Annotated in this window: 53 protein-coding genes (2 of these 53 running past the window's edge); 38 read left to right on the plus strand and 15 right to left on the minus strand. The window is 68.0% G+C overall.

What is annotated here, in order from left to right; translation table 11 throughout:
• Positions 1-419 carry the 3' portion of a precorrin-4 C(11)-methyltransferase gene (cobM, locus tag A7G45_RS28735; protein ID WP_260941959.1) on the plus strand. Its footprint begins 337 nt before the window's first position, so the window shows 419 of its 756 coding nt (coding positions 338-756); its start codon lies beyond the left edge, outside the window; the stop codon is at positions 417-419.
• A gap of 26 nt (positions 420-445) precedes the next feature.
• A complete protein-coding gene (locus A7G45_RS28740) occupies positions 446-1,171 on the plus strand; it encodes a cobalt-precorrin-6A reductase (protein ID WP_260941961.1) in 726 nt (241 codons plus the stop codon).
• On the opposite strand, the gene A7G45_RS28745 is transcribed toward A7G45_RS28740, so the two are convergent.
• The 4 genes from A7G45_RS28745 to cobG are packed head-to-tail and all read right to left on the minus strand — an operon-like array spanning position 1,155 to position 6,284.
• Positions 1,155-3,032, minus strand: a complete 1,878-nt coding sequence (locus A7G45_RS28745; RefSeq protein ID WP_260941963.1) for a DUF4139 domain-containing protein — start codon at positions 3,030-3,032, stop codon at positions 1,155-1,157. The genes A7G45_RS28740 and A7G45_RS28745 overlap by 17 nt on opposite strands.
• A gap of 28 nt (positions 3,033-3,060) precedes the next feature.
• Positions 3,061-4,530 carry a precorrin-2 C(20)-methyltransferase gene (locus tag A7G45_RS28750; RefSeq protein WP_260941965.1) on the minus strand — a complete coding sequence of 490 codons (1,470 nt, stop codon included), beginning with the start codon at positions 4,528-4,530 and terminating at the stop codon, positions 3,061-3,063.
• Positions 4,527-5,153: a precorrin-8X methylmutase gene (locus A7G45_RS28755; RefSeq protein WP_043400912.1), complete on the minus strand. Its 627-nt coding sequence runs from the start codon at positions 5,151-5,153 to the stop codon at positions 4,527-4,529. The genes A7G45_RS28750 and A7G45_RS28755 overlap by 4 nt, the downstream gene beginning before the upstream one ends.
• Positions 5,154-5,162: 9 nt before the next feature.
• Entirely contained in the window at positions 5,163-6,284 is a 1,122-nt protein-coding gene (gene cobG, locus A7G45_RS28760) for a precorrin-3B synthase (RefSeq protein ID WP_260941968.1), read from the minus strand.
• Positions 6,285-6,726: 442 nt separating this feature from the next.
• Between cobG and A7G45_RS28765 the strand changes: the two genes are divergently transcribed.
• The 11 genes from A7G45_RS28765 (at position 6,727) to A7G45_RS28815 (ending at position 21,732) form a co-directional block, all read left to right on the plus strand.
• Positions 6,727-9,078, plus strand: a complete 2,352-nt coding sequence (locus tag A7G45_RS28765) for a GGDEF domain-containing protein (protein WP_260941970.1) — start codon at positions 6,727-6,729, stop codon at positions 9,076-9,078.
• A gap of 3 nt (positions 9,079-9,081) precedes the next feature.
• On the plus strand, positions 9,082-12,645 hold the full coding sequence (gene cobN / locus A7G45_RS28770) for a cobaltochelatase subunit CobN (RefSeq protein WP_260941971.1): 3,564 nt from the start codon (positions 9,082-9,084) through the stop codon (positions 12,643-12,645).
• Positions 12,646-12,697: 52 nt separating this feature from the next.
• Positions 12,698-13,615 carry a serine/threonine-protein kinase gene (locus A7G45_RS28775; RefSeq protein WP_260941973.1) on the plus strand — a complete coding sequence of 306 codons (918 nt, stop codon included), beginning with the start codon at positions 12,698-12,700 and terminating at the stop codon, positions 13,613-13,615.
• A gap of 176 nt (positions 13,616-13,791) precedes the next feature.
• Positions 13,792-15,282, plus strand: coding sequence for an amino acid permease (locus A7G45_RS28780; RefSeq protein ID WP_260941975.1), 1,491 nt, complete (start codon positions 13,792-13,794; stop codon positions 15,280-15,282).
• Positions 15,283-15,365: 83 nt separating this feature from the next.
• Positions 15,366-15,746 carry a PPOX class F420-dependent oxidoreductase gene (locus A7G45_RS28785; protein ID WP_260941977.1) on the plus strand — a complete coding sequence of 127 codons (381 nt, stop codon included), beginning with the start codon at positions 15,366-15,368 and terminating at the stop codon, positions 15,744-15,746.
• Positions 15,743-16,636 (plus strand): formyltetrahydrofolate deformylase, encoded by an 894-nt coding sequence (gene purU / locus A7G45_RS28790; protein ID WP_260942230.1) that lies wholly within the window; start codon positions 15,743-15,745, stop codon positions 16,634-16,636. The genes A7G45_RS28785 and purU overlap by 4 nt, the downstream gene beginning before the upstream one ends.
• A gap of 4 nt (positions 16,637-16,640) precedes the next feature.
• On the plus strand, positions 16,641-17,033 hold the full coding sequence (locus A7G45_RS28795) for a PPOX class F420-dependent oxidoreductase (RefSeq protein WP_260941980.1): 393 nt from the start codon (positions 16,641-16,643) through the stop codon (positions 17,031-17,033).
• 34 nt (positions 17,034-17,067) lie between these two features.
• Positions 17,068-17,556 carry an FxsA family protein gene (locus A7G45_RS28800; protein WP_260941982.1) on the plus strand — a complete coding sequence of 163 codons (489 nt, stop codon included), beginning with the start codon at positions 17,068-17,070 and terminating at the stop codon, positions 17,554-17,556.
• 21 nt (positions 17,557-17,577) lie between these two features.
• Complete coding sequence (locus A7G45_RS28805; protein WP_260941983.1) at positions 17,578-19,194, plus strand: amidohydrolase; 1,617 nt, start codon at positions 17,578-17,580, stop codon at positions 19,192-19,194.
• Positions 19,187-20,974, plus strand: a complete 1,788-nt coding sequence (gene lnt / locus A7G45_RS28810; protein WP_260941986.1) for an apolipoprotein N-acyltransferase — start codon at positions 19,187-19,189, stop codon at positions 20,972-20,974. Before A7G45_RS28805 ends, lnt begins: the two co-directional genes overlap by 8 nt.
• A 2-nt stretch (positions 20,975-20,976) precedes the next feature.
• Positions 20,977-21,732, plus strand: a complete 756-nt coding sequence (locus A7G45_RS28815; RefSeq protein WP_043986051.1) for a polyprenol monophosphomannose synthase — start codon at positions 20,977-20,979, stop codon at positions 21,730-21,732.
• A 57-nt stretch (positions 21,733-21,789) separates the two neighbouring features.
• Here the strand turns inward: A7G45_RS28815 and A7G45_RS28820 are convergent, their stop codons facing one another.
• A complete protein-coding gene (locus A7G45_RS28820) occupies positions 21,790-22,125 on the minus strand; it encodes an RNA polymerase-binding protein RbpA (RefSeq protein ID WP_043400890.1) in 336 nt (111 codons plus the stop codon).
• Positions 22,126-22,253: 128 nt separating this feature from the next.
• Between A7G45_RS28820 and A7G45_RS28825 the strand changes: the two genes are divergently transcribed.
• The 3 genes from A7G45_RS28825 to A7G45_RS28835 all read left to right on the plus strand — a co-directional run bounded on the left by A7G45_RS28825 (position 22,254) and on the right by A7G45_RS28835 (position 24,343).
• Positions 22,254-22,580, plus strand: coding sequence for a hypothetical protein (locus tag A7G45_RS28825; RefSeq protein WP_043986050.1), 327 nt, complete (start codon positions 22,254-22,256; stop codon positions 22,578-22,580).
• A 32-nt stretch (positions 22,581-22,612) separates the two neighbouring features.
• Complete coding sequence (locus A7G45_RS28830) at positions 22,613-23,251, plus strand: DNA-directed RNA polymerase subunit beta (RefSeq protein WP_260941991.1); 639 nt, start codon at positions 22,613-22,615, stop codon at positions 23,249-23,251.
• A 240-nt stretch (positions 23,252-23,491) separates the two neighbouring features.
• Positions 23,492-24,343 carry a patatin-like phospholipase family protein gene (locus tag A7G45_RS28835; protein ID WP_260941993.1) on the plus strand — a complete coding sequence of 284 codons (852 nt, stop codon included), beginning with the start codon at positions 23,492-23,494 and terminating at the stop codon, positions 24,341-24,343.
• A 29-nt stretch (positions 24,344-24,372) separates the two neighbouring features.
• Here A7G45_RS28835 and A7G45_RS28840 read toward each other — a convergent pair whose 3' ends face one another.
• A complete protein-coding gene (locus A7G45_RS28840; protein ID WP_260941995.1) occupies positions 24,373-25,116 on the minus strand; it encodes a hypothetical protein in 744 nt (247 codons plus the stop codon).
• Positions 25,117-25,152: 36 nt separating this feature from the next.
• Between A7G45_RS28840 and ilvA the strand changes: the two genes are divergently transcribed.
• The gene (gene ilvA / locus A7G45_RS28845; RefSeq protein ID WP_260941997.1) at positions 25,153-26,436 is read left to right on the plus strand and encodes a threonine ammonia-lyase IlvA; all 1,284 of its coding nucleotides are present in this window, start codon (positions 25,153-25,155) and stop codon (positions 26,434-26,436) included.
• 53 nt (positions 26,437-26,489) lie between these two features.
• On the opposite strand, the gene treZ is transcribed toward ilvA, so the two are convergent.
• The 4 genes from treZ to A7G45_RS28865 are packed head-to-tail and all read right to left on the minus strand — an operon-like array spanning position 26,490 to position 34,772.
• A complete protein-coding gene (treZ, locus tag A7G45_RS28850; RefSeq protein ID WP_260941998.1) occupies positions 26,490-28,208 on the minus strand; it encodes a malto-oligosyltrehalose trehalohydrolase in 1,719 nt (572 codons plus the stop codon).
• Positions 28,201-30,477: a malto-oligosyltrehalose synthase gene (gene treY / locus A7G45_RS28855; RefSeq protein WP_260942232.1), complete on the minus strand. Its 2,277-nt coding sequence runs from the start codon at positions 30,475-30,477 to the stop codon at positions 28,201-28,203. Before treY ends, treZ begins: the two co-directional genes overlap by 8 nt.
• 5 nt (positions 30,478-30,482) lie before the next feature.
• Positions 30,483-32,606, minus strand: coding sequence for a glycogen debranching protein GlgX (gene glgX, locus A7G45_RS28860; protein WP_260941999.1), 2,124 nt, complete (start codon positions 32,604-32,606; stop codon positions 30,483-30,485).
• 9 nt (positions 32,607-32,615) lie between these two features.
• Positions 32,616-34,772, minus strand: a complete 2,157-nt coding sequence (locus A7G45_RS28865; RefSeq protein ID WP_260942001.1) for an acetyltransferase SucT — start codon at positions 34,770-34,772, stop codon at positions 32,616-32,618.
• A 112-nt stretch (positions 34,773-34,884) separates the two neighbouring features.
• On the opposite strand from A7G45_RS28865, the gene A7G45_RS28870 reads away from it, so the two are divergent.
• The 4 genes from A7G45_RS28870 to A7G45_RS28885 are packed head-to-tail and all read left to right on the plus strand — an operon-like array spanning position 34,885 to position 38,553.
• The gene (locus A7G45_RS28870; RefSeq protein ID WP_260942003.1) at positions 34,885-36,177 is read left to right on the plus strand and encodes an adenosylmethionine--8-amino-7-oxononanoate transaminase; all 1,293 of its coding nucleotides are present in this window, start codon (positions 34,885-34,887) and stop codon (positions 36,175-36,177) included.
• 36 nt (positions 36,178-36,213) lie between these two features.
• Positions 36,214-37,356, plus strand: coding sequence for an 8-amino-7-oxononanoate synthase (locus A7G45_RS28875; RefSeq protein WP_260942006.1), 1,143 nt, complete (start codon positions 36,214-36,216; stop codon positions 37,354-37,356).
• On the plus strand, positions 37,353-38,045 hold the full coding sequence (bioD, locus tag A7G45_RS28880; protein ID WP_260942008.1) for a dethiobiotin synthase: 693 nt from the start codon (positions 37,353-37,355) through the stop codon (positions 38,043-38,045). Before A7G45_RS28875 ends, bioD begins: the two co-directional genes overlap by 4 nt.
• Position 38,046: 1 nt before the next feature.
• The gene (locus tag A7G45_RS28885; RefSeq protein ID WP_260942009.1) at positions 38,047-38,553 is read left to right on the plus strand and encodes a 2'-5' RNA ligase family protein; all 507 of its coding nucleotides are present in this window, start codon (positions 38,047-38,049) and stop codon (positions 38,551-38,553) included.
• 51 nt (positions 38,554-38,604) lie between these two features.
• Here A7G45_RS28885 and A7G45_RS28890 read toward each other — a convergent pair whose 3' ends face one another.
• Positions 38,605-39,204, minus strand: coding sequence for a TetR/AcrR family transcriptional regulator C-terminal domain-containing protein (locus tag A7G45_RS28890; RefSeq protein WP_260942011.1), 600 nt, complete (start codon positions 39,202-39,204; stop codon positions 38,605-38,607).
• Positions 39,205-39,265: 61 nt separating this feature from the next.
• Here A7G45_RS28890 and bioB point away from each other — a divergent pair, with 61 nt between their 5' ends.
• Genes bioB through A7G45_RS28905 form a run of 3 tightly spaced genes read left to right on the plus strand, consistent with a single transcriptional unit; the run spans position 39,266 to position 41,222 of the window.
• Positions 39,266-40,273, plus strand: a complete 1,008-nt coding sequence (gene bioB, locus A7G45_RS28895) for a biotin synthase BioB (protein ID WP_043398520.1) — start codon at positions 39,266-39,268, stop codon at positions 40,271-40,273.
• A complete protein-coding gene (bsaP, locus tag A7G45_RS28900) occupies positions 40,273-40,512 on the plus strand; it encodes a biotin synthase auxiliary protein BsaP (protein ID WP_043398517.1) in 240 nt (79 codons plus the stop codon). The genes bioB and bsaP overlap by 1 nt, the downstream gene beginning before the upstream one ends.
• Positions 40,509-41,222, plus strand: coding sequence for a DUF2567 domain-containing protein (locus tag A7G45_RS28905; RefSeq protein WP_260942015.1), 714 nt, complete (start codon positions 40,509-40,511; stop codon positions 41,220-41,222). Before bsaP ends, A7G45_RS28905 begins: the two co-directional genes overlap by 4 nt.
• Here A7G45_RS28905 and A7G45_RS28910 read toward each other — a convergent pair.
• Together A7G45_RS28910 and A7G45_RS28915 are read right to left on the minus strand one after the other, a co-directional pair.
• The gene (locus A7G45_RS28910) at positions 41,179-42,507 is read right to left on the minus strand and encodes a lipase family protein (RefSeq protein ID WP_260942016.1); all 1,329 of its coding nucleotides are present in this window, start codon (positions 42,505-42,507) and stop codon (positions 41,179-41,181) included. The two genes, A7G45_RS28905 and A7G45_RS28910, sit on opposite strands and share 44 nt — an antisense overlap.
• Positions 42,508-42,594: 87 nt before the next feature.
• A complete protein-coding gene (locus A7G45_RS28915) occupies positions 42,595-43,287 on the minus strand; it encodes an NUDIX hydrolase (protein WP_260942017.1) in 693 nt (230 codons plus the stop codon).
• Between the two features lie 161 nt (positions 43,288-43,448).
• On the opposite strand from A7G45_RS28915, the gene A7G45_RS28920 reads away from it, so the two are divergent.
• The 6 genes from A7G45_RS28920 (at position 43,449) to A7G45_RS28945 (ending at position 49,714) form a co-directional block, all read left to right on the plus strand.
• Positions 43,449-44,291, plus strand: coding sequence for a hypothetical protein (locus A7G45_RS28920; RefSeq protein ID WP_260942018.1), 843 nt, complete (start codon positions 43,449-43,451; stop codon positions 44,289-44,291).
• A 207-nt stretch (positions 44,292-44,498) separates the two neighbouring features.
• On the plus strand, positions 44,499-45,473 hold the full coding sequence (locus tag A7G45_RS28925) for an ATP-grasp fold amidoligase family protein (RefSeq protein WP_260942020.1): 975 nt from the start codon (positions 44,499-44,501) through the stop codon (positions 45,471-45,473).
• A 192-nt stretch (positions 45,474-45,665) separates the two neighbouring features.
• On the plus strand, positions 45,666-46,679 hold the full coding sequence (nadA, locus tag A7G45_RS28930; RefSeq protein WP_043398507.1) for a quinolinate synthase NadA: 1,014 nt from the start codon (positions 45,666-45,668) through the stop codon (positions 46,677-46,679).
• A 2-nt stretch (positions 46,680-46,681) separates the two neighbouring features.
• Positions 46,682-48,280 carry an L-aspartate oxidase gene (locus tag A7G45_RS28935; protein WP_260942023.1) on the plus strand — a complete coding sequence of 533 codons (1,599 nt, stop codon included), beginning with the start codon at positions 46,682-46,684 and terminating at the stop codon, positions 48,278-48,280.
• Positions 48,280-49,137, plus strand: a complete 858-nt coding sequence (nadC, locus tag A7G45_RS28940; protein ID WP_133760360.1) for a carboxylating nicotinate-nucleotide diphosphorylase — start codon at positions 48,280-48,282, stop codon at positions 49,135-49,137. The genes A7G45_RS28935 and nadC overlap by 1 nt, the downstream gene beginning before the upstream one ends.
• Before the next feature lie 22 nt (positions 49,138-49,159).
• Positions 49,160-49,714, plus strand: coding sequence for a hypothetical protein (locus tag A7G45_RS28945; RefSeq protein WP_051955002.1), 555 nt, complete (start codon positions 49,160-49,162; stop codon positions 49,712-49,714).
• A 48-nt stretch (positions 49,715-49,762) separates the two neighbouring features.
• Here A7G45_RS28945 and A7G45_RS28950 read toward each other — a convergent pair whose 3' ends face one another.
• Together A7G45_RS28950 and A7G45_RS28955 are read right to left on the minus strand one after the other, a co-directional pair.
• Positions 49,763-50,179 carry a nitroreductase family deazaflavin-dependent oxidoreductase gene (locus A7G45_RS28950; protein WP_043398498.1) on the minus strand — a complete coding sequence of 139 codons (417 nt, stop codon included), beginning with the start codon at positions 50,177-50,179 and terminating at the stop codon, positions 49,763-49,765.
• An 82-nt stretch (positions 50,180-50,261) separates the two neighbouring features.
• A complete protein-coding gene (locus A7G45_RS28955) occupies positions 50,262-51,083 on the minus strand; it encodes a helix-turn-helix domain-containing protein (protein WP_260942028.1) in 822 nt (273 codons plus the stop codon).
• Between the two features lie 99 nt (positions 51,084-51,182).
• On the opposite strand from A7G45_RS28955, the gene A7G45_RS28960 reads away from it, so the two are divergent.
• The 8 genes in view from A7G45_RS28960 to hisF are tightly spaced (at most 56 nt apart) and all read left to right on the plus strand, a layout consistent with a single transcriptional unit that may run on beyond the window.
• The gene (locus A7G45_RS28960; RefSeq protein WP_260942030.1) at positions 51,183-51,593 is read left to right on the plus strand and encodes an SRPBCC family protein; all 411 of its coding nucleotides are present in this window, start codon (positions 51,183-51,185) and stop codon (positions 51,591-51,593) included.
• Positions 51,594-51,649: 56 nt separating this feature from the next.
• Positions 51,650-52,978 (plus strand): histidinol dehydrogenase, encoded by a 1,329-nt coding sequence (gene hisD / locus A7G45_RS28965; protein WP_260942031.1) that lies wholly within the window; start codon positions 51,650-51,652, stop codon positions 52,976-52,978.
• On the plus strand, positions 52,978-54,096 hold the full coding sequence (locus A7G45_RS28970) for a histidinol-phosphate transaminase (protein WP_260942034.1): 1,119 nt from the start codon (positions 52,978-52,980) through the stop codon (positions 54,094-54,096). The genes hisD and A7G45_RS28970 overlap by 1 nt, the downstream gene beginning before the upstream one ends.
• Positions 54,093-54,701, plus strand: coding sequence for an imidazoleglycerol-phosphate dehydratase HisB (gene hisB / locus A7G45_RS28975; protein ID WP_260942036.1), 609 nt, complete (start codon positions 54,093-54,095; stop codon positions 54,699-54,701). Before A7G45_RS28970 ends, hisB begins: the two co-directional genes overlap by 4 nt.
• On the plus strand, positions 54,698-55,315 hold the full coding sequence (gene hisH / locus A7G45_RS28980) for an imidazole glycerol phosphate synthase subunit HisH (RefSeq protein ID WP_260942038.1): 618 nt from the start codon (positions 54,698-54,700) through the stop codon (positions 55,313-55,315). The genes hisB and hisH overlap by 4 nt, the downstream gene beginning before the upstream one ends.
• Complete coding sequence (priA, locus tag A7G45_RS28985; RefSeq protein ID WP_029105632.1) at positions 55,312-56,043, plus strand: bifunctional 1-(5-phosphoribosyl)-5-((5-phosphoribosylamino)methylideneamino)imidazole-4-carboxamide isomerase/phosphoribosylanthranilate isomerase PriA; 732 nt, start codon at positions 55,312-55,314, stop codon at positions 56,041-56,043. Before hisH ends, priA begins: the two co-directional genes overlap by 4 nt.
• Complete coding sequence (locus tag A7G45_RS28990) at positions 56,040-56,855, plus strand: inositol monophosphatase family protein (RefSeq protein ID WP_260942041.1); 816 nt, start codon at positions 56,040-56,042, stop codon at positions 56,853-56,855. Before priA ends, A7G45_RS28990 begins: the two co-directional genes overlap by 4 nt.
• Positions 56,852-57,206, plus strand: partial view of an imidazole glycerol phosphate synthase subunit HisF gene (gene hisF / locus A7G45_RS28995; RefSeq protein WP_043398484.1) — the 5' portion only. 419 nt of this gene lie beyond the right edge of the window; 355 of the gene's 774 nt are visible here — the first part of the coding sequence; the start codon lies at positions 56,852-56,854; its stop codon lies off the right edge, out of view. The genes A7G45_RS28990 and hisF overlap by 4 nt, the downstream gene beginning before the upstream one ends.

Here is a 57,206-nt window from a genome sequence, read left to right on the forward strand (position 1 = left end):
TCGCTGCCGCCGCCGCGGCCCTCGGGCGGGAGTTGACGGTGCCGGGCGTGGCTCAGACCATCACCTTGTCCCGGGTGGCGACGCTGTCGACGGCGATGCCCGACGGCGAGGACCTGGTGACCCTGTCCAAGCCCGGCGCCACCTTGGTGCTGCATCTGGCTGCAGCGCAGATCGACAACATCGTCCCGCAACTGCTCGAGGGCGGATACCGTCCGGAAACCCCGTGTGCGGTGGTGGCTTTCGTCAGCTGGCCGACCGAACAGGTCGTCAGGTGCACACTGGCGGAGCTGGCCGAACGCACGAAGGCGGCCGGCATCACCAAGACCGCGGTCATCTTCGTCGGAGATGTGCTGGGCGCCCAGGGTTTTGCCGACAGCTACCTGTACTCGAGTGACCGCCGCCGCGGGACGCGGCATTGATGGCACGGCCGGGGGATCGGTCGCCGATGAAGCTCCTGTTGCTGGGTGGGACTTCCGAAGCGCGGGCGCTGGCCAAACGACTGCACCCCGACATCGACCTGATCAGCTCCCTGGCCGGCCGCGTCCCCGACCCGGCGCTGCCGGTGGGTCCGGTGCGGATCGGTGGTTTTGGTGGCGTCGACGGCCTGCGAACGTATCTGCAGGACAACGAGATCACCGCGGTCGTCGACGCCACCCACCCGTTCGCCGCCACCATCACCGCCACGGCCGCACAGGTCTGTGCGGGCTTGGGGCTGCCGCACCTGGTCTTGGCCCGGCCGGCGTGGCCGCACGGCGACGCCATCGTCGTCGCCGACGACCGGCAGGCCGCGCAGACCGTCAAAGACCGTGGCTACCAACGGGTCTTCCTCACTACGGGACGGTCCGGCACGACGGCGTTCCGCGAGTCAGACGCCTGGTTCCTGATCCGTGCCGTCACGCCGCCCGACGCCGAGACGCTGCCACCCGATCACGAAATCCTGCTCTCCCGTGGCCCGTACGGCTACGACAACGAGCTGGCCTTGCTGGTTGACCACCGGATCGATGCTCTGGTGACCAAGAACAGCGGCGGTGGCATGACGCGCGCCAAGTTGGATGCTGCTGCGGCGCTGAACATTCCGGTGCTCATGGTGGATCGGCCGGGGCTGCCCGACGGCGTGACGACGGCCGCCACCGTCGACGAGGCCGAAGCCTGGGTCAGGGAGCGCCGATGAGCCGCTGCAGTTCGTCCCACGCCGCCCGCCGTTGTGCCTCCGCATCGTCGCGGAGCTGACGGACCTGTTCGCCGTGCGCGGTGCTGCGGTCCCGCAGGGCCTCCAGGTCGACGATGAGTCGGCGCCGTAGTTCACCTTCGGGTCCGTCGCTGCCGAGTACGTTGAGCTGCTCCGAGATTCGGCTCTGTGCCTCGTAGTCACCCGAGCGCGCCGCCTGGACTTGCTCGGCTTCGGATTCCAGCCACTCGGCAGCCGCCCACCGGTCCAAGACACCGCCGAGCGCAGTGATGGTGGTCGCGTCGAGTGACCGGTCGGCGAGCCACTCTTCGAGTTGACCCGGCGCGAGATGTTCGTAGGCGATCTCGCTGGACAGGGGCCAGCTTTCCAGCACCGTCGCTTCAACCGCCTGGTGGCCCGCCGCGGTGACCGTGATGCGGTGGTTGGTCCCGTCGTCGGCGATCGCGGTGACGTTGTTCCGCGGTTCGACGCTACGACCCTGAACACGGGCGATTTCGAAGATCACCTCGACAGGTTCGGCATGGTTGTTCTCGACCCGCAGGGTGTGCAGCCGCTCGCGGCGCTGCTCGTGCACCAGGGCGGCGCGGGCGAGCCGGACCCGGGCCGTGACGTCGCTGACGGCCGAGGTATGCCGGCAGCGCACCGCAAGGTCTTTCGCGAACGGCAGCCGCACCTTCGCGTCACGGGCGGTGAAGGGCACCATCGCTTCACCGGCATAGGCGTCCTGCTCGTAGATGACGGCGGGACCTTCCTCGAGCACGATGCCCGCGGTATTGGTGAAGGCGAGCACGATCTCGGGGGAGCCGTCGTGGCCGTGCCACACCAACTCGCGCCGGACACCGTCGACGGCCTGTACCGCCAACGGAATCATCGACGCGCCGCCGCGCTTGAGCGACACCGGGGTGCTCAGCCGGTATTCAAAATACTCACCGCGGTCAGCGGTTTCGACATCGTCGACGGCATCGGCATAGGCATATCCCGCTCCGGCGGGCGCCGGCATACCCGCCAGCATCGGCATGGCCTCCGCAGACCGAGTCTTCGCCGCCGCGGGTACAGGCACCGGAGCTGCGCCGCGGCGGCTCTCCTCGACGACCTCCCGATGAACGTGCTTGCCCTGGTACAGGTCGATATCGAAGGAGACCGGTTCGCCGGTGGTCAGGGTCAGCGCGATGTCGGTGAGGTCCTCGTCGACCGGGTTGTGCACGATGCCCATCGCGGTCAGCACCAGACTGTCACCGTCGCGCACCAGCCGGTACGACAGCCGCCACAGCGGAGCCGGCACCACATAGGACACCTGGACGGTCCCGCTGCCTCGAACCTGTACGCCCAGTTGGCAATGCTGGCCCGCGGTCAGCGCACGGGAGCGGTCCAGGAGGTAGTCGAGGTTGTCGCGCGAAGGGTCCTCCGTCAGCGTCACGGCACCGATGTGGGCCAGTTCGATCAGGCTGACCGACCCGGCGTCGGTGCGCAGGACCAGCACCTGCCGGTACTTTGCGGATTCATCGACGCCGATCACCTCGCCCCGGTGCTGGGTGCCGTCGCAGTCGACTTCGACTGTGCGGCCCCGCAGCCCGTCGAACAGTCCGCGTAGCGCGTTGCCGGAGTCGATCAGCATCCCGCGGTCGCCCAGTTGGGTGTGCGGGTCGGTCGGGGTGTCGAACGAGACCGCTCCGACGGCCAGCTCGGTGCCAGTGCCGGTGATCGACAGCGACTTCAGTACGTCCTTCATCTGGGCGTGGCGGAATGTCAGTGCGAAATCACCGTCGACCGGACCGCTGCGTTCGACCAGCGCCATGCCGTGCTTGTACATGACCAGGCGATTGACTCGAGGGCTTTCGCTCATGTACGGAAACCCTAGTGGCCCAATCGAATCAGTGTGGGTAATACCGCGGGGTGAACACCCGGTCGCCGTCGGCGGTGGTGTGCCACACCGTCTGTGACGACCCGATGATCAGCATGCAGCGCATGTCGATCTCGGCCGGGTTGAGTTCGGCCAGGCGCACCACCCGCACGGATTCGTTCGGTCCGGCGACGTCACGGCCGATGACGACGGGGGTGTTGGGGTCGCGGTATTCCAGCAGCAGGTCCTGCATGGCGGCCACCTGCCAGGTGCGGGTCTTCGACGCCGGGTTGTAGATGGCCAGCACCAGATCGGCGCGGGCGGCGGCGGTGAGCCGTTCGGCGATGATGTCCCACGGCTTGAGGCGGTCGGACAGTGAGATCACCGCGTAGTCATGGCCGAGCGGCGCACCGACCCGGCTGGCGACGGCCTGCGCGGCGGTCATCGCCGGGATCACCCGGACCTCGACGCCCGGCCACTGCCGGGCCTCTTCGAGTACCGCGGTCGCCATCGCGAACACCCCGGGGTCGCCGGACGACACCACGGCGACGGTCCGGCCCTGCTGGGCCAGCTTGCACGCCAGCTCGGCGCGCGCACGCTCGTCGGTGTTGTCGCTCGGGTGGCGCTGCTGGCCGGGACGATCCGGCACGCGGTCCAGGTACGGCCCGTAGCCGATCAGATCGGTGGCCGCTGCCAGCTCGCGACGGGTCTGGGCCGTCGTCCACTCCGGGTCGCCCGGCCCCAGACCGACCACCACGACGCTGCCGACCGGGGCTTCGGTACGACGAGAACCCGGCAGGATGGCGATCGAGAAGTACGGCACCGTCGCGGCGTCGACGTCGGCGGCCGGCAGCACCCGCTGTGCTTCGGTGCTCGCACGCTCCACATAGAACGCTTCGTCCAGCCGTCCGGCCGACGAAAGCGCCTGCCGCACAGCTGGATACGACCGGCCCAGCTTCATCACGACGGCGGCGTCGGTGTCGGCCAGCCGGCGCTGCAGCTCGCCCGCAGGCAGGGTGCCGGGCAGGATGGTGAGGACCTGTTCGCCCTGGACCAGCGGCGTCGAGATCGCGGCCGACGCGGCGCTGACGGACGTCACGCCCGGCACGATCACCGCGTGGAACCGTTCGGTCAGCCGGGTGTGCATGTGCATGTAGGAGCTGTAGAACAGCGGATCGCCCTCGGCGAGCAGCGCGACGTTGCGGCCGGCCGCCAGGTGGGTGGCGATGCGTTCGGCGGCCTCGGCGTAGAAGTCTTCGATCGCGCCGTCGTACCCGCCCGGGTGCGACGTGGTCTCGGTCGTCACCGGGTAGACGAGGTGCTCCTCGATCTGGCCGGGACGCAGATACGGTTCGGCGATGCGCCGCGCGATGCTGTGGCCGTGCCGCGCGCTGTGGTACGCGACCACATCGGCCTCGCCGATCAGCCGGGCGGCCTTGACCGTCACCAGTTCCGGGTCGCCTGGGCCGAGGCCGACACCGTAGAGGGTTCCCGTTGTCATTCGGTTTCACTCGCAATCGCGTTCACCGCGGCGGCGGCCATTGCACTACCGCCACGCCGCCCCGTCACCACCAGATAGTCCATGCCGCGCGGCCGCGCGATCAGTTCGTCCTTCGACTGCGCCGAGCCGACGAAGCCCACCGGGCCGCCCAGCACCGCGGCAGGCACGGGCGCGCCCTCGTCCAGCAACTCCAGCAGCCGGAACAGGGCGGTCGGCGCATTGCCGATGGCCAGCACGGCACCGCCGAGTCGGTCGGCCCACAGGTCGACGGCCGCCGCCGAGCGGGTGCTGCCCAGCTTCGCGGCCATGGCGGGCGCGCCTGGATCGGCGACCAGCGACACCACCTCGTTGTCGGCGGGCAGCCGCGAGCGGGTGATGCCCGCCGCCACCATCGACGAGTCACACAGGATCGGGGCGCCGGCCGCCAGGGCCGCATAGGTGCGGGCTACCACGTCGTCGGTGTAGGCGACGTGCTCGGTGACGTCGACCTGGCCGCAGGTGTGGATCAGGCGTACGACGACGCGTGAGACGTCGTCGGGAAATCGCGCCAGATCCGCCTCGGCGCGGATCGTCGCGAACGACTGCCGGTAGATCTCCGCAGCGTCGCGGACGTAGTCGAGCACCCGATAACCCTACGGGTGGCGTGGTTCGTACCCCGAGTTGGTCGCCACCAGCACCTCGCCGATGGTCGGGCTGCCGCACGCGCGCTCGCAGCCGACGAAATGCCGGCGGCCACCGGGCTCGCCCGCTGCCGCGGCCGCTGCGGCGTCACTGCGGACGTCGGCCAGTGACTTGGCGCACCCCGGACTCCCGGTGCAGGCACTGATCGACAGCCAGGCGGAGTGCGCGTCGAAAATCAGACCCATCGGCGCCAGCACCCGCAGGGCAGTGTCGGCGACGCCCTCTTCGAGGTCACAGATGAGTAACGAGCGCCATGGCGTGACCACGATCGGGGCGGTGATGGCTGCCACAAACTCTGCGGTACGGGCCTGCAGCACACCCAGCGGGGCGGCCGCGCCCAACGTGATCCGGCCGTCGTCCTGGGTGATCCAGCCGACCGGCGGCGCGTCGATCGGTGGCCACGTCGCACCTGACGGCTCGGTGGGCCGCAGTCCGGCGCCGGCCAGAAGCTCATCGGCATTGTCCAGTTCGCTTGTCCGCCAGCGGTTCCCGCGAATATTCAGGAACGAGGTGGCCAGGTCCAGCAGGGTGTCTGCGGCCTCTGACGCTGCGATCCGAACCCCGGTGTCACGGCCCGCCACCAGCACGGCGGCGGTGTCGGGGGAAGCCAGATGGGTGCTCACGTCGGGGGCCAGGCCAGAGATGTCGCCGCGGCCGTCGTCGACCCCGAACCAGAACCGGCCAGGCAATTCGGCCAGGTCAGGGCGTTTTTGCAGGCCGGAATCAAGGTCGCGCACGACGTCGCGGATGTCGCCAAGGCCGCCACTGCGGCCCGACAGCGGCGACGCCACGATGTTCCGGACGCGTTCGTGGGTGGCCGAGGGCAGCAGGCCCGCCGAATCGACCGCTGCCGCGAGCCCCGCCTCGTCGTGGATCCCGCGCACCTGGATGTTGCCGCGCGAGGTCAGTTCCATTGCCGGCGAACCGAATTCGGCGGCGGCGTGGGCCAGCGCCTCCAGTTGCGCAGCGGTGATCATGCCGCCGGCCAGGCGGATGCGGGCCAGGCCGCCGTCAGCCGCCTGGTGCACCTGCAGGGCACCCGGGCAGGCGTCGTCGTCACGCGTCCGAATCACCTTGTCTACGTTACGTTGTAACGCAAATTGTGAAATAGGTCACTGCCGTTTCCGGCCTGTTCCGTGGCTTACAAGTCCCTTGTTTTCAGTGCATCCGCCCGTACCGTGGGAGACGAACTTCCGTTTGCTACACCGCATTCGGATGACCTAAGGAGGGACGCAATGTCCGATTTCGCTTTGTACGTTGGTGGCGTCTTCGCTCTGATCGTGGCCGCCGGCCTGCCGTACCAGGGCAAGACCTGGTACTCGCGCTGGAGTGCCAACGAGCGCTGATCCCAGCTGCTTCAAGTAAGTAAGACTGCCAACGGGGCGGGTTGCCGAGCAACCCGCCCCGTTGCGCATTTCGCGCCATGCCGTGACGCATCAACCGGGTCCGTATGCTGCGCATCCCACGTAGGCTGCACCGGGCAAGGTTGGCATCGCGTTGTGGGAGGGGCCTTCCATGTGGTCGACGATGATCAACGGGGTCCGGTTCGGCGAGCCACTCGAGTCCGAATTCCAACTGAGCTTCAGTCAGATCGGCCGTAAGTCCCGCCACGAGATGTGGGCCGTCCTGCTGATCGCGATCACGGCCGCCATCGTTTTTCACCACACCTTGTTGCGAGTGCCGCCGGAAGTCCTGCCGCTGGGCCGCACCCTGCTTGTGGCGGTGGTGCTACCGATGGTGCTGCGCTGGCTCAGCGGCGACCACAGTCCACTCCAGGGCTGGTCGTCGCTCCTCTACATCGCGTCGGTGTACATCGACGTCGCATGTCTGATGCTGCTGCGCGTTGCCTGCATCCGTCATGGTCTCGACGTCGTGCCGCTGGCAATGCCGGTGGCGATCCTGATGAGCCTCATCGTCGTGCAGATCCGCTTTCTGCTCCTGGCGCCGGCGATTCTGGCCGGACTGGTTGGGATCGTCGTCACGGAGCTCACGGCATTCCAAGCCACCAGCAATGCGATGTTCGACGTGGTGGCATTGAGCGCGATGGTCACCGTGGCACTCAGCGCCGCCTACGAACTCGAACGATCGACACGGATCGGGTGGCTGCGTGCGCGCACCCTGGCCCGACTCACCCGCACTGATCCGCTGACCGGCGTGCCGAACCGCCGATACTTCGACGAACAGCTCCGGGAGCTGGCCCGGGTCGCCCAACGGCATCGCCGGAGCTTGGCCGTGATGGTGCTCGACATCGATGACTTCAAGATGTTCAACGACCGCCACGGTCACCCGGCCGGTGACGATTGCCTGCGCCGGGTGGGCTCGTACCTGGTTCAGGTAGCCGGCGATGAGGACGAATTCTGTGCCCGCCTCGGTGGCGAAGAGTTCGTCGTGGTCTGGTGCGCCACCGAGGACGCCGCGATCATCAGCCGCGCCGAGGCCATCCGGTCAGGTATCGCCCAGCTCGCGATAGCCCACGGCGTGGATGGCAGCGTGGTGACCGCGTCCGCCGGCCTGGCCTGCGACCCGATGCCCGACCCGAGCAGCATCACGGCAACAGCGCTGCTGCAACAGGCGGATTCGGCGCTCTACCGGGCCAAACGTGACGGCCGGGATCGACTTGTCGTCGCTGACGCCGAGCTGGCCGTTGTCAGCAGCCGTCGCCGGGCCCCCGGCGACCGTCGGCCGTCGACCCCGGCCGAATCGGTACCGGCAGGCGTGCTGCAACCAGCCCCGCTGACGCACGCTCAAGAGGTCGAGTTCCGGAAGGTGTACGACCGGCAGGGGCGCATTTCGCGGGCGGCCATCATGCTCGGTCTGGATGCGGTCTGCATCGCGATGCTGTCGTCCTACAAGAGCGTGCTGAAGATGCCGCCGGAATCACAGGCCCTCGGTGTGCACACGCTGGTGTACGGCATCATGCCGGTCGCGACACTCGCGGCGCTGACCGCTCTGGTGCCGCGGCTCCATCGGTTCTCGGCGCCCATGTTCGTCGCTGCCGTCGGCGTCATCACCAGCGCGCAGATGTACGAGCGGGTCATCCAGCTACCGCAAGGCTATGACGTCGTTCCCTACCTGATGCCGATCGCGGTGCTGCTGAGTATGTGCGTCGTGAAGATCCGGTTCCGGGTGCTGTGGCCGTCTGTGCTGGTCATCCTGCTGTGGATTTCGGCCCTCGAGCTGTGGGTGTTCCCATGGAACAGCAACCGGCTGTTGACGGTGGCCACGTCGATCTTCATGGTGGCGGTCACCGCCCGGTTCTCGTACTCCTTGGAACGATCGGTGCGGCTGGCCTGGCTGGAAGAACGGCAGCTGGACGAGCTGACCCGGGTCGATCCGCTGACCGGCCTCGCCAACCGGCGTTCTTTCGACGAGGCACTCGAGGACCTCGAGGATTCTCGCGAGATTCGGTATGCGGCGGTGATGATGCTCGACGTCGACGATTTCAAAGGGTTCAACGACCGCTACGGCCATCCGGTCGGCGACGACGCGCTGCGCGCCATCGGCGACTACCTGCGGCGGGCGACCGCCGGTCAGGACGCGGTGGTGGCCCGAGTCGGAGGTGAGGAGTTCGCGGCGTTGTGGCGCGGCCCCGACAGCAGTGACGGCACGGCCAAGCGGCGAGCCGAATCGCTGCGCATCGGTATCGCCGCGCTGGGGCCGATTGCGGGCACGCCGACGACGCTGACCGCGTCGGCCGGGTTCGCCGAAGTGTCGCGATCGGACAGCGCCGCGACCGGGTATGCCAGGGATCTGGTGGAGCGCGCCGACCGGGCCGTCTACACAGCCAAAGCCTGCGGCCGAAACCAGCTGGTCGAGTTCTCGTCAGGCACCGCGGATCAGCCGACATCGGTGGTGCGGTACGAATAGTCAGTGCCGACCGTACTGCTGCTCTCGACGTCCGACACCGATCTGATCACCGCCCGCGCCAGCGGGGGGCAGTACCGATGGGCCAATCCGTCCCGGCTGATCGCCGGGGAACTGCAGGACCTGCTGGCCGGCGCGGACCTGGCGGTCGTTCGGGTACTGGGTGGCTATCGCACCTGGCAGGACGACATCGACGCCGTCGTCGCCAGCGGGGTCCCCACTGTGGTGCTGTCGGGGGAGCAGGCGCCCGACGCCGACCTGATGAGCCACTCGACCGTCCCGGCGGGCGTCGCCCTTCAGGCGCACATCTATCTGGCGCAGGGCGGCACCGAGAATCTGCGCAATCTGCACGCCTTCCTTTCTGACACCGTCCTGATGACCGGCTTCGGTTTCGGTGAGCCCGTATCGGCTCCGAGCTGGGGGCTGCTGCAGCGCTCGTCGGATGCTGAGGGTCCGACGGTCGCGGTGCTCTACTACCGGGCCCAGCAGCTGGCCGGAAACACCGCGTACATCGATGCGCTGTGTGGGGCCATCGAGCAGGCCGGCGGCCGTCCGCTGCCGATCTTCTGTGCCTCGCTGCGTACCGCTGAACCCGAGCTCATTGAGCTGCTGGGGACTGCTGACGCACTGATCACGACGGTGCTGGCGGCCGGCGGCGCGACCCCGGCCACCGCGAGCGCAGGCGGCGATGACGACAACTGGAACGTCGCGCACCTGGCGGCCCTCGACATCCCGATCCTGCAGGGCCTGTGCCTCACCAGCTCGCGCGCGCAATGGGACGAGAACGACGACGGGCTGACGCCGCTGGACGTCGCATCGCAGGTGGCGGTGCCGGAGTTCGACGGCCGCATCATCACCGTCCCGTTCTCGTTCAAGGAGATCGACAGCGAGGGCCTGATCTCGTACGTCGCCGACCCCGAGCGCTGCGAGCGGGTGGCCCGACTCGCCGTCCGGCACGCCCGGCTGAAGTACATCGAGCCGGCCGACAAGCGCGTCGCGCTGGTGTTCTCCGCCTACCCGACCAAGCACGCCCGCATCGGCAACGCCGTCGGCCTCGACACCCCGGCCAGCGCCGTCGCGCTGTTGCGCGCCATGCGAGAGGCCGGCTACCGCATCGGTGACGTCCCTGGCGTCGACGCCGAAGATGGTGACGCCCTCATCCACGCCATGATCGAGCGCGGCGGTCAGGACCCCGACTGGCTCAGCACCGAAGCGCTCGAAGCCAACCCTGTCCGGGTGTCCGCAAAGGACTACCGGGCCTGGTTCGCGACCCTGCCGGCCGAGCTCACCGACGCCGTCACCGAGCACTGGGGCGCGGCGCCGGGCGAGCTGTTCGTCGACCGCAGCAACGACCCGGACGGCGAAATCGTCATTGCCGCAATGGTTTCCGACAACATCGTGCTGATCGTCCAGCCGCCGCGTGGCTTCGGCGAGAACTCCGTCGCGATCTACCACGACCCGGACCTGCCGCCGAGCCACCACTACCTGGCCGCCTACCACTGGATCAACAGGCACTTCGGCGCCGACGTGATGGTCCACCTGGGCAAGCACGGCAACCTGGAATGGCTGCCCGGCAAGACCCTCGGCATGTCCGCGGCGTGCGGCACCGACGCCGCGCTCGGCGACCTGCCGCTGGTGTACCCGTTCCTGGTCAACGATCCCGGTGAGGGCACGCAGGCCAAGCGCCGGGCACACGCGGTGCTGGTCGACCACCTGATCCCGCCGATGGCCCGCGCCGAGACCTACGGCGACATCGCCCGTCTCGAGCAGCTGCTCGACGAGCACTCCAACATCTCGGCGCTGGACCCCGGCAAGCTGCCGGCCATCCGCCAGCAGATCTGGACGCTGATGCGCGCCGCCAAGATGGACCACGACCTGGGGCTGGAGGACCGGCCGGACGAGGACGTGTTCGACGACATGCTGCTGCACGTCGACGGCTGGCTGTGCGAGATCAAGGACGTCCAGATCCGCGATGGCCTGCACATCCTGGGCCAGGCACCGACCGGCGAGGCCGAACTGGACCTCGTGCTCGCCATCCTGCGGGCGCGCCAGCTGTTCGGCGGCGAGCAGTCGGTGCCGGGGCTGCGCGAGGCGCTGGGCCTGGCCGAGGACGGTTCTGCTGCACGCGAAGCCGTCGACACCGCGGAGAGTCAGGCCCGGGAGCTGGTCGCGGCACTGCAGGCGTCCGGCTGGGACGCCGCCGCCGTCGATGGCATCACCGACAACGCTGAAGTCGCCAAGGTGCTGCGGTTCGCCGCCACCGAGGTGGTGCCGCGGCTGCGTGGCACCGACCGCGAGATCGATCAGATCCTGCACGCGCTCGGCGGCGGGTTCATCGAGGCCGGGCCGTCGGGCTCCCCGCTGCGCGGGTTGGTGAACGTGCTGCCCACGGGCCGCAACTTCTACTCCGTCGACCCCAAGGCCGTGCCGTCGAAGCTGGCGTGGGAAACCGGTGTGGCGATGGCGGATTCGCTGCTGGAGCGCTACCGCACCGACTATGGCCGGTGGCCTGAGTCCGTCGGGCTCTCGGTGTGGGGCACGTCGGCCATGCGCACCGCGGGCGACGACATCGCCGAAGTGCTTGCGCTGCTGGGTGTTCGGCCCATCTGGGACGACGCGTCGCGCCGCGTGGTCGGGCTGGAGCCCATCGCGCTGGCCGAACTCGGCCGTCCCCGCATCGACGTCACCGTCCGCATCTCCGGCTTCTTCCGCGATGCCTTCCCGCACGTGGTGACCATGCTCGACGACGCCGTCCAACTTGTCGCGGGCCTGGACGAAGCTGCCGAGGACAACTACGTACGCGCCCACTCGCAGGTCGACGTCGCCGATCACGGCGACCAAAGGCGCGCCACCACAAGGATTTTCGGCTCCAAGCCGGGAACCTACGGCGCCGGGCTGCTGCAGCTCATCGATAGCCGCAACTGGCGCGACGACGCCGACCTGGCCCAGGTGTACACCGCGTGGGGCGGCTTCGCCTACGGCCGCGGCCTCGACGGCGCCCCGGCGACCGACGACATGAACCGGGCCTACCGGCGAATCTCGGTGGCGGCCAAGAACACCGACACCCGCGAGCACGACATCGCCGACTCCGACGACTACTTCCAGTACCACGGCGGCATGGTCGCCACGGTGCGCGCGTTGACCGGCAAGGACCCCGCCGCGTACATCGGCGACAACACCCGGCCCGACGCGGTGCGTACCCGCACGCTGTCGGAGGAGACGACACGCGTGTTCCGCGCCCGGGTCGTCAACCCGCGCTGGATGACCGCCATGCGCCGGCACGGCTACAAGGGCGCCTTCGAGATGGCGGCCACCGTCGACTACCTGTTCGGGTACGACGCCACCGCGGGCGTCATGGCGGACTGGATGTACGAACAGCTGACGCAGAGCTACGTGCTGGACCCGGAGAACCGCAAGTTCATGTCCGAGTCCAACCCATGGGCGCTGCACGGCATGGCCGAGCGCCTGCTGGAGGCGGCGGGCCGCGGCATGTGGGCCGCGCCGGAGTCCGAGACCCTGGACGGACTCAAGCAGGTGCTGCTCGAGACCGAGGGGGAGTTGGAGGGGTAGCTGCAAGCCCCTTGGCCGGGAGAAATCCGGCGCCCGCAGTTATCCTGGCTCGATGTTCGAGATCGGTGCGGTGGTCGCCGGTTACGTCATCGAAAGCCGCCTCGGCAGCGGCAGCAGCGCTGACGTGTATCGGGCTCGCCGACCCGCGGAGTCAGTTCCGGTGGCGCTGAAGATATTTCACAACCAGGATGCCGATGACCGGGTGGCCTGGCGGCTGGAGCGGGAGTTCAGTATCGCCTCCCGCCTGAGGCACCCGCACATTGTGGCGATGTATGAGCATGGAGAGCTGCGGGCCGGCGGCGGTGGGGCAGACGAAGATGGTGCGCAACCCACCAGGCTGTGGCTGTCCATGCAGTACGTCGACGGCCCCGAGTCGACGGTGCTGATACCGGGACCGGACCAGGAGCCTGACGTCGGTGCGATCGTTCGGGTGTCGACGCAGATCGGCTCGGCCCTGGACTATGCGCATCAAATGGACGTGATACATCGGGATGTCAAGCCCGCCAACATCTTACTGAGCTCAGATCGACGGTCGGCGTTCCTGACCGATTTCGGCATCGCGCAGTTGTTGGACGATGCAAAACCGCTGGCCCGCAATGGCCGGGTGCGTGGGTCGATTGCGTACGCAGCTCCGGAACTCCTGACCGCTCAACAGTTGTTGCCGCAAACGGATGTCTATGCGTTGGCCTGCACCATGTTCGAGTGGCTGACCGGCCTGCCGCCGTATCCACGCCCCACCACGTTCGCCATCACGTATGCCCATCTACACGACGAGGTGCCGACGCTCACCTCGCGCCGCGCCTGGTTGCCGACTGCGTTGAATTCGGTATTCGCGAAAGCACTCGCGAAAGATCCGTCCGCGCGCTATGGCTCATGCGCCGAGTTTGTCGCCATCGTCGCGAAGATAATGCGGGATGTCGCGGCGCCGCACCGCCGCCGCCGACGGTGGCCGGCATGGTCGCGTCGCTGAAATTTATGGTTCACGCAGTATTTACCGTCTGAGCCGACGCGTGCGGAGCATCCGACTTAGGGTTTTGGTGGGGCGAAGCGCAGGAGTCTGAGAGCAGTATCGGGCCGACCTCTCGTGCGGACGACATCGATGTGGCCCCATGGCAACTGGGTCCATCCGATGCCGACGGGAACCGAATGACCACTGAATCAACGAGTTACGACAATTCAGCGCTTGCGCACGAAGACGAGGGATATCACAAGGCCCTCAAGCCGCGTCAGATCCAGATGATCGCCATCGGCGGCGCCATCGGCACCGGTTTGTTCATGGGCGCGGGCAGTCGCCTGCACTCGGCCGGCCCGGGCCTGTTCCTGGTGTATGCCTTCTGCGGCGTTTTCGTCTTCTTCATCTTGCGGGCCCTCGGTGAACTCGTGCTACACCGACCCTCCTCTGGCTCATTCGTGTCATACGCGCGCGAATTCTTCGGTGAGAAAACGGCTTTCGTCACCGGTTGGCTCTACTTCTTCAACTGGGCGGCCACCGCGATCGTCGATGTCACGGCTGTTGCGCTGTATGTGCACTACTGGGGCATGTTCAAGGCGATACCGCAATGGTTGATCGCGCTCATCGCGCTGGGGATCGTCGTGACCATGAACATGATCTCGGTGAAGCTCTTCGGTGAGATGGAATTCTGGGCCTCGATCATCAAGGTCGCCGCGCTGGTCACGTTCCTGGTGGTCGGCATCGTGTTCCTCGGCGGACGCTTCGAAATCGAAGGCCAGGCAACCGGATTCGGTGTGCTCGCCGACAACGGCGGACTCTTCCCGGCCGGTCTGTTCTCGCTGGTGATCGTCACCTCCGGCGTCATCTTCGCTTACGCCGCAGTCGAACTCGTCGGCATCGCCGCCGGGGAGACCGCAGAGCCCGCCAAGGTGATGCCGCGGGCGATCAACTCCGTGGTCGCGCGTATCGGAATCTTCTATGTCGGCTCGTTGGTGGTGTTGGCGCTGCTGCTGCCCTACACGGCGTACCACAAGGGCGAAAGTCCTTTCGTGACATTCTTTTCCAAGATCGGCGTTCCCGCGGCCGGTGGCATCATGAACATGGTGGTGCTCACCGCCGCGATGTCCAGCCTCAACGCAGGCTTGTACTCGACCGGCCGCGTGCTGCGCTCGATGGCGATGAATGGCAGCGGCCCTGGGTTCACCGCGAAGATGAACCGCAACGGCGTGCCATTCGGCGGAATCGCGCTGACTGCCGCGCTCACCCTGCTGGGCGTCATCCTCAACCTGTTCGTACCCGAGGATGCCTTCAACATCGCCCTCGACCTGTCGGCGCTGGGCATCATCTTCACCTGGGGCATGATCGTCGCCTGCCAGATTCAGTTGTACCGCTGGGAAGCCAAGGGCATCCTGCAGCGGCCCAGCTTCCGGTTGCCCGGTACGCCGTACACCGGCTATGCGACGCTGGTGTTCCTCGTCGCCGTCACCGCGCTGATGTGCTACGAGAACTACTGGAATCTGATCGCCATCATCTTGCTGGTCCCGTTGCTGACCGGCGGCTGGTATGCGGTGCGGGGCAAGGTCCTGGCGATCGCGGCCACGCGTGTCGGATACACCGGCGACTACCCGGTGATTCCACAGCCACCGATCCCCACGGCGCCGCACCTGCCGCACGAGAAGACGTAGCGCTTCCGAGGGCTGTGCACGCATCTGCTTTGGCGGGCGTACACAGCGCTCACGCTCGTCGCCCAAGCACTAACCTGATGGCCATGGCCCTCACCTTCGCCGACGTCGCCACCGCGAACTACGTCCTGCTGACCACCTTCACCAAGGACGGCCGGCCCAAGCCCACCGCCGTCTGGGCGGTCCCGGACGGTGACCGGCTGCTGGTCATCTCCGAGGCCAAAGCGTGGAAAGTCAAGCGAATCCGGAACACCCCGCGCGTCACTGTCGCCAAGTGCGACATGCGCGGCAACCCCAAGAGCGAGGCCGTCGAGGCCAAGGCGGCGATCCTGGACCAGTCGCAGGTCGGCGCCGTCTACGACGGCATCGGCACGCGCTACGGGTTGATCGGCAAGGCCTTCAACTTCTTCTCCAAGCTGCGCGGCGGTATGGAGAACAACGTCGCGCTGGAGCTGCGGGCCGCATAGTGAGTCAATTCCCTGCCGGCGCGCCAAAGTTGCCGCGCCACAAGGACATCGGCCGGCTGCTGCTGAACTGTCCGGACCGCCGCGGCGTGATCGCCGCGGTGTCGACGTTCCTGACCCGCTCGGGCGCCAACATCATCTCGCTGGACCAGCATTCGACGGCTCCCGAAGACGGTGTCTTCCTGCAACGCACCGTCTTCCACCTGCCCGGGCTCGCTGCCGCCCAACCTGACCTGGAGCGCGAATTCGCCGCGGTGGCAGAAGAATTCGACATGGACTACCGGTTCACCGATGCGTCCAAACCCAAGCGTGTGGCCATCATGGCCTCGACTGCCGACCACTGTCTGCTCGACCTGCTGTGGCGCAACCGCCGCGGCGAACTCGACATGACCGTGGTGATGGTGATCTCCAACCACGCCGACCTGGCCGAGCAGGTCCGGGCGTTCGGGGTGCCGTTCGTGCACATCCCGGCCACTCGGGACATCCGGGAACAGGCCGAACAGCGTCAGCTGGAGCTGCTCAAGGGCAACGTCGATCTGGTGGTGCTGGCCCGGTACATGCAGATCATCACGCCGGGGTTCCTCGACGCCATCGGGTGTCCGCTGATCAACATCCACCATTCGTTCCTGCCGGCGTTCGTCGGTGCCACGCCGTACCGGCGGGCGAAGGAGCGCGGCGTGAAGCTGATCGGCGCCACGGCGCACTATGTCACCGAGGACCTGGACGAAGGCCCGATCATCGAGCAGGACGTGGTGCGGGTCGACCACAACGACAGCGTCGAAGAGCTCGTGCGGCTCGGCGCCGACGTGGAACGAGCCGTGCTGTCCCGGGCGGTGCTGTGGCACTGCCAGGACCGCATCCTGCGACACGATAACGAAACCGTGGTCTTCTAGAGCCATGGCGCCGACGTTCGAAGACGTGTACCGCGAGAAGTACCTGCTGCTGACGACGTTCACCAAGGACGGCCGACCCAAGCCGACTCCGGTCTGGGGTGTGCCGCACGACGGCAAGCTGCTGATCAGCACAGATGATGGCTCGTGGAAGACCAAACGGATCAAGAACACCCCGCGGGTCACCATCCAGAAGTGCGGTGCGCTGGGCAAGGTCAAGGGCGAACCGGTCGAGGCCATCGCGCGCAATCTGCCGAAGTCCGAGACCAAGCGGGTATTCGACATGGTGACCAGGCGCTACTGGTGGCATGCCTGGTGGTGGATCCCGCAGGCCATCATCCGAGGCGGTGTCGACAAGGTGCACGCGGCCATCGAGGTGGAGCCGATCCCCGGCTCCTAGGAACCAATTCCGGCGTTTCGGCGTTGTCCAGTGCATGGCGATGCGACTTTTTCTGGTTTACGCGCTCGTCGAGGTCGCGGTGCTGGCAGTCCTGGCCTCGACCATCGGTGTGGCTTGGACACTACTGGCGCTGTTGGCCACCTTTGCCGCTGGTCTGGCCATCGCAGGCACCCAGATCACCCGGCATTTCAGCAGGTTGTCCGAGGCGCTGAGCGCTCGATCCACCGATCCGACGCTGGCCACGGACAGTGTCTTGGTGGCCCTCGGCACGGTGCTGGTTGTCGTCCCCGGGCTGGCCAGCTCGGTGCTCGGCGCGCTCATGCTGGTGCCGTTCACCCGGCGCGCGGCGCGGCCGGCGGTAACCGCTCTGTTCGGCCGGCGGCTGACCCCGATGGACTTCCCGACGCAGGTGATCTACATCAATCACGATGAGCGCTACCGCGGTCGCGGCGAGTACATCGACGGGGAAGTGATCGACGTCATCGACAGCTCACCGGTCGCTGTGCACCGGCAGGCCGGCTGAACGGACTAACGTCTCACCTTCGTGACGACCTTTGCGACGACGCTGCTGCTCGGCGGTCGTATTCATAGCCCGGCTGCGCCCGACGCCACCGCGATCGCAATCCGCGACGGAGCGGTGGCCTGGCTCGGTTCCGATGACGTCGGGCGGGCGCTGCATCCGGATGCCACCGTCGTCGACCTCGAAGGTGCGTTCGTGGCCCCGGCGTTCGTCGACAGCCACGTGCACCTGACCGCCACCGGACTCACCGTGGCCGGCCTGGACCTGCGCACCGCGACGTCGCTGCCGCATCTGCTTACCCTGCTGGCCGAGCACGCCGCGCAGCAGCCGGACGGCGTCATCTGGGGCCACGGCTGGGACGAATCGGGCTGGCCCGAGCGCGCCATCCCGACCACCGCCGACCTCGACGGAGTGCTCGGCGGGCGTCCCGCGTACCTGGCCCGGGTCGACGTGCACTCGGCCGTCGCGACGACCGGCCTGCGGCAGCTGGTACCCGGGCTCACCGACAGCGCGGGTTTCTCCGAGCAGGGCCCGCTGACCGCGGACGCGCACCACCGCGTGCGGGCCGCGGCCCGCAACCTGCTCAGCGCCACGCAGCGCCGCGGCGCCCAACGCGCCGCGCTCGACCTGGCCGCGCGCAACGGCATCGTCGCGGTGCATGAGTGCGCGGGCCCTGAGATCGGCGGCCTCGACGATTGGGCCGATCTGCGTGCCACCGAACACGGCGTCGACATCGTCGGCTACTGGGGTGAGGCGGTCGACACCGCCGCAGCCGCCCGCGACCTGATGGACCGGACCGGAGCCCACGGCCTGGCCGGCGACCTCTTCATCGACGGCGCGCTCGGCTCACGGACCGCCTGGCTGCAGCAGCCCTACGCCGACGCGCCCGCCTGCTGTGGCAACACCTACCTGGACACCGACGCCGTCGCCGCACACCTGCTGGCCTGCACCGAGGCCGGTATCACCGCCGGCTTCCACGCCATCGGCGACGCCGCGGTCGCTGCCGTCGTGGAAGCCCTGGACCGGACCGTGGCGGCTTTCGGGGCACCCGCGGTGGCGCGCTGCGGGCACCGGCTGGAGCACCTCGAGATGGTGGACGCCGAACAAGCGCGCAGGCTGGGATCGTGGGGCGTGGTCGCCAGCATGCAGCCGAATTTCGACGCGCTGTGGGGCGGCGCCGACGGCATGTACGCCCAACGTCTCGGTGTCGATCGAGCACAGGGTTTGAACCCGTTTGCGCTGTTAGCATCGCAAGGCGTGCCCCTCGCCTTCGGTTCGGACAGTCCCGTCACCAGCATCAATCCGTGGGAATCGGTGCGCGCCGCCATCAGCCACCGGACGTCCGGTAGCGCCATCTCGGCGCGGTCGGCGTTCCTCGCCGCCACCCGCGGCGCCTGGCGGGCCGGCGGTGTCCGTGACGGCATGACCGGGACGCTGGTGCCGGGGGCCGTCGCGTCGTACGCGGTGTGGCAGGTGCCCGGCGGCGCCGACGCCCTGGACGTCACCGCGCCGGCCGACGCTGTGCAGCGCTGGTCCACCGATCCGCGGTCGCGGGTACCCGCGCTACCTCCGCTGGGCCCTGAAGACGATCTGCCGACCTGCTTGCAGACCGTCCACCACGGCGAGCAGATCCATGGCTGAGGGCCAGGAGAGCGTGGAGGAAACCCTGGACGACGACGTCCAGGACGAGGCGGAGTCGCCCACGCCGGAAGAGCCCGAACAGCCGCAGGGTCCCGGCCGGGCCGCGCGGATCGTCGCCGGCGTGCGCCGGTTCTTCGAGCCCCGGTTGATGCGGTTGGCCGTGGCCGTCGTGGCCGGCCTGCTCTTGTGCGCGAGCTTCCCGCCCTTCGATCTCTGGTACCTGTCGTTCCCCGCGCTGGCGCTGCTGGCCTGGGCGCTGGTCGACGAACGCACAACGCCCGCAGGCGGTTTCGGCTACGGCATGCTGGCCGGTCTGGTGTTCTACGTGTTGTTGCTGCCGTGGATCAGCAATTTCGTCGGGCCGATCCCGTGGCTGATGCTCGCCGCTCTGGAGGCGTTCTTCACCGGTGTGTTCGGGCTGACCGCGGTCCTGGTGCGGCGCCTGCCGGGCTGGCCCCTGTGGTTCGCCGCGCTCTGGGTGTCGGCCGAATGGCTCAAGTCGACCGTGCCGTTCGGCGGATTCCCATGGGGCGTCGTGGCCTTCAGCCAGACCGGCAGCCCACTGCTGCCGCTCGCCCAGGTCGGCGGTGCGCCGTTGGTGTCGTTCGCGGTGGCGCTGATCGGTTTCAGCGCGACAGCCATCGTGCTCGAGGCGGTCAGGCACTGGCGGCATGACCACCGCACGGGTGCCGCGGCCCCGCCGGCGGTGTTCATCCCCGGCATCTGCATCGCCGTCGTCCTGCTGCTCACCGTGCTGGCCTGGCCGCACGTCCGCAAGGCCGGAGCTGGTGCGGGCGACGACCCCGCGATCAACGTCGCCGCCATTCAGGGCAACGTGCCGCGCCTCGGCCTGGACTTCAACGCCCAGCGCCGCGCGGTGCTCGACAACCACGTGCACGAGACCAAAGAACTGGCCGAAGACGTCCGTGCCGGCCGCGCACCGCAGCCGACGGTGGTCATCTGGCCGGAGAACTCGTCGGACATCGATCCGCTGGTCAATGCCGACGCCGCGGAACTGATCTCGGCGGCGTCGTCCGCCATCCACGCGCCGATCCTGGTGGGCACCGTGCTGGCGGCGCCGGAATACACGCCGGAGCACCCGGTGACCACCAACTCGGTGATCGTGTGGAACGGGACCGACGGGCCGGGGGAGCGCCACGACAAGGCCATCGTGCAGCCGTTCGGCGAATACCTGCCCTGGCGCAGTTTTTTCCGGCTGCTGTCGCCGTACGCCGATCGGGCCGGCTACTTCGTGCCGGGCAACGGCAGCGGCGTCGTCACCGCCGCCGGGGTGCCGATCGGCGTGACGACGTGCTGGGAGGTCATCTTCGACCGCGCTGCCCGGCAGTCGGTGCTCAACGGCGCGCAGCTGCTGGCGGTCCCTGCCAACAACGCGACGTTCGACGAGCCGATGAGCGTGCAGCAGCTGGCGTTCGCCCGGCTGCGGGCCGTCGAACACGACCGGTACGTGATCGTCGCGGGCACCACGGGGATCAGCGCGGTGGTCGCGCCGAACGGCCAAGTCCTGGAGCGGACGGAGTTCTTCCAGCCCGCCTATCTGGACCGGCAGGTGCGCTTGAAGACCGATCTGACCTTCGCCACGCGGTGGGGACCGGTCATCAACGGTGTGCTTGTGGGGGTCGGCGTTGCGGCTCTTCTGGCGGGCATGCTGCACAATAGGAAGCTCGTCCGCCGCCGCCAGGCGGCGGCGGAACATCAGGCCGGCAAAGACGCCGCGATTGATACCGACACCGACGCCGACAACGAACAGGGGAACTGACCATGGGCGAAGATCGTCCGAGTCAGCGCACGCTGGTCATCATTCCGACCTACAACGAGCGCGAGAATCTGCCCTTGATCGTGGGCCGGGTGCACGCCGCCCGTCCGGACGTCCACGTGCTGGTCGTCGACGACGACAGCCCCGACGGCACCGGCCAGCTGGCCGATGAGCTGGCGCTGGCCGATCCGGACCGCCTGCACGTCATGCACCGGGCCGGCAAGGGTGGTCTGGGTGCCGCGTACCTCGCCGGGTTCGCCTGGGGCCTGGGGCGCGGCTACAGCGTCCTGGTCGAGATGGACGCCGACGGCAGCCATGCGCCCGAGGAGCTGTACCGGCTGCTGGACGCCGTCGACGCCGGTGCCGACCTGTCGATCGGTTCGCGGTACGTGCCCGGCGGTGCCATCCGCAACTGGCCCCGTCGCCGGCTCGTCCTGTCGCGCACGGCGAACACCTATGCCCGCGTACTGCTGGGCGTCAAGATTCACGACATCACCGCCGGCTACCGCGCCTACCGGCACGACGTGCTGGAGAAGATCGGCCTCGACGACGTCGATTCGAAGGGCTACTGCTTCCAGATCGACCTGACCTGGCGTGCCATCAACGCGGGCTTCACCGTCGTCGAGGTGCCCATCACGTTCACCGAGCGCGAGCTGGGTGTGTCGAAGATGAGCGGCTCGAACATCCGCGAGGCCATGTCGCAGGTGGCCAAGTGGGGCATCCGCGGCCGGTTGGACCGGGCCCGCGGCATCGTCCGCTAGTCGCCCACCAAGCACGAAAAAGCCCCGCCGCGAGGCGGGGCTTTTTCGTCTGCGCAGTTAGCCGCGGCGGCGGGTCTTGATGAGCTCCAGCCGCTCCTTGAGCAGCTCTTCGAGCTCCTCGACGGAACGACGCTCGAGCAGCATGTCCCAGTGGGTACGCGGCGGCTTGACCTTCTTGGGCTCGGGCACGTCACCCTCGAGCAGGGTGCCTTCCATGCCGTTCTTGCACGCCCAGGTGCCGGGGATTTCCGCGTCGTCGGCGAACGGAACTTCGAATTCCTCGCCGTTGTCGGTGCGGTAACGGGCCACCTGCCGCGGCGCCAGGTCATGGTTACGGTCGGTCTCGTAGCTCACAGCTCCGAGGCGACTGCCTCTCAGGACACGATCAGCCATCGTCAATCACTCCCTTGGTATAGCGACAGGGAATCAACGCAGGCCAGCGCCGTGAAGTTCCCGACTCAGTTGTCCATGATACCGGGGTTCGGACCGTCTCCCGATACAGTCACGATCGTGAGGCGGACATGAAGCGCTCGAAGGCCCAACCTTGCCGGTGGTGTGGCCGTGAGGTGGCCGACGCGGGCATGGGTCGTCGTCGCCAGTACTGCCGCCAGTCGTGCCGACAGCGTGCCTATGAGCAGCGGGCCATGGTCAAGGGAACTTCGCTGGCCGAGGACTCGGTGGTGCTCAGTGCAGAGGAAGCAGCGGCCCTCTCGGACCGCGTTTATCAGGTACGGTGTGCGGCCGAGGACGTCGCGACGGCTGTTGCCGAAGGCGCCGGCCCCACTGAATTGAAAGAGCTGTGTGAGGTGCTGTTGCAGGCCGCGAAAGACGCCGACGGTTGGCGCTGACGGCGCGCGCAGCGACGGGAAAGAACTGATGCATGACTGACGACCGTCGGCGGATCCACAAGCCGACCAAGTTCCTGGGCCGCGGCTTCGAGGCGTTCCACGACGTCGAGGACCCCGTCCAGGAGAGTCGCATCGCCCATGAGACGGCGGCTGCGCTGCTGGAACGGGTTCGCAGCTACCCCGATCCCGACGTGGTGTCGCGGCTGGTGGCCTACACCGACGAACACGGCATCGAGACCATCGCCGAGTTGTGGGCGGGTGCCGGCGCGCGAAGTCTGCCCGGCGCGTTGTGGCGGGTCTACCTGCTGCGGTTGTCGATCCGCGACGACCCGTACTCGGCCAGCCTGATGTTCGGCCGCGGCACGGAGGTGCTGCACTCGATCGACCCCGTGGTTGCCGGTGCCGAGACACCTGTGGGGCCGACGGAGATCCGGGAGCTCGCCGATCGCATCCTGCGCGGCGTGTTCGAGGGCGACTTCGCCGTCGCGCTGGAACGGGCGGCGGCGTACTGCCGGGTGAGTGCGGCCGGCTGCACGAGCCTGGCCGACGACGCGACGACGACCGCGCCGGAGCGCGCCGCGGAGCTGACCGACCGCGCTGTGACGTTCACGCGCATCGCCAACGAGCTGCATGCCGCAGCCGCGCTGTGGCGCAGCAATTCGCTGGATTGACGCGGTGGCCGACGATGTCGGCGGACCACGTCCGAGAAGTTAAAGCCAGACCGCAGAACGCCTCTCGGCGGTAGGCCGCTCGTGGCGGCGAAATTTGGGGCCCGGGGTTACTGCGGCCTGGCGCTGTTCACTCTAGCGGATGATCGCGTGCGGCGAGCAATTCCCTGATGGCGTCGGGCGCTCATTTCAGGTGTCCGGAATCGTCTCGGCAGAACGCCTCGATGTGCGTACTGTGTCGGCATGACGACGGCGTTCGTGCTGTCCGGCGGCGGCAGCCTGGGGTCCATCCAGGTGGGCATGCTGCTGGGTCTGGCCGAGGCGGGCATCACACCGGATCTGATCGTCGGCACCTCGGTCGGCGCGCTCAACGGCGGGTGGATCGCCGGGCGGTCCGACCACGACGGCGCCCTGGCGCTGGCCGATCTGTGGCGGACCCTCTCGCGCCGCAAAGTGTTCCCGACCAGCCCGAGCATGGGGCTGCTCGGGTTTCTGGGGCGTCGGCCGCACTTGGTATCCGACAGCGGGATCCGCAGTCTGCTGCAGCAGCACCTTCGCTTCCGGCGGCTGCAGGACGCACCGACGCCGCTGCACGTGGTGGCAACCGATGTCCTGTCCGGGCAGGACGTCCTGCTGTCGTCGGGCGACGCCATCGACGCGATCGTGGCCAGCGCCGCCATCCCCGCCGTCCTGCCACCGGTCCGGATCGGCGGACGCGATCTGGTCGACGGCGGCGTGGTGAACAACACACCGCTGTCGTATGCGGTGGAACTCGGCGCGACCGAGGTGTGGGTGCTGCCGACGGGCTACTCGTGCGCCATGCCGCAACCACCGAGGGCCGCCCTGGCCATGGCCATGCACGCCTTCACGCTGGCGATCAATCGGCGGTTGGCCACCGACGTCGAGCGGTTCGAAGGATCGGTCGAGCTGCATGTCGTGCCGCCGCTGTGTCCGGTACGGGTGTCGCCGGTCGACTTCTCCCGCTCGGCGGAGCTCATCGAGCGATCGCTGCAGTCCACGCGGCGCTGGCTGCCGACGACTCGCCCCGAGGTGGGGCAGGCCGAACTGCTGGAACCGCACCGCGATTGCAGCTGAACCCTCCGTGCTCCTCGCGTGCGCGGGGCCTACTTCAGCACGTTGACGGCGCGGGCGATGACGAGTGCCGTCGTCGAGATCGACACCATCGACTGCAGCGTCATCATCATCTTGGCCCACCGGGTGAGCGGCATGGTGTCGGTGGGGGAGAACGCCACGACGTTGGTGTAGCTCACGTACAGGTAGTCGACGAACGTTGGGCGCCAACCGGGTTCGGCGTTCTGCGGATCGCTCATCTGCGGGAACTGGAAGTCCGGGTACGGGTCGTCACCGGCCCGCCGGGCGAACGGCCCACCGCGGTCCAGCTCCCAGAACCAGATGCCGAACACGATGACATTGGTGATGAAGATCGCCGCGCCACTGCCCAACAACAACCCGGCATTGTTCGACACCTGGCCGGACAGGATGTGGATGTCGAGCACGATCGCCGAGGTCGTGTTGTCGGCGGTGATGGCCGCGGTCAGCGCCCGCATCGCCCACTTGCCGACGGTGGTCTCCCGGGACATTCGCAGCGGGTTGATGATCATCAGCACGACCACGAGCAGGAGCTCCAGGCCGATCAGCGGCCACCGGGGCACCACGGTGTACTGCTCGGGGACGGCCCACTGCAGCGCCACCGCACCGAGGACGGCGAAGATCACCGGCAGTCGGTTCTCCGGCGCACCGGGCCGCAGCCACGACGGCACGTGGCTTTCGGCACTGTGCGTCAGGCGGTGGGTGCGCTCGACGAACGTCCTGACCGCCGGCGGCACCGGTTCTGGGGTGGGGTCCATGCGCTCAGTTTCGCACCGAGATGACACCATTAGACGGTGTCTGCCGAGCTGAGCCAGGGAACCCACAGGTCGTCGCCGCTTACCGCGGCTGACATCGATGCGGCTGCCCGGCGAATTTCCTCGGTGGTCACCCGGACCCCGTTGCAATTCAGCGATCGGCTGTCGGCGCTGACCGGCGCCCAGGTCTATCTGAAGCGTGAGGACCTGCAGGCGGTGCGGTCCTACAAGTTGCGCGGCGCCTACAACCTGCTGATGCAGCTCTCTGACGAGGAGAAGGCCGCCGGCGTCGTGTGCTCGTCGGCGGGCAACCACGCCCAGGGTTTCGCGCTGGCCTGCCGTTCGATGGGCGTGCACGGCCGGGTGTACGTCCCGGCCAAGACGCCCAAGCAGAAGCGGGACCGCATCCGTTACCACGGCGGGGACTTCATCGAGCTGATCGTCGGGGGCGCCACCTATGACCTGGCCGCCGCGGCGGCGCTCGAGGACGTCGCACGCACCGGGGCCACTCTGGTCCCGCCGTACGACGACCTGCGCACCATGGCCGGTCAGGGCACCATCGCGGTCGAGATCCTCGACCAGCTGGACGGCGAGCCCGATCTGGTGATCGTGCCGGTCGGCGGCGGCGGCTGCATCAGCGGCATCACCACCTACCTGACCGCCCACACAAAGGCGACCGCCGTGCTCGGGGCCGAGCCTGCGGGAGCGGCCTCGATGATCGCGGCACTGGCCAAGGGCGAGCCGGTGACGCTGGAGCATGTCGACCAGTTCGTCGACGGCGCCGCGGTGGCGCAAGCCGGCGCGCTGACCTATGCGGCGCTGGCCGCCGCCGGGGACATGGTGTCGGTGACGACGGTCGACGAGGGCGCGGTGTGCACCGCGATGCTCGACCTGTACCAGAACGAGGGCATCATCGCCGAGCCCGCGGGCGCGCTGTCGGTGGCGGCGTTGATGGAGAACGGCGTCGAGCCCGGTTCGACGGTCGTGTGCCTGATCTCCGGTGGCAACAACGACGTTTCGCGCTACGGCGAGGTGCTCGAGCGGTCGCTGGTGCACCTGGGTCTCAAGCACTATTTCCTGGTGGATTTCCCGCAGGAGCCCGGCGCCCTGCGGCGGTTCCTCGACGAGGTGCTCGGACCCAACGACGACATCACCCTGTTCGAATACGTCAAGCGCAACAACCGGGAGACCGGCGCGGCGCTGGTCGGCATCGAACTCGGTTCGGCGGCCAACTTCGACGGGCTGCTGGAGCGGATGCACGATTCGGGCATCCACGTCGAGCCGTTGGAGCCGGGGTCTCCGGCGTACCGCTACCTGACCTAGCCACCTCCTCGCCGAGATGACGCTTTATGACGGGATTCGGCGATGTTTCGTCACTAACCGTCATCTCGGCGGAGGATGGCGAACGAATGTCCCTGCAGCAGAGTCGATTCACCGACCTTCGGCTCGGCGGACGACAGCACCAGCTCGCCGGTGACGGGAACTGCGACGGGCTGCTCGCCGAGGTTGCATGCCACGGCGAACGCCCCACGGTGCATGACGATCCAGCGGTCGGTCTCGTCGAACTCGATGCGCAGTTGGTCGAGCCACTGGTTGGCGAAGTCGGGTTCGGTGCGCCGCAACGCGATCAGGTCGCGGTACAGCTGCAGTAGCCGGGCGTGCTCGCCGGTGCCGGCCTCGTCCCAATCGAGTTTGGAGCGCTGGAACGTCGCGGGGTCCTGCGGATCGGGGATGTCATCGGCGGCCCAGCCGTGATCGGCGAACTCGGCCTTGCGTCCCTCGGCCGTCGCGCGGGCCAGTTCGGGTTCGGGATGCGAACTGAAGAACTGGAACGGCGTCGATGCGCCCCACTCTTCACCCATGAAAAGCATTGCCGTATACGGCGATCCGAGGACCAATGCGGCCTTGACCGCGAGTTGCCCGAAATCGAGATTCTGCGAGGGGCGGTCGCCGATCGCCCGGTTGCCCACCTGATCGTGCGTGCACGTGTACGCCAGCAGTCGGGTGGCCGGAATCTGCGCGATGTCCAGCGGGCGGCCATGGCGGCGGTGCCGGAACGACGAGTAGGTGCCGGCATGGAAGAAGCCGTGGGTCAGGGTGGTGGCCAGCGTCTGCACGGACCCGAAATCGGCGTAGTAGCCCTGCCGTTCCCCGGAGACCGCAGTGTGGATGGCGTGGTGGATGTCGTCGTCCCACTGCCCGGCGAGGCCGTACCCGCCGCGGTCCCGCGGAGTGATCAGGCGCGGGTCATTGAGGTCGCTTTCGGCGATCAGTGACAGTGGCCGGCCCAATTCTTGAGCCAGTGCGTCGGTTTCGGTGGCCAGCTCTTCCAGTAGATGCACCGCCGTGGTGTCGACCAGCGCGTGCACCGCGTCCAATCGCAGCCCGTCGATGCCGAAATCGCGCATCCAGCGCAACGCGCAATCGATGATGTAGCGGCGCACCGGGTCGGAGTCGGCACCGGCGATGTTGATCGCCTCGCCCCACGGGGTCCGACCTGCTGTCAGGTACGGCCCGAACTTGGGCAGGTAATTCCCCGACGGGCCAAGGTGATTGAACACCGCGTCGAGCAGCACGCCCAGGCCCCGCCGGTGGCAGGCGTCGACGAAACGCACCAGACCCGAAGGGCCGCCGTAGGATTCGTGCACCGCGTACCACAGCACGCCGTCGTAGCCCCAGCCGTGATTGCCGCCGAACGCGTTGACGGGCATCAGTTCGACGAAGTCGACGCCGAGTGCCACCAGGTGGTCCAGCCGCTCGATGGCGGCGTCGAACGTACCGGCGCCGGTGAACGTGCCGACGTGCAGCTCGTAGATCACTGCGCCGTCGATGGCCCGGCCGGCCCAGGGCGCCGCGGACTCGGCGGGCCACAGCTGTGAAAGTTCGTGCACGCCATCGGGTTGCCGCGGCGAACGAGGGTCGGGTAGTGGTGGGGCGTCATCCAAGACGAAGCCGTATCGCGCGTCGGCGGGTACGTCCACGGTGACGCGCCACCACCCGTCATCGGAGCGGCTCATCGGGTATCTGGCCCCGTCGACCTCGAGCGCGACGATGTCAGGGGTGGGTGCCCACACAGAGAACTCGTGATCAGGCACGGGCCTTCTCCAGGAGCACGCCGGGCAGTTCGGCGAACAGCACGTCAGCGGTCACGGTGCCGGACCAGGTCCGACCGGTCAGGCGGTCGGTCCAGTCGCCGTCGGGCAGCTGGATAGTGGTGTCGGCGCAAGCGGATTCGTCGAGCTTCAGCGTCCACCGGGGTACGACCACCAGCACGTCGGCGCCGCGCCGGAACGCGATGACGTGGTCGGCGGCGGGTCCGTCGGCGACGACGGGCGTGTAGTCGCCCGACAGGTACGTGGCGGGCCGCTCCCGGCGCGACCGCAACGCACCCGCGACGACCCGAATCTTGGGGTGGCTCAAGGAATCGAGCTCGGTTTGGCGGAGCGCGAAATCCACCGGACGCCGATTGTCGGGGTCCACCAAGCTGTCGTCGAACAGCTCGGTGCCCTGGTAGACGTCGGGGACACCTGGCACGGTGAGGGCCAGCAGCTTCTGCGCTACGGCATCGCAACGCGCGGCCTCGTCGAGCTGCCCGACCAACGCCGTCACCTCATTGGCGACCGGCCCGTCGAGCAGCGCGTCGATCCAGTCACGCACGGCCCGTTCGAATTCGCGGTCCGGCTGCTCCCAGTCGGTGTGCAGCTCGGCTTCCCGGACCGCCTTCTCTGTGTAGGCGTGCAGCCGCTCGCGGACGGTGTCGTCGATTTCACCGGATACCGGCCACACGCCGATGATGTTCTGCCACAGGAACAATCCGGTGCCCTCGTCGGGCGGTACGCACACCGTGTTCCAGCGCCGCACGCGCCCTGCCCATAGGTCGGCGCACTGGGACAGCGCCGTGATGCGGGCCCGGACATCCTCGCTGCGCTTGGTGTCGTGTGTGGACAGGGTCACCATGGTGGCGGGCCAGTCCCGTGCACGCGCTGCGGCGCGCTGGTGAAATTCGTCCGTGCTCATGCCGAATCGCTCGGGGGTGCCACCGACCTCATTCAGCGATACCAGGCGAGCGTCGCGGTAGAACAGTGTGTCCTCGACTGCTTTGGCCGTCACCGCGCCGCATAACTGCTGCAACCGGGCAGCGGGTTCGGGCTGGTCGAGTGCTGTGGCAATCAGTTCCACCGCGGATGTCAGTTCCGGTGCCGCGCTGATGGTTTCGCTGATGGCTTCGGCCAGCACCGGGGCCAACACCGGGTAGTCGGTGCGATACCCGCCAACCCGGCTGAGCAGTTGGGCGATGGCTTCCGGCAGGGCGGGGTCATCGGTTTCGGTGGTGCGCATGATCGCGCGGCTCAGCCGGGCAAGCTCGCTGGGCAGGGTCCCACGGGCGGCCTTGGCCTTCAATTCCCGGGTGTCGCACCGGGTCTCGTGCGCCAGCTCCGTCAGCGGCTCGACACCGTCCGGGTCGACGAACAGCCCACCGATTTCGCGTAGCACGTCGTAGCCGGTGGTGCCCGCGATGGGCAGGCTGGGTTCGAGCGGCTCGTCGGCGGCCAGGATCTTCTCGGCGACGATCCAGGCGTCGGGCCCGGTCAGCTTCCGCAGCTGGGCGAGATAGCCTGCGGGATCGGTCAATCCGTCGATGTGATCGACCCGCAAACCGTCCACCAGGCCCTCACGGAACCAGCGCCCGATCTCGGCGTGACTGGCGTCGAACACGTCGGGGTCCTCTTGACGCACCGCCGCCAGCGAGGTGATGGAGAAGAACCGCCGGTACCCGCACGACCCTGAACGCCACCCCACCAATCGGTATGCCTGCCGGGCGTGGACCTCGGCCGCGGTGCCCGCACCGGTCCCTGGCCGGATCGGCCAGACCCGGTCACCCAGACGCAGCACCTCACCGTCGACGGTCAGGGCATCGGCGTCGGCGTCAGAACCCAGTACCGGCAACACGATTCGCCCGTCTGGGTCCAAGTCCCAGTCGATGTCGAAGAAGCGGCTGAACCGCGACTCACGGCCGTGGGTCAGGACGTCCCACCACCACGGATTCTGCTCGGGCCGTTCGACGCCGACGTGGTTCGGCACGATGTCCACGATCAGTCCCATGCCGCGCGCTCGGGCCGCGGCGGACAGCCGGGAGAAGCCCTCGTGCCCACCGAGTTCCGCGGAGATCGCCGTCGGGTCGGTGACGTCGTAGCCGTGCGTGGACCCGGTGACAGCGGTCAACACCGGCGACAGGTAGAGGTGCGAGACGCCGAGATCGTCGAGATAGGGCAGCAGTGCCAGCGCGTCGTCGAAGGTCATTCCGTTGCCGCGCATTTGCAGCCGGTACGTGGAAACAACGGGCAAGACCGGCGCTGCTGCCATCTCGGTCACGCCGTCTTACGCAACACCAGCAGCGAGCGGGCCTGCAGCGAGATCGTCTCACCTGCGCCGGCCACCAGTTCGGTGCGCCCGTGCGGGTCCGCGGTGTCCAGGGCCGCCGCCCATTTCTCGCCGTAGCCCTGGTCGGGAATCACGAAATCCAGACCTTCGTCATGGGCGTTGAAACACAGCAGGAACGAGTCGTCGGTGACCCGTTCACCGCGCGCGTTGGGCTCGGGGATCGCGTCGCCGTTGAGGAACACCGAGATGCTCTTGCCGAAACCGGAATCCCAGTCCTCGAGCGTCATCTCGTCCCCGGCCGGTGTCAGCCAGGCGATGTCGCGAACCTGCCCGCTGCTCCGAACCGGTTGTCCGGCCAGGAACCGGCGGCGCCGGAACACCGGATGTTCCCGGCGCAGCCGCACCACGGTGCGGGTGAATTCCAGGAGCGCCGAATTGGTTTCGCGCATGGTCCAGTCCATCCACGACAGGGTGTTGTCCTGGCAGTAGACGTTGTTGTTGCCCTGCTGGGTGCGGCCGATCTCGTCGCCGTGGCTGATCATCGGGGTGCCCTGCGACAGCATCAGGGTCGCGAAGATGTTGCGGCGCTGCCGCTCCCGCAGCGCGATGATCTCGGGATCGTCGGTCGGGCCTTCGACGCCGCAGTTCCAGGAGCGGTTGTGGCTCTCGCCGTCCCGGTTCTCCTCACCGTTGGCATCGTTGTGCTTCTCGTTGTAGGACACCAGGTCGGTCAACGTGAAGCCGTCGTGGCAGGTGACGAAGTTGATGCTCGCGCTCGGGCGCCGGCCGGTCGCTTCATACAGGTCCGACGAGCCCGTCAGCCGAGAGGCGAACTCGCCCAGGGTCGCGGGCTCACCGCGCCAGTAGTCGCGCACGGTGTCGCGGTACTTCCCGTTCCATTCGGTCCACAAACCCGGGAAGTTGCCGACCTGGTAGCCACCCTCGCCGACGTCCCACGGCTCGGCGATCAGCTTCACCTGGCTGATCACCGGATCCTGTTGCACCAGATCGAAAAACGCCGAGAGCCGGTCCACGTCATAGAACTCGCGCGCCAGGGTCGAGGCGAGGTCGAAGCGGAAGCCGTCGACGTGCATCTCGAGTACCCAGTACCGCAGTGAATCCATGATCAGCTGCAGCGTGTGGGGATGGCGGGCGTTGAGGCTGTTGCCGGTACCGGTGAAATCCTTGTAGAGCGACAGGTCGTCATCATCGAGCCGGTAGTACGCGGCGTTGTCGATGCCGCGGAAGTTCAGCGTCGGGCCGAGGTGATTGCCTTCGGCGGTGTGGTTGTAGACCACGTCGAGGATGACTTCGATACCGGCTTCGTGGAACGCCTTCACCATGGTCTTGAACTCGGCGACCGCGCTGCCGGCGTGCTGGTTCCACGAGTACTGGTAGTGCGGCGCGAAGAAGCCGAACGTGTTGTAGCCCCAGTAGTTTCGCAGGCCCAGGTCCAGTAGCCGGTGGTCGTGCAGGAACTGGTGCACCGGCATGAGCTCGATGGCGGTGACGCCGAGCGACTGCAGATGCTCGATGATCGCCGGATGCGCGAGCCCGGCGTATGTGCCGCGCAGTTCCTCGGGGATCGCCGGGTGGGTCTGGGTCATGCCCTTGACGTGCGCTTCGTAGATCACCGTCTCGTGATAGGGCGTCCGCAGCACGCGGTCGTTGTCCCAGTTGAAGAATGGGTTGATGACCACGCTGGTCATGGTGTGCCCCAACGAATCAATGCCGGGCGGCTCGCCGGTGGCCGACGGTGCCGACATGTCGTAGGAGTACAGCGCCTGCGTGAAGTCGAAGTCGCCGTGGAACGACTTGCCGTAGGGATCGAGCAGCAACTTGCTGGGATCGCAGCGATGTCCGTTGGCTGGATCCCACGGTCCGTACACCCGGAATCCGTACCGCTGCCCGGGCGTGACGGCCGGCAGATAGCAGTGCCACACGTAGCTGTCGACCTCGTCGAGGTTGACGCGTTCCTCGCTGCCGTCCTTGGCGATCAGGCACAGCTCGACGCGCTCGGCGACTTCGGAGAACAGCGAGAAATTGGTGCCGGACCCGTCGTACGTGGCACCGAGGGGATAGGCGCTACCCGGCCAAACGCCGACAACCATGAAGGCAGCTCACCACCAGCCGGTGGCAGCCCCGACCTGGCGGCCGAGTTCGGCGGTCATGGTGCGCATGTAGGTGGCGGACAGGTGATGAGAGTCGTGATACAGCAAGACATTTCCCTCCACAGCGCGGCAGATGTCAGAACGGCACACCGCGTCACTCATGTCGAGCGGCTTCAACAATGGGAACTGCGCGACGAAATCGAGGGTCGGGTTGTGCTCGGACAGTACCTCGGAGCGCGCGATACCGCAGGACGTTGAATTACCGCCGCTGGCAAGGCAGTCGGCCGGGAAGAACGGCTTACCGTCCTTGACCAGCCAAGGGGTGTCGCGCATGGCGAGTATCGGGATGTTCGCATCGGACAGTCGCTGCCAGATGCCGATGTAGGTGCCGGGCATGACGTCGCCGGGCTTGATGTTCCAGGGGCGCGTGGAGGTGGTGAAGACGAAGCTCGGGCGGTCGGTCACCAGCTTCGGCATGACCAGTTCGTTCCACTCGTAGCACTTCGGGTACGGCCGGTTGTCGCCCATCACCAGCGGGTTGGGCTCGGTCGACAGCGGGCAACCCATCTTCAGATAGGTGACGACCTTGAAGTGGTACCGCTTGCCGAGGATGTCGAGCGCGGTGATCCAGTGTTCGGCGTGCGAGCCGCCGGCCAGCGCCACGGTGCGCGCAGCGGCGATGTCGCCGTACGAGCAGTTGCGGATCGACAGGTCGTCGAAGTCGGCGATACAGCTGTCGGCCGTCGTGGCCGGCACATCGTCCTTGGCTTCGAGGACCGTCGGGCGGAACGGCAGTTTCGGCACCTTCGCGTGGTGCAGCAGCGAACGTGCACCCGGGTAGTCGACGGGGGACAGCGTGGCGAGTTCCTTGCCGTTGGCCCGTTCGGTGTTCATGTGCGAGCGCCAGGTGAATGCCGTGGCGGTCAGCGTCACACCCATGAGGGCGACGACCGTCCCCAACAGCGCGGTGGGGCGGCGCAACCGGGTTCCGAGTGGGACGTCAGGCGTACGTGCCGGCCGGCGCAGCGGGTTCTCCACATAGCGGGTGGTGAGCCAGGCCAGCAGCCCGGAGACCAGCAGCACGGCGGCGCCGTCGACGAGATGTGCCCGGCTGTGGCCGCTGTAGGCCAGCCAGAAGATCAGCAGGGGCCAGTGCCACAGATACAGCGAGTACGCCATGGCGCCCAGGGACACGAACGGGGCGGTGGCCAGGAGCCGGTTCGGCACGGGCAGCCGGTCGGTGCGGTTCGCGGCGCTGAGGATGAACAGCATGGTTGCGCCGACCGGCACCAGCGCCCACGGCCCGGGGAATTCCCGCACGCCGTCGATCAGGGCGCCACAAGACAAGATCGCGGCCAGCGCGACCACCGACACCACATTGCGCAGCCACATCGGCCATCGGACGGACGGCACCAGCGCCCCCACGAGGGCGCCCAGCAGCAGTTCCCAGCCGCGGGCGAAGCTGTCGTAGTAGGCGCTGACCTGGTCGGCCTGGTGGGCGACGATCGCGTAGACGAACGACGCGACGGTCAACACGCTGAGTAGCGCGATGAACGCGGGCCGTAGTCGGTCGCCGAGCCGGTGCCGGAACAGATACGCGAAGCCGAAGATCAGGGCCAGGAACGCGACGTAGAACTGGCCCTGCACCGACATCGACCAGAGGTGCTGCAGTGGGCTGACGGATTCGCCGGCCCTCAGGTAGTTCGACGCGGTCTCGGCCAGCTCCCAGTTCTGGTAGTAGCCGAGGCTGGCCAGGCTCTGGTCGGCGTACGTCTCCCAGCGGGTTTCCGGCTGGATCGCGATGGTCAGCACGGCGCCCGCGGCCAGTACGACGATCAAGGCGGGCAGCAGGCGACGGACCAGCCGGCGCAGCTGCGGACCGGGGGACAGTGGCGCGTGCGGTGTCAGCGCGATCCGTAGGAGTTTGCCGCCGAAGAAGAAGCCCGACAGGGCCAGGAAGACGTCGACGCCGCCGGAAACCCGGCCGAACCAGACGTGAAAGGCCGCGACCATGGCGATGGCGATGCCGCGCAGGCCGTCCAGGTCGTGGCGGTAGAACCCGCTCGGCGCGTTGCCCGCAGCGGAGTCCGCACCGCTGTCGGTGACGTGCACGGCGTTGCCCGACCCGGGCTGCGACGCCGGCCGCGGTGCTGCAAGAGTCGTCATGGTCGGCTGTCAATCTACCCAAGATCCAAGCCGCGTTCATGTAGCGGCGAGTCGCCCGCTCGCTGAGTAGGCCGGTTCCGACGTGCTGGGCGGGCGATTAGGCTCGGTCATCGTGCCAGCGCTGAACCCTGCCGAAATCTCGGCGATCGACACCGCCCACATCTGGCACCCGTACAGCACCATCGGCGCCGAGGCGTTGCCCGCGGTGGTTGCTACCGAGGCGCACGGCATCATGCTGACCCTCATCCATGAGGGCGAACCGGTCCAGGTCATCGACGCGATGAGCTCGTGGTGGACGGCGGTGCACGGGCACGGGCATCCGGTGCTCGATGCCGCGATCACCCGGCAGCTGAGCACGATGAACCACGTCATGTTCGGCGGGCTGACGCACGAGCCCGCGGCGCGGCTGGCGCAGCTGCTCGTGGAGATCACCCCGACCGGTTTGGACACGGTGTTCTTCTCGGATTCGGGTTCGGTCTCCGTCGAGGTCGCCGCGAAGATGGCCCTGCAGTACCAGCGCAGCCTCGGCCGTCCCGGCCGGCACAAGCTGATGACCTGGCGCGGCGGCTACCACGGCGACACCTTCACCCCGATGAGCGTCTGCGACCCCGACGGCGGCATGCATTCGATCTGGACCGATGTCCTGATGCCCCAGATCTTCGCGCCGCGGGTTCCGTCGAACTACGACCCCGAATACGTGGCTGCGTTCGAGGCCCAGCTGGCCGCACACGTCGACGAGCTGGCGGCCGTCATCGTCGAGCCGGTGGTCCAGGGCGCGGGCGGCATGCGGTTCCACGACCCGCGCTACCTGACGGCGCTGCGGGACATCTGCACCCGGCACGACGTGCTGCTGATCTTCGACGAGATCGCAACCGGCTTCGGGCGGACGGGTGAGCTGTTCGCCGCGGATCACGCCGGCGTCAGCCCCGACATCATGTGCGTCGGCAAGGCGCTGACCGGTGGTTACGTGACGCTGGCGGCGACGCTGTGCACCGCTGAGATCGCACGGGTGATCAGCTCCGGCGAACCGGGCGCCCTCATGCACGGGCCGACGTTCATGGCGAACGCGCTGGCGTGCGCGGTGTCGGTGGCGGCTGTCGAGCTGCTGCTGGGTCAGGACTGGCGGTCCCGGGTCGCCGAGATCTCGGAGGGGCTGCGGCGCGGGCTGGCGCCGGCCGCGGAGCTGCCCTCGGTCGCCGACGTGCGGGTGCTGGGCGCCATCGGCGTCGTCGAGATGCGCGAACCCGTGAACATGGCGCTGGCCACGGTCACCGCGATCGAACACGGCGTGTGGCTGCGGCCCTTCGGCAAGCTGCTGTACGTGATGCCGCCCTTCATCTGCACGCCCGACGAGATCGACCAGGTCACCTCTGCTGTGGTCGCCGTTGCCCGTGCGTTAACCTGAACACCGTTCAATGGCACTGGAGTCAGGAGCGCGCCGATGACCGATCACTCGCCGCTGGCCTGGCTCGCCGATGTCGAACGCCAGCGCCGCGCCGCGGGCCTGCGCCGGTCGCTGCGGGTCCGGCCCGCGGTGGCCACCGAACTGGACCTGGCATCCAACGACTATCTGGGCCTGACGCAGCATCCGGACGTCATCGAGGGCGGCGTCACGGCGCTGCACACCTGGGGCGCGGGTTCCGGTGGATCGCGCCTGGTGACCGGCAACACCGAACTGCACGAGGACTTCGAGGCCGACCTGGCCGACTTCATGGGCGCCGAGTCGGCGCTGGTGTTCTCGTCGGGCTACACCGCCAACATCGGTGCGGTTGCAGCCCTGTCGGGGCCGGGTTCACTGGTCGTGTCGGACGCCTACAGCCATGCCTCGCTGGTGGACGCCTGTCGGCTGTCGCGGGCGCGGGTGGTGGTGTCCCCGCACAACGACGTCGGCGCCGTGGAGACCGCGCTGGTCAGCCGGTCCGAGGAGCGGGCCGTCGTGATCACGGACTCGGTGTTCTCCACCGACGGCGCCTTGGCCCCGCTGCGCGCCCTGCACGAGGTCTGTCGCCGGCACGGCGCGTTGCTGATCGTCGACGAGGCCCACGGACTCGGCGTGCGCGGCACCGGCGGCCGCGGCCTGGTGCACGAGGTCGGATTGGCCGGCGAGCCCGACATCGTGGTGACGACGACGCTGTCCAAGTCGCTCGGCAGCCAGGGTGGGGCGGTGCTCGGCCCCGCCGCGGTGCGGGCCCACCTCATCGACGCCGCACGAACCTTCATCTTCGACACCGGCCTGGCCCCGGCCGCCGTCGGCGCGGCCCGCGCGGCACTTCAGGTCCTGATCGCCGAGCCGTGGCGGGCACAGGCCGTGCTGACCCACGCCGCGACGCTGGCCCGGTTCGGCGGCGCCGTCGGCACCCCGGATTCCGCCGTCGTCTCGGTGATCCTCGGTGACCCCGAGGTCGCGCTGGCCGCGGCCTCGGCGTGCCTGGACCGTGGTGTCCGGGTCGGCTGCTTCCGGCCCCCGACCGTGCCGGCCGGCACCTCCCGGCTCCGGCTGACCGCGCGTGCGTCACTCGACGACGCCGAGCTGGACTTGGCGGGCCGGGTGCTCGGCGAGGTGCTCGCCCTGGTGCAGTCGTGACCGTGCTGCTCGTCGCCGGTACCGACACCGGCGTCGGAAAGACCATCGCGACCGCGGCGCTGGCCTGCGCCGCTCGACAGGCCGGTCTGGACGTCGCCGTGTGCAAGGCGGTGCAGACGGGAATCTCGCCGGCCACCGGTCACGGTGACGACGATCTGGCCGAAGTGGGACGCCTGGCCGGGGTCACCTCGCTGGTGCCGGGCTGGCGCTATCCCGAACCGTTGGCGCCCGTCGCCGCCGCCGAACTGGCCGGCATGACGTTGCCCTCACGCGACGAGCTGATCGCGCTCATCAAGAACGTGGACCGGCCCCGCCAGCTGACCCTCGTCGAGGGTGCCGGGGGACTGCTCGTCCAACTCGGCGCCGACGGCACCACCTTGCGCGACCTGGCCGTCGAACTCGGGGCCGCGGTCCTGGTCGTCGTCGCGCCGGGCCTGGGCACCCTCAACCACACCGGCCTGACGGTCGAGTCACTGGCCGCGCACGGCATTGCGTGCGCCGGATTGGTGATCGGCAGCTGGCCCCAGGAGCCCGGGCTGGCGGAAGCGTCTAACCGGGGTGCGCTCGACGAGATTGCCTCGGTTCGCGCCGTGCTGCCCGACGGCGCGGGCCGGTTGTCGCCTGAGGTCTTCGCCGCCGTCAGCGCGGAAGCCTTTGATCCGCAATGGGTTTCGAGCCTGGTCGGCTGACGTGGTGCACTCGGTCGAGCTGCTGTTCGACCTCGACACCGAGGCCGTGATCCGGCGCGCCTGGGACGACCTGCGGGCCGCGGGGATCGCGGCTCAGCCGCCCGCCGCTCGTCCACACGCCACCTTGTGCGTCGCGCAACAGATCGATGAAGCGGTGCTACCGGCGCTCGCCGGTCTTGCCGAGAGGTTCCCTTTTCCTGCGCGCCTTGGCACAACGTTGGTGTTCGGCCGCAATGCCGGAATCGTGGCACGACTCGTGGTGCCCAGCGGTGACCTACTCGACCTGCACGCCGAGGTCTGCCGGCTCAGCGCACCGCATCTGCGGCCGGGGCCCATGCCGCACACCCGTCCAGGGGATTGGACCCCGCACGTCACCCTGGCGCGTCGGGTCCCGCCGGACCTGCTTGCCAAGGCACTCGGTATCGGCGGCGCGCCGGCGGAGATCAATGCTGCTGCCAGTGGGCTTCGGCTCTGGAATGGCAACGAGCGCACAGAGATTCAGATCTAGTGCCCAGCGTGAACTAGATGGTGAAGATCCTCGGATTTTTCACCATCGTGTTCACGTTCGACGGCTGATGGCGTGCGCCGCGAGCCCGTCGACCAGCAGGTCCAGGCCGAAAGTGAAACGGCCACCGGCGTTTTCGGACCACACCGAGTCGCTGTCGGCCACGGTCGCGCCAGCCGCGTCCCACTGCAGGCGGGACTGCTCGTCGGCGGTGAAGCCCAGCACGTAGTAGATGATGGTGCGGGCCGCGAGGTTGGCGTCGTCGGCGGTGAGGCCCGACTCGCGGCACGCGTCGGCCAACGCCTCCACGATGCGGCTGAGCTCGGCCGATCGCCCGGCCGAGAAGCTGGCCGAAACCAGCTCGGCGCCGTCGGTGGCGGACAGCAGCGCGTCACGCAACGCCGAGCACAACGCCACGACGCGGTCCGGCCACGGTCCGCCGGCCGGTCCGCTGATCGAGCGGGGAGCCGCGGTGGCCAGCAGGCGGTCGGCGACCGCGCCCAGTAGCTCCTGTTTATCGGAGAAATGCCAGTACAGAGCGCCCGGGCTGACGCTCAATTCACGCGCCAGCCTGCGCATGGTCAGGTCGGCTATCCCGTAGTTGTCCAGGATCTCGGCGGCCTTGGCCACCACGTCGCTTCGGTGCAGTTGCACATCTGTATCCTAAACACCGTTCAAGTTGTAGGCCGCAGTCGGCCTGGAGTAAGGAGTGCCGATGACTCAGGCCACGACCGATGTTTTGGGTGTAGCCCGCGAGCAGGTGCTCGAGCGTGGCGAAGGCCTGAGCCAAGAGCAGGTGCTCGAGGTTCTGCAGCTGCCCGACGACCGACTTGAGGACCTGCTGGCCCTGGCGCACGACGTGCGCATGAAGTGGTGCGGTCCCGAGGTCGAGGTCGAGGGCATCATCAGCCTCAAGACCGGCGGCTGCCCTGAGGACTGCCACTTCTGTTCGCAGTCGGGCCTGTTCGCCTCCCCGGTGCGTAGCGCCTGGCTGGACGTCCCGAGCCTGGTCGAGGCCGCGAAGCAGACCGCCAAGACCGGTGCCACCGAGTTCTGCATCGTCGCCGCGGTGCGCGGGCCCGACGAGCGCCTGCTGGCCCAGGTCGCCGCCGGTATCGAGGCCATCCGCAATGAGGTCGACATCCAGATCGCGTGCTCGCTCGGCATGCTCGATCAGGAGCAGGTCGACCGGCTCAAGGCCATGGGTGTGCACCGCTACAACCACAACCTGGAGACGTCGAAGTCGTACTTCCCGAATGTCGTCACCACCCACACCTGGGAAGAGCGCTGGAAGACCCTCGAGATGGTTCGCGAGGCCGGCATGGAGGTCTGCTGCGGCGGCATCCTCGGCATGGGCGAGACGCTGGAGCAGCGTGCCGAGTTCGCCGCGAACCTGGCCGAGCTGAACCCGCACGAGGTGCCGCTGAACTTCCTGAACCCGCGTCCGGGTACCCCGTTCGGTGACCTCGAGGTGCTGCCGGCCGCCGACGCGCTGCGCGCTGTCGCCGCGTTCCGTCTGGCCATGCCGCGCACCATGCTGCGCTTCGCCGGTGGTCGCGAGATCACCCTCGGTGATCTGGGCGCCAAGCAGGGCATCCTGGGCGGCATCAACGCCGTCATCGTCGGCAACTACCTGACCACGCTGGGTCGCCCGGCCGAGTCCGATCTGGAACTGCTGGACGATCTGCAGATGCCGATCAAGGCCCTCAACGCCACGCTGTGATGACTCGCGAATTGCCCGCACCGGTCAGTGCCGGCAAGTTCAACGTCTACACCGGTGTCGCGGCGGATGCCGTCGACGGCGCCGTCATGCCGACCACGGCCCAGCTCGGCCTGGAGGCACCCCGGTTCTGTGCCGAATGCGGCCGCCGCATGGTGGTGCAGGTGCGTCCCGACGGTTGGTGGGCCAAGTGCTCGCGGCACGGGGTGGTGGACTCGAAGGACCTGGAGACCCAGCGATGACCGACGGCGGCGACGAGCGCCCGCGCGAAGAGCAGAATTTCGCGCAGGGCGCCGAAACCCTTGAGCCGCCCAAGCTTTCGCATCGCGCGGCAGCGCTGCGGGTCGTCGTCGGCCTGACGTTGGCCGGCGCGCTCGGCGGCCTGCTGTGGGCGTTTCTGGCGCCGCCGGTGGACGCCGTCGTCGCGTTGACCAAGAAGGGTCAGCGCATCCACGGGTACTTCGGCGACGAGTCGGACCGGGTGTTCATGGGTGGTGCGCTGGCCGTCGGTCTGCTGACGGTGATCGCCGTGGTGGCGGCGACGCTGGTGTGGCAGTGGCGCGCGCATCGTGGGCCGGTCCTGGCCGGTGCGCTGGCGCTCGGCAATGTGGCTGCCGCAGGGGCGCTCGCGGGTGTCGGCGCGGCCGTCGCTCACTGGCGGTACGGGACTCCGGACCTTGCGGGTGCTCCGCTGTCTCCCGAGCATCGGGTGGGCTACCTGGTCGAGGCGCCGCCGGTGTTCTTCGGGCACTCGCCGTGGGTCATCGCGACGACGCTGTTCTTCCCGGCCGGCATCGCCGCGCTGGTCTATCTGTTCTGCACGCTGGCGACCAAGCGCGACGATCTGGGCGCCTGGCCGCCGGTGGAGTGGGCGCCCGTCCGGCTACCGGTTGCCGCGGCTCCTGCCGCTACCGACGCCCAACCGGAAGTCCCAGCAGAACCTTCGTGCTGACGACGCCCAGCTTGATCAGGCCGAGGTAGGTCGCCGGGTTCAGCAGGGCCGGCCACGAGGTACGCACGGTGGGGCCCAGCGGTTTGCCGTCGAACCGGTCGGCGAGCCAGCTCAGCGTCATCGGCGCAGCCAGCGGGTGCAGGACGATGTGCTCGCTGAGGATGTCTCGGTGGTAGGTCACGTGCGAGCCACCCATGACGTAGGTGTCGGTCAGCTCGTCGATGTTCCCGACGTTGATGATCTGGTCGTGCACGGCCTGCATCACCAGGAGCGGCGGCGTCGGCGCGGTCTTGCCGAGCTTGATGGCCTCGAAGACGTGCTGCACCTCAGGCGTGTCGAGCACTTCCTGCAGCGGCGACTTCAGCAGGCTGTCCATGTCGAGGCCGGCATGCCGGAAGACCGCCTCGGCGGTGGTCATGTCCTCGATGTTGCGCAGCATGGCCTTACCGGCCTCGGTGGCGTGCTCGTTGATGACACGGTTCAGGCCGGGGTAGACGTGCATGAGCGCCGCGATGACGGTGGCCGGCAGGCCGGCCTTGGAGGTGCCGTTCAGCTGGCGGAAGACGTTGCCCAGGTTGGCAACCGGCGAGCCGAGGGCCGCGCCGACGACGTTGAGCTCGGGTGCGTAGTTGGCGTATTCCTCTGCGGCCCAGGCGCTCGCGAGGCCGCCGCCCGAGTAGCCCCACAAGCCGATCGGCGCGTCGGCGTACAAGCCGAGTGATTCGGTGTTGATGGCGGCGCGCAGGCCGTCGAGGATGTGGTACCCGGGTTCGTGCGGGGCGCCCCAGATGCCGTCGGTGCCTTCGTGGTCGGGGACGGACACCGCCCAGCCCTGCGCGAGGACCGCGGCCACGAGCACGTATTCGAGCTGTGCCACGGAGCCGAGGGCCCGGGCGCGGCGGCGCAGCGCGTACGACGGGAAGCAGGCGTCGGAGACGGCGTCGATGGCGCACTGGTAGGAGACGATCGGGCAGCGGGTGTTCGGGTTGTGCCCGACGGGCAGCAGGACGGTGGTGACCGCGGCCTGCGGGGTGCCATTGAGGTCGGTGCTGCGGTACAGCAGCTGCGTGGCGGTGACGCCCTGGGGGATCACGCCCATGAAGCCGAGCTCGACGTCGCGCGAGCGCAGGACGGTGCCGGGTGCGGTGTGCTCGAAGCCGACGGGCGCGACGTAGAACGCGTCGTCGCTGGGGCGCAGTGGGCGGGTGCCGGATTGGAGTTCCTCGTGGTACGGCTGGCCGATCCACTCGGCGTCGAACGCCCTGGCTGCATTGCCCATGGTCATCGGGAAATCATGTCTTAAGGAACCCTTAAAAACCAATTCTGGCTCGCGAAATGTGGCCAGAAAGTGACCTACGTCACGACCCGTAGGTTAACTAGGTGGGCGTAAGGCGGCGAACTCGTCCGTAACGCGATATGTCGAGTCGGTGAACCGGTACAGCGCGGCTGGGCGGCCGCCGCTGCGTCCGGAGCGGGCCGTGGTGCCGGTCGGGGTGATGACGCCGCGCCGGCCCAGTACCCGTTGCAGATTGGTCGGGTCCACCGGGTGGCCCAGCGTGGCGGCGTAGATGTCCCGCAGCGTGGTCAGGGTGAATTCCTTTGGCGCCAAGGCGAATCCGATGTTGGTATAGGACATCTTGGCCACCAGCCGGGTGTGCGCGTGCGTGATCATCGGGCGGTGGTCGAAGGCCATGGGAGGCAGTGCCGACACGGGGTGCCAGCGCGTGTCGCTCGGGAGTTCGGGTGTTGCGGGGGAGGGCACCAGGCCCAGGAAGGTCGAGGCGATGGTGCGTGGGCCGGGTACGCGTTTGGGCTCGGAGAAGACCGCGAGCTGTTCGAGATGGGTCAGCTGACGCAGATCGACCTTCTCGGCGAGTTGGCGCCGGACCGAACTGATCATGTCTTCGTCGTGCCGCAGCTGGCCGCCAGGGAGGGACCATGCGCCACGCTGCGGCTCCATGGCGCGCTCCCATAACAGCACACTGAGCTGCGGTTTCTTTCCGTCGAGGAGGCGCACCTGAAACACGACGGCGAGCACTTCATGCGCAGTACCCACATCCGTCACGTTTTCGATTTTAAGTCGAAAACATCGGAGTGCAAAAGCGCCGCCGGGGCGGTGGGTGGCCATAGCTGTGACCGGCGCAGGCGCCGCCCAGTAGTTAGACTGACCACGCGCGATTCCAGCAAACTTCATGGTCGTTGCGTGGGGGAAAGGGCCAAGGGGCCATGCGCAATATTGGTGTTGATCCAACAGATCCGCTCGGGTGGGTGTTGACCTTCGCGGAGTTCGGCACACTGCGTTCGCGACTGAGCGTGAGAAACCACAGGTCCCTTGAGCTGGTCGTCGGCACCGGTGCCGCCAACGTGTCGTTGACGAGTTATGGCAAGCGGATTTCCACGGTGTGGCAAACGATTGAGACCATCGGTGCCGGTGCTGTGAAGCCTCGCCGTCTGATCCTCTGGCTGGATGACCGCGATGCGTATCTCGATCCGCCGGCAACATTGAAACGCTTGCAGGCACGCGGGTTGGAAATTCGTCACTGCCGCGACTACGGACCACACAAGAAGTACTTTCCGTATGTCAACGAGATACTGCCGGACGAACCCGACGCCACTCTTGTCACAGCGGATGACGACGTCTACTACCCGCCCACCTGGCTCGCGGAGCTGCTCGCGGCGCATCGGCCCGGCGAGGTCACCGCTTTTCGTGCGCGCATCAGGAGCGATGGCCCGTATGGCACCTGGCCGATGTGCACCACGACCGAAGCGTCGGAAACGGTATTCGCGACAGGTGTATCCGGTGTCGCCTACCCTCCGGAACTGCTTGGGGCGCTGCGGGATCGCGGCGAGGCGTTCGCCCACGTGTGCCCGCGGGCTGACGATTACTGGCTGCACTACGCCGCCGTATCCAGGGGAATCCCGATCCGCCAGGTGCGTGATGTCGCCGCCCACTTCTGGCCCATCGTGCTGGTTGCCAGCCGGGGCCTTTGGGACGGCAGCGGAACTGCGAACGACGCCATCGCCGTCCAGACGCAACAGACCTGGCAGAACTATCCAGAATCGTCCTGACGCCTCGTAAGTAGCGGAGCCGTCTTCCCCAGAGTGCGCCAACGCGGCGGCTGGTTCGTGTTGCCGTTGGTCGAGTAGGTGGATCAGCAGCAAATTTCCCAATTTTGGGATCTAAAACCTACGATATGGCTGTATTGTCTGCGAGGAACCTGAACGGGTGGGGTTTCCGGGGATAGACGTTCTTTGCTGTGATGGCGCGATGGCCTGTTGGCCCGCGTCATCTGGCGGGGTTGTGCATTCCTGAGCAGGAGAAACAGGGGGATGTCACGGCCAATGGCAATGAAATACCGAAAGACGCCGGCGTGGCTGGCGCCCACGCGTCGCTGGGTGATCGAGTTGATTCCGAAGCGACTGCTGCGGGCGGCTCTCTTTGCCAGTGTGATGCGGGCACGCGGCAATTTCGCCAACCCGCAAACTTTCAACGAGAAGGTGAATTGGCGCATCCTGAACGATCGGCGAGACCGGATCGTCAAGGCTTGCGACAAGTTGTCGATGAAGGAAATGGCCCGCGCGGCGTACTCGGGGCCGGATCTGCGCATCGCGGAGACCTTGTGGTCGGGCACCGATCTGAGGGACGCCCCTGACCTGGCGACGCTGTCGCCGTGGGTGCTCAAGCCCAATCACAGCAGCGGGCATGCATTGTTCGGGCCAGACCCGCGCGCGGATTTGTCTGCGCTGCAGAGGGGTACCGAGAGCTGGCTGCGCGAGACGCCGATCGAACTGGGCGAGTGGGGCTACAGCCAGGCTCGGCCGCTGCTGCTGATCGAGGAGCGGATCCAGACCCCGGACGGCAAGCCGCCGGCGGATTACAAATTTTTCGTCTTCGATGGCCGTATCGAGCTGATCCAGGTCAATCGTGGCCGGTTCGGCAAGAATCTGGCCGCCACCTTCATGGATGCCGAGTGGCGACAGTTCTCGGTACGCCAAGGCGAGCGGCTGGTCGTCGATGAGCCGCGGCCTCCCGAGCTGGAAAAGATGTCCGACATCGCGCGTGCTCTCGGGGCGGGCTGGGACTTCATCCGTATCGACCTCTACGCCGTCGGCGGAGAGGTGTGGTTCGGGGAGTTCACCCCGTACCCCGGCAGTGGTCTGCTGCCCTACAAGCCCATGAGTTTCGATCTCGAACAGGGCATGCTCTGGAAATTGCCGACGCTGGATGAGGTTCGGTCCGGACGACCGTAGCTGTCTTTGCTGGTCAAACCGGGCAGTGTCGCAGGTCGACTGCTCGCGGTGCGGCCAGTTCGGGCTGGGTGGCTTTCAGGTCCTTTGGGGTCGCGCGCGGTACACCAAGGTGAACTTTTCGTGTGCAGTGCTAGTATGTGGCATGTTTTCGATCATAAGTCGAAAACCTGGCCAGGTTCAAAGGAGACGGCCATGACGGTTCTGGACCGACCGGCGGAGTTCGAAGGTTTCGGCGACGTGGTCGCCGACGCGCAGTGGGCGGACGAGGTGCGCCGCCTGGCGAAAGAACGCAACGCCACGATCCTCGCGCACAACTACCAGCTGCCCGAGATTCAGGACATCGCCGACCACGTCGGTGACTCGCTGGCGCTGTCGCGCATCGCCGCGGACGCCGCCGAGGGCACCATCGTGTTCTGCGGTGTGCACTTCATGGCCGAGACCGCCAAGATCCTGTCACCGGCCAAGACCGTGCTGATCCCGGACCAGCGGGCAGGCTGCTCGCTGGCCGATTCGATCACCGCCGACGACCTGCGGGCCTGGAAGGCCGACTACCCGGACGCGGTCGTGGTGTCCTACGTGAACACCACCGCGGCGGTCAAAGCCCTCACCGACATCTGCTGCACGTCGTCCAACGCCGTCGAGGTGGTCGCCTCGATCCCGGCGGACAAGACCGTGCTGTTCTGCCCCGACCAGTTCCTCGGCGCGCACGTCCGCCGGATGACCGGCCGCGACAACCTGCACATCTGGGCCGGGGAATGCCACGTGCACGCCGGCATCAACGGTGACGAACTCGCCGACCAGGCCCGCTCGCACCCGGATGCCGAACTGTTCGTGCACCCCGAATGCGGTTGCGCCACCTCGGCTCTGTACCTGGCCGGCGAGGGCGCCGTGCCGGACGACCGGGTCAAGATCCTGTCGACCGGCGGCATGCTCGACGCCGCCCGGGCGACCACGGCCAAGCAGGTCCTGGTCGCCACCGAGATCGGCATGCTGCACCAGTTGCGCCGTGCCGCACCGGAAACCGAGTTTCTCGCCGTCAACGATCGGGCCTCCTGCCCGTACATGAAGATGATCACGCCGGCCGCGCTGCTGCGCTGCCTGCGGGACGGTGCCGACGAAGTCAACGTCGACGAGGATGTCGCAGCCGCAGCTCGGTTGAGTGTGCAGCGCATGATCGGGATCGGGCAGCCCGGCGGCGGGGAGTAGCGGTGAGCCTCCACGCGGCCCGTCCGCTGGGCGCGTGCGGCGGACGGGGCTACTGGCGCCAACGGGCTGACGTCGTCGTCGTCGGCACGGGTGTGGCCGGCCTGGCGGCCGCACGTGCCGCTCAGCTGGCCGGCAGCCGTGTCGTGGTCGTCGGCAAGTCCGGCGAGACGGCCACCGCGTACGCCCAGGGCGGCATCGCAGTCGTCATCCCTGACACCGATGACTCGGTGCAAGCGCACGTCGCCGACACCGTCGCGGCCGGTGCCGGTCTGTGTGACGTCGAGGCGGTCACCTCGATCGTCGCCGACGGCTATGCCGCGGTGCGCGAATTGGTCGGCGCCGGTGCGGCTTTCGACGAGGTCGGACCGGGGGACTGGTCGCTGACCCGCGAGGGCGGGCACAGCCGCCGCCGCATCATCCACGCCGGCGGCGATGCCACCGGCGCTGAGGTGCAGCGTGCGTTGGCCGCCGCGACGCAGACGCTGGATATCCGGCCCAATCATGTTGCGCTGCAGGTACTGCACCAGGACGGAGCGGTCAGCGGGCTGCTGGTCCTGAGCCCCGAAGGACCCGGTGTGCTGACGGCGCCGTCGGTCATTCTGGCGACCGGCGGACTGGGCCAGCTGTACACCGCGACGACCAACCCCGACGGATCCACCGGCGACGGCATCGCCCTGGCGCTGCGTGCCGGATTGCCGGTCCGCGACATCGAATTCGTCCAGTTCCACCCCACGATGCTGTACACCGGCGCGGCCGGCGGTCGTTGCCCGCTGATCACCGAAGCGCTGCGCGGCGAAGGCGCGATCCTGCGTGACCGCCGCGGCGATTCGGTGACCGACGGCGTCCATCCGATGGGTGATCTGGCGCCGCGCGACGTGGTGGCCGCCGCCATCGATGCGCGCCTGGCTGCCACCGGCGACGACTACGTCTACCTCGATGCCCGCGGCGTCTCCGATGTCGCCGCCCGGTTCCCGACGGTGACCGCCGCCTGTCTGGCTGCCGGTATCGACCCTGCGCGCCAACCGATTCCGGTGGTACCGGGCGCGCACTACAGCTGCGGCGGCGTGGTCACCGACGTGCACGGTCGCACCGAGATGGCCGGGCTGTACGCCGCGGGTGAGGTGGGCCGCACCGGCATGCACGGCGGTAACCGGCTGGCCTCCAACAGCTTGCTCGAAGGGCTGGTGGTCGGTGGCCGGGCCGGTCGAGCTGCAGCGGAGCGGGCTCGCGGTGCCGGCGGAAACCGGGTGCCGGAACCGGATTTGGGCAAGCGGCCGGCGCTGGATCGGGATGCGCTGCAACGCGGCATGACGCGGTACGCGTCGGTGGTGCGAGATGCGGCCGGACTGGGGCAGCTGGGCGAGTTGCTCGCCGGCGCCCGTGGCACGGCCATGTCGGATCGCACGGCCGTCGAGGATGCGGCCCTGACCGTGACGGCGTCGGCGGTGGCCGCGGCAGCGGCGGCCCGCGCCGAATCCCGTGGCTGCCACCACAGAAGCGACCGGCCGGACCGCGATCCGGCGTTCGGGGTGTCGATCGATGTGCGGCTGGACGCCGCCGGGCGCGCGCTGGCCGCCCTGCCGATAGGAGTGTGTAACTGATGGCATTGACTGCAGCCGAACTGGCAGACGCGCACGCGATCATCGATCGCGCGCTCGATGAGGACCTGCGCTACGGGCCGGACGTCACGTCGGCGGCGACGGTGCCTGCCGACGCCACCACCGTCGCATCGATGGTGTCGCGGCAGCCGGGCGTCATCGCGGGCCTGGACATCGCGGTGTTGGTGCTGGACAAGGTGATCGGCGCGGGTGCCTATCAGATCCGGGACCGCGCCGAGGACGGCGCCGAGGTCAAACCCGGCGACGCGGTGCTCACTGTCGAGGCACCGACGCGGGCTCTGCTGACCGCTGAACGCACCATGCTCAACATCGTCTGCCACCTGTCGGGGATCGCCTCGGAGACGGCCCGCTGGGTCCAGGAGGTGGCCGGAACCGACACGGCCATCCGCGACACCCGAAAGACCTTGCCCGGTTTGCGGTTACTGCAGAAGTACGCGGTGCGAGTCGGCGGCGGTGTCAACCACCGGCTGGGGCTCGGCGATGCCGCGCTGATCAAGGACAACCACGTCGCGGCCGCCGGATCGGTGCTCGCTGCCCTACAGGCGGTGCGCAACGTGGCGCCGGACCTGCCGTGCGAGGTCGAGGTGGATTCGCTCGAGCAGCTCGACGAAATCCTCGGCGAGAACGTCGAATTGGTGTTGCTGGACAACTTCCCGGTCTGGCAGACGCAGATCGCGGTGCAGCGCCGCGACGCCCGCGCGCCCGGCACCAAGCTCGAGTCGTCGGGCGGGCTGAGCCTGGATTCGGCCGCGGCCTACGCCTCGACCGGCGTTGACTACCTCGCCATTGGCGCGCTGACACATTCGGTGCGGGTGCTCGACGTCGGCCTCGATACCTAGCTCGGCCGTTACTATCACGGTCATGGCGGAAGACGAGAAGACCGAAGACAAGACCACCACGCTGAGCAAAGCTGCCAAGGACACCGACACGACGTCGGATTCGGGTTCGATGTCCGTCACGCAGATCATCGCGATTGCGGCCGTGGTCATCGGCCTGATCGCCGGTGCCATCGGCGGCTACGCCCTGTACGCGGTGAAGCATCAGGCCAAGACGTACACCGAGGCCGAGCAGGACACGGCCAAGATCGCGCTCTGCGACGCCATGAAGACCGTCAGCAAGGGCATCGCGATCAACACCAACCTGGCGGTCCCCGGCGGGCCGGATGACACGACGGGCGCGCTGGCCGTCGCGGCCAACGCTCGCCTGGCCCTGATCACCGGTGGCCAGTACCTGTTGAACCGGATCGATCCGGCCGCCCCGGCCGACCTCGCGACGGCGGCGCGCAAGTACGCGAACACTCTGCTGGACATCGGCGCGGCGGCGACGGCCGGTTCCCAGACCGACGACCCGCAGCAGAAGGTGCGCCTGGACGACGCGGGCGCCGACAGCAAGCAGATCAACGACATCTGCAAGTAGCGGCTGACAACGAGGGCCACGCTGAAAATTCAGCGTGGCCCTCGTTCGTCAGTGCGCGATGTCGGCGACGAACACGCCCTGGCGCTTCCCGACGATCCGCGCGATCCGCGGCAGTGACGGATCGTCCGTGCCTGCGGGCAGGATTCGCGGATTGACCAGGTGCAGATCCTTGCGCGAGACGTGGATGTCGGCTTCGCCGGCCGCCAGCACGTTCTTGACCCAGTTCGTCTTGCCGTGGGCGAGCCCAATCGCCAGCACATCGCCCTTGCGGTACGAGGTGACGATGGTCTCGAACTCCTTGCCCGACTTGCGGCCGCGGTGCTTGATGACGGAGAACCCCGGCAGCTTCTTGGACAACGGGCGCAGCGCCGGGTTGATGTACTTGATCTGGAGGTTTTCGAACCAGACCGGGAAGATCATCGGCACGCCGGCGGCGTTGTTGGGGTGTTCCTGACGGCTTGACATTGACGCCTCCGTATTCGATTTGGCTTGCTCTCGGACAATAGTCCGGCGCGGGCACGCGCGACGTTTCTGCCGAACTGAACAGCTAGCTCGCGGCGACGCGGCGCAGTGCGCGCCGGACGGCGGTCGGGGTGTGCCCCGTCTGCTCACGTAGCGTGCGGCAGAAGTGGGCCTGGTCGGCAAATCCCAGCTTGGCCGCGACATCGGCGAGAGTGGTGTCGTCGCGGTACAGGTGGTCGAGCGCCCGTCCGACCCGAACCCGATTGCGATACCGCGTCACCGATACCCCGAGCACATTGCTGAACGATCGGCTCAGACGGTACGGAGAGACCCCGAGGGCGGCCGCGAGGGGGAACAGTCCAGCGGCGACCTCATCGCCGTGCCGGATCGCTTCACGGGCTCGCGAAACCAATCGGCGCTCCGAAGCCTGAGACGGCGAATCGGACGCGGGGATCGGCCGCGTCGCCGCCGATCGCAGGGCCGCACCCACCAGCTGCACCAGCTGCTCGGCGACCTGATAGTCGGGGTCGCTGCGTCCGTTGCCCAGCAACCGCCGGTGCGCCAGTTCAAGGCGGGCGTCCACATAGACCGGGGCGGGCCTGGTCTGCTGCGGTTCGCCGGCCAGCTGCCACCAACTTTCGGTGCTGAGTTGGACTGATGTGCACACGTCGCCGCCGTGCGGGTGGGCGAAATGCTCGCGCTCCCCAGGCTCACCGAGATAGCCGAGCGTCGGATCGTGTTCGACGGGACCGCAGGAGCCGCGGCGGTGAAAGCTCCCCGAACGCACCAGGACCACTCGCCCGTCGATCGCGCACTCGGGCTCGGACCAGGCCTCATCCTCACCGGTGCAACGCCAGGTCGTGACGCTGAAGTCGGGCCGCGCGATCAGCGTCTGGGCGGTCAACATGCCGTGGACGTTAGCGGCGGGGACCGACACCGTCGGGCGACACCGACAGCCCGCAAGAATGTTCAAGACGTCCGCCCGGATGCCGCCCAGACTGATCTCATGGCATTCATTCACGTTGAGTTCGATGTTGAAGCTGACCGCGCTCAGGTATGGGAGGTGATAGGGGATTGGGCGGCCGGCCCGGTGCGCATGGCCCCCGGCTTCGTGGTGTCCTGCGAACCGGAGGGCGATGTTCGGGTCGTGACGTTCGCCGACGGTTTCCTCGCCCGAGAACGCCTGGTCAGTCGCGATGAAGCCGATTGCCGGATCGCCTACTCGTTGATCGGTGACACCGCGCGCCCCGCGCATGACAACGCGGTGATGCGGGTTGTGGCGGTTGGTCCGCAACGCTGCCGTTTCCTCTGGTCGCGCGATGTCCTGCCCGACGAAGCAGCGGGTCCACTTCGGGCTGCTATGGAGCACGCGGCGCCGATCATCAAGAGTGCGCTGGAGAACTCGACAGTCGGCTAGGCCGCCACGTCATGGCGGATTTTTATGAACTGGACTGATCAGGGACAATTGACTCGATGGCCGAGTTACAGATGTCCCGTATCGACCTGCGTAACCGTGTGCTGACTGCCGCAGAGTTGCGATCCGTGCTGCCCCGAGGCGGTGTCGACGTGGATTCGGTGCTGCCCAAGGTACGCCCGATCGTCGACGCCGTGGTCGAGCGCGGTGCGGTGGCCGCCCTCGAATACGGCGAGACCTTCGACGGGGTACGGCCGGCTGCGGTGCGCGTCCCCAAGGCGGAGCTGGACGCCGCGCTGACCCGGTTGCCCGCCGACGTGCGGTTGGCGCTGGAGGTCGCGATCGAGCGGACCCGCGCCGTGCACGCCGACCAGCGGCGCACCGACACCACCACGACCCTGGCCCCGGGCGCGACCGTCACCGAACGGTGGGTGCCGGTCGAGCGCGTCGGGCTGTACGTGCCGGGCGGCAACGCCGTCTACCCCTCGAGCGTCGTGATGAACGTCGTGCCGGCCCAGACCGCCGGCGTCGACTCGCTGGTGATCGCCAGTCCGCCGCAGAAGGACCACGGCGGCCTGCCGCACCCGACCATCCTGGCCGCCGCCGCCCTGCTCGGGGTCGACGAGGTGTGGGCCGTCGGCGGTGCCCAGGGCATCGCGCTGCTGGCCTACGGCGGCGTGGACACCACGGGTGCCGAGCTGGCGCCGGTCGACATGATCACCGGGCCGGGCAACATCTTCGTCACCGCCGCCAAGCGCATCTGCCGCTCCCAGGTGGGCATCGACGCCGAGGCCGGCCCGACGGAGATCGCCATCCTGGCCGATCACTCGGCCGACGCCGTGCACATCGCGGCCGACCTGATCAGCCAGGCCGAGCACGATGAGATGGCGGCCAGCGTGCTGGTCACCACCAGCGAGAAGCTGGCCGACGCCACCGATGTCGAGGTGGCCGCGCAGGTCGCCGGCACGCTGCACCGCGAGCGGGTGACGGTCGCGCTCAACGGCAAGCAGTCGGCCATCGTGCTGGTCGACGATCTCGACACCGGCGTGCGGGTGGTCAACGCCTACGCCGCCGAGCACCTGGAAATCCAGACTGTCGACGCCGCGGAGGTGGCAGGCCGAATCCGTTCGGCGGGTGCCATTTTCGTCGGTGCCTGGTCGCCGGTGAGCCTCGGTGACTACTGCGCCGGGTCCAACCACGTGCTGCCCACCGCCGGCTGCGCGCGGCACTCCAGCGGCCTGTCGGTACAGACGTTCCTGCGTGGCATCCACGTCGTCGACTACACCGAGGCGGCCCTGAAAGACGTTGCGGGTCACGTGATCACACTGGCCAACGCTGAGAACCTGCCTGCGCACGGTGAGGCCGTACGCCGGAGGTTCGAACGCTGATGGGCAAGATTTCCCTGGCCGACCTGCCGCTGCGGGAGAACCTGCGCGGCAAGTCGCCGTACGGCGCACCGCAACTGGTGGTTCCCGTGCGGCTCAACACCAATGAGAACCCGCACCCGCCCACCCAGGCGCTGATCGACGACGTCGCCGCATCGGTCGCCGAGGCGGCGGCCGAGTTGCACCGGTACCCGGATCGCGACGCCATGGCGCTGCGCGCCGACCTGGCCGCGTACATGCAGGCGCAGACGGGTGTCGCGCTGACGGCGGAAAACCTGTGGGCGGCAAACGGTTCCAACGAAATCCTGCAGCAGCTGCTGCAGGCGTTCGGCGGGCCGGGCCGCAGCGCCATCGGTTTCGTGCCGTCGTACTCGATGCACCCGATCATCTCCGACGGCACCCAGACCGAGTGGCTGTCGGCGACGCGAGCCACCGATTTCGGGCTCGACGTCGATGTCGCCGTGGCCGCCATCAGCGCACAGCAGCCCGACGTGGTGTTTGTGACCAGCCCCAACAACCCGACCGGGCAGAGCGTGCCGCTCGAGGACCTGCGGCGGCTGCTCGACGTCACACCGGGCGTGCTGATCCTGGACGAGGCATACGGCGAATTCTCGTCGCAGCCCAGCGGTATTGCGCTGCTGGCCGAATACCCGGCCAAGCTGATCATCAGCCGCACCATGAGCAAGGCCTTCGCGTTCGCCGGCGGGCGGTTGGGCTACTTGGTGGCCGATCCCGCCGTGATCGACGCGATGCTGCTGGTGCGGTTGCCGTACCACCTGTCGGTGCTGACGCAGGCGGCCGCGCGCGCGGCGCTGCGCCATGCCGATGAGACGCTCAGCAGCGTCGCCACCTTGGCGGCGGAGCGGGACCGGGTAGCTGCGGCGTTGTCCGACTTGGGTTTCCGGGTCATTCCCAGCGACGCCAACTTCATCCTGTTCGGTGAATTCGCCGACGCCGCGGCGACCTGGCAGCGCTACCTCGACGCCGGCGTGCTGATCCGCGACGTCGGGATCCCCGGCTTCCTGCGCACCACCGTCGGTTTGGCCTCGGAGAACGACGCCCTGCTCGAAGTCAGCGCCAAGCTCGCCGCATCGGAACTAGCCCCACAAGGAGTTTCATGACCCGCCGCGCCCGCGTGGAACGCACCACCAAGGAATCCAGCATCGTCGTCGAGATCGACCTCGACGGCACCGGCCACGTCGACATCAGCACCGGGGTGCCGTTCTTCGACCACATGCTGACCTCCTTGGGGACGCACGCCAGCTTCGATCTGACCGTGCACGCCAAGGGTGACGTCGAGATCGAGGGCCACCACACGGTCGAGGACACCGCGATCGTCCTGGGCCAGGCGCTCGGTCAGGCCCTGGGTGACAAGAAGGGCATCCGCCGGTTCGGTGACGCCTTCATCCCGATGGACGAGACCCTCGCCCATGCGGCCGTTGATGTTTCGGGCCGTCCGTACTTCGTGCACACCGGTGAGCCCGAGTCCATGGTGTCCTTCACCATCGCGGGCTCCTCGGTGCCGTACCACACCGTGATCAACCGGCACGTCTTCGAGTCGTTGGCCTTCAACGCGAAGATCGCGCTGCACGTGCGGACGCTGTACGGCCGCGACCCGCACCACATCACCGAGGCGCAGTACAAGGCTGTTGCCCGCGCGCTGCGCCAGGCCGTCGAGCCCGATCCGCGGGTGGCGGGCGTGCCGTCGACCAAAGGCACTCTGTGACAAAGAAACTTGTTGTTCTGGACTACGGTTCGGGCAATCTTCGGTCCGCGCAGCGCGCGCTCGAGCGCGTGGGTGCTGACGTCGAGGTGACCGCTGACGCTGCGGCTGCCGCCGCCGCGGACGGACTGGTGGTGCCCGGGGTCGGCGCCTACGAGGCCTGCATGACGGGCCTGCGGTCGATCGGCGGGGAGCAGATCATTGCCGACCGTCTGGCCGCGGGTCACCCCGTGCTGGGCGTCTGTGTCGGTATGCAGATCCTGTTCTCGAAGGGTGTGGAGTTCGGCGTGCAGACCGAGGGCTGCGGGCAGTGGCCCGGCGAGGTCACCCGGCTCGACGCGCCGGTGATCCCGCACATGGGCTGGAACACCGTCGACGCCGCTGTCGACAGCACCCTGTTCAAGGGGCTCGACGCGGACACCCGGTTCTATTTCGTGCATTCGTACGCCGCCCAGCAGTGGGGTGGTCATGCCGACGCGAAGGTCACCTGGGCCACGCATCACGTGCCGTTCATCGCCGCCGTCGAAGACGGCGCGTTGTCGGCGACACAGTTTCATCCGGAGAAGAGCGGCGACGCAGGTGCGACGCTGTTGGCGAATTGGGTTGAGGGGCTATGAGTTTGATTTTGTTGCCGGCCGTTGACGTGGTCGACGGCAAGGCGGTGCGGCTGGTGCAGGGTAAGGCCGGCAGCGAGACCGACTACGGTTCGGCGCTCGAGGCGGCGCAGACCTGGCAGCGCGACGGCGCCGAGTGGGTGCACCTGGTGGACCTGGACGCCGCGTTCGGCCGGGGCAGCAACCGGGAGCTGCTGGCCGAGGTGGTCGGCAAACTCGATGTGGCCGTGGAGCTTTCCGGCGGCATCCGCGACGACGCCTCGCTCAAGGCGGCCATGGACACCGGCTGCGCCCGCGTGAACATCGGCACCGCCGCGCTGGAGAGCCCGGAGTGGTGCAAGCGCGCCATCGGCGAGTACGGCGACCGCGTAGCGGTTGGTCTGGACGTGCAGTTCGAGAACGGCAGCTGGCGCCTGCGCGGCCGTGGCTGGGAAACCGACGGCGGCGACCTGTGGGAGGTGCTGGAACGCCTTGATAGCGAAGGCTGTTCGCGCTACGTCGTCACCGACGTCACCAAGGACGGCACGCTGACCGGCCCGAACCTGGACCTGCTGAGCACTGTGGCCGGCCGCACCAAGGCACCGATCATCGCGTCGGGCGGGGTGTCGAGCCTGGACGACCTGCGGGCCATCGCCACGCTGACCGGGCAGGGCGTCGAGGGTGCCATCGTCGGAAAAGCCTTGTACGCCGAGCGGTTCACGCTGCCCGAGGCGCTGGCCGCAGTGAAGTGATCGAACCGGCGAGGTTGGCAGAGCTGGTCGCGGTCGCGACCGGCGTGCTCGATGATGCCGTCGCTCCGTTCATCGCGGGCCATCAGGCGGACGCGGCGGTGCGCAAGAAGGGCAACGACTTCGCCACCGAGATCGACCTTGCCATCGAGCGCCAGGTCGTCGCGGCACTGACGTCGGCGACCGGGATCGGTGTGCACGGTGAGGAATTCGGTGGCGAGCCCATCGATTCCGAACTGGTGTGGGTGCTCGACCCGATCGACGGCACGTTCAACTACGCGGCCGGTTCGCCCATGGCGGCGATCTTGCTCGGCCTGCTGTGGCGGGGCACTCCCGTCGCCGGCCTGACGTGGCTGCCCTTCATGGGTCAGCGGTACGTCGCGACCGTCGATGGCCCGGTCCGCGACGGGGAGTCGGTGTTGCCGCCGTTGGCGCCGAGCACGCTGGCCGACTCGATCATCGGTATCCAGACCTTCAACATCGATTCGAAGGGCCGGTTCCCGGGGCGGTGGCGCAACGCGGTCCTGTCGAGCCTGACGCGGGAATGCTCACGGGTGCGGATGCATGGCGCCACCGGCCTTGACCTGGCCTACGTCGGCGCCGGCATCCTCGGCGGCGCAATCAGTTTCGGTCACCACATCTGGGACCACGCCGCAGGCGTGGCGTTGGTGCGGGCCGCGGGCGGCATCGTCACCGACCTCGCCGGTGAGCCCTGGACAGTGGAGTCGAAGTCGGCGCTGGCCGCTGCCCCCGGCGTGCACGAGAGGATGCTGGAGATCGTGAAATCCGTTGGTGTGCCGGAGGATTACCTGTGAGTCTCGCAACCCGTGTCATCCCATGCCTGGACGTCGACGGCGGCCGAGTGGTCAAGGGCGTCAACTTCGAGAACCTCAGGGACGCCGGTGATCCCGTCGAATTGGCCGCCGCGTACGACGCAGAGGGCGCCGATGAGCTGACGTTCCTGGACGTCACCGCGTCGTCGTCGGGCCGCTCGACCATGCTCGAGGTGGTGCGCCGCACCGCCGAGCAGGTGTTCATCCCGCTGACCGTCGGCGGGGGCGTCCGCTCGGTCGAGGATGTCGACACCCTGCTGCGGGCCGGCGCCGACAAGGTCTCGGTCAACACCGCGGCCATCGCCCGGCCGGAACTGCTGTCGGAGTTGTCGC

Origin of the sequence: Mycolicibacterium llatzerense (assembly GCF_025331195.1) — a bacterium.
GTDB classification, from domain to species: Bacteria; Actinomycetota; Actinomycetes; order Mycobacteriales; family Mycobacteriaceae; genus Mycobacterium; species Mycobacterium llatzerense.

What these genes read in the sequence shown, in the direction of transcription:
- A7G45_RS28740 (WP_260941961.1), top strand. Translation starts at nt 446, where the DNA reads ATGAAGCTCCTGTTGCTGGGTGGGACTTCCGAAGCGCGGGCGCTGGCC.
- A7G45_RS28745 (WP_260941963.1), bottom strand. Translation starts at nt 3,032, where the DNA reads ATGAGCGAAAGCCCTCGAGTCAATCGCCTGGTCATGTACAAGCACGGC.
- A7G45_RS28750 (WP_260941965.1), bottom strand. Translation starts at nt 4,530, where the DNA reads ATGACAACGGGAACCCTCTACGGTGTCGGCCTCGGCCCAGGCGACCCG.
- A7G45_RS28765 (WP_260941970.1), top strand. Translation starts at nt 6,727, where the DNA reads ATGTGGTCGACGATGATCAACGGGGTCCGGTTCGGCGAGCCACTCGAG.
- A7G45_RS28775 (WP_260941973.1), top strand. Translation starts at nt 12,698, where the DNA reads ATGTTCGAGATCGGTGCGGTGGTCGCCGGTTACGTCATCGAAAGCCGC.
- A7G45_RS28780 (WP_260941975.1), top strand. Translation starts at nt 13,792, where the DNA reads ATGACCACTGAATCAACGAGTTACGACAATTCAGCGCTTGCGCACGAA.
- A7G45_RS28785 (WP_260941977.1), top strand. Translation starts at nt 15,366, where the DNA reads ATGGCCCTCACCTTCGCCGACGTCGCCACCGCGAACTACGTCCTGCTG.
- A7G45_RS28795 (WP_260941980.1), top strand. Translation starts at nt 16,641, where the DNA reads ATGGCGCCGACGTTCGAAGACGTGTACCGCGAGAAGTACCTGCTGCTG.
- A7G45_RS28800 (WP_260941982.1), top strand. Translation starts at nt 17,068, where the DNA reads ATGGCGATGCGACTTTTTCTGGTTTACGCGCTCGTCGAGGTCGCGGTG.
- lnt (WP_260941986.1), top strand. Translation starts at nt 19,187, where the DNA reads ATGGCTGAGGGCCAGGAGAGCGTGGAGGAAACCCTGGACGACGACGTC.
- A7G45_RS28815 (WP_043986051.1), top strand. Translation starts at nt 20,977, where the DNA reads ATGGGCGAAGATCGTCCGAGTCAGCGCACGCTGGTCATCATTCCGACC.
- A7G45_RS28820 (WP_043400890.1), bottom strand. Translation starts at nt 22,125, where the DNA reads ATGGCTGATCGTGTCCTGAGAGGCAGTCGCCTCGGAGCTGTGAGCTAC.
- A7G45_RS28825 (WP_043986050.1), top strand. Translation starts at nt 22,254, where the DNA reads ATGAAGCGCTCGAAGGCCCAACCTTGCCGGTGGTGTGGCCGTGAGGTG.
- A7G45_RS28830 (WP_260941991.1), top strand. Translation starts at nt 22,613, where the DNA reads ATGACTGACGACCGTCGGCGGATCCACAAGCCGACCAAGTTCCTGGGC.
- A7G45_RS28835 (WP_260941993.1), top strand. Translation starts at nt 23,492, where the DNA reads ATGACGACGGCGTTCGTGCTGTCCGGCGGCGGCAGCCTGGGGTCCATC.
- A7G45_RS28840 (WP_260941995.1), bottom strand. Translation starts at nt 25,116, where the DNA reads ATGGACCCCACCCCAGAACCGGTGCCGCCGGCGGTCAGGACGTTCGTC.
- treY (WP_260942232.1), bottom strand. Translation starts at nt 30,477, where the DNA reads ATGGCAGCAGCGCCGGTCTTGCCCGTTGTTTCCACGTACCGGCTGCAA.
- glgX (WP_260941999.1), bottom strand. Translation starts at nt 32,606, where the DNA reads ATGGTTGTCGGCGTTTGGCCGGGTAGCGCCTATCCCCTCGGTGCCACG.
- A7G45_RS28865 (WP_260942001.1), bottom strand. Translation starts at nt 34,772, where the DNA reads ATGACGACTCTTGCAGCACCGCGGCCGGCGTCGCAGCCCGGGTCGGGC.
- A7G45_RS28875 (WP_260942006.1), top strand. Translation starts at nt 36,214, where the DNA reads ATGACCGATCACTCGCCGCTGGCCTGGCTCGCCGATGTCGAACGCCAG.
- bioB (WP_043398520.1), top strand. Translation starts at nt 39,266, where the DNA reads ATGACTCAGGCCACGACCGATGTTTTGGGTGTAGCCCGCGAGCAGGTG.
- bsaP (WP_043398517.1), top strand. Translation starts at nt 40,273, where the DNA reads ATGACTCGCGAATTGCCCGCACCGGTCAGTGCCGGCAAGTTCAACGTC.
- A7G45_RS28905 (WP_260942015.1), top strand. Translation starts at nt 40,509, where the DNA reads ATGACCGACGGCGGCGACGAGCGCCCGCGCGAAGAGCAGAATTTCGCG.
- A7G45_RS28910 (WP_260942016.1), bottom strand. Translation starts at nt 42,507, where the DNA reads ATGACCATGGGCAATGCAGCCAGGGCGTTCGACGCCGAGTGGATCGGC.
- A7G45_RS28920 (WP_260942018.1), top strand. Translation starts at nt 43,449, where the DNA reads ATGCGCAATATTGGTGTTGATCCAACAGATCCGCTCGGGTGGGTGTTG.
- nadA (WP_043398507.1), top strand. Translation starts at nt 45,666, where the DNA reads ATGACGGTTCTGGACCGACCGGCGGAGTTCGAAGGTTTCGGCGACGTG.
- nadC (WP_133760360.1), top strand. Translation starts at nt 48,280, where the DNA reads ATGGCATTGACTGCAGCCGAACTGGCAGACGCGCACGCGATCATCGAT.
- A7G45_RS28945 (WP_051955002.1), top strand. Translation starts at nt 49,160, where the DNA reads ATGGCGGAAGACGAGAAGACCGAAGACAAGACCACCACGCTGAGCAAA.
- A7G45_RS28950 (WP_043398498.1), bottom strand. Translation starts at nt 50,179, where the DNA reads ATGTCAAGCCGTCAGGAACACCCCAACAACGCCGCCGGCGTGCCGATG.
- A7G45_RS28955 (WP_260942028.1), bottom strand. Translation starts at nt 51,083, where the DNA reads ATGTTGACCGCCCAGACGCTGATCGCGCGGCCCGACTTCAGCGTCACG.
- A7G45_RS28960 (WP_260942030.1), top strand. Translation starts at nt 51,183, where the DNA reads ATGGCATTCATTCACGTTGAGTTCGATGTTGAAGCTGACCGCGCTCAG.
- hisD (WP_260942031.1), top strand. Translation starts at nt 51,650, where the DNA reads ATGGCCGAGTTACAGATGTCCCGTATCGACCTGCGTAACCGTGTGCTG.
- A7G45_RS28970 (WP_260942034.1), top strand. Translation starts at nt 52,978, where the DNA reads ATGGGCAAGATTTCCCTGGCCGACCTGCCGCTGCGGGAGAACCTGCGC.
- hisB (WP_260942036.1), top strand. Translation starts at nt 54,093, where the DNA reads ATGACCCGCCGCGCCCGCGTGGAACGCACCACCAAGGAATCCAGCATC.
- priA (WP_029105632.1), top strand. Translation starts at nt 55,312, where the DNA reads ATGAGTTTGATTTTGTTGCCGGCCGTTGACGTGGTCGACGGCAAGGCG.